The organism is Paracoccus cavernae (assembly GCF_042430175.1).
Taxonomy (GTDB): Bacteria; Pseudomonadota; Alphaproteobacteria; order Rhodobacterales; family Rhodobacteraceae; genus Paracoccus; species Paracoccus cavernae.
Genome location: NZ_JBHMDZ010000046.1, coordinates 56,385 through 111,709 on the forward strand (window position 1 = coordinate 56,385; position 55,325 = coordinate 111,709).

Annotated in this window: 58 protein-coding genes (2 of these 58 cut by a window edge); 26 read left to right on the top strand and 32 right to left on the bottom strand. The window is 63.9% G+C overall.

What is annotated here, in order from left to right; all coding sequences use genetic code 11:
• The 3 genes from ACFFUC_RS15520 to ubiE form a co-directional block, all read right to left on the bottom strand.
• A protein-coding gene (locus tag ACFFUC_RS15520; RefSeq protein WP_377687742.1) for a TIGR00282 family metallophosphoesterase crosses the window boundary here: on the bottom strand, positions 1-326 show its 5' portion. It extends 508 nt beyond the left edge of the window; 326 of the gene's 834 nt are visible here — the first part of the coding sequence; its start codon is at positions 324-326; its stop codon lies beyond the left edge, outside the window.
• 159 nt (positions 327-485) lie between these two features.
• Positions 486-2,027, bottom strand: coding sequence for a 2-polyprenylphenol 6-hydroxylase (ubiB, locus tag ACFFUC_RS15525; protein WP_377687743.1), 1,542 nt, complete (start codon positions 2,025-2,027; stop codon positions 486-488).
• A gap of 3 nt (positions 2,028-2,030) precedes the next feature.
• A complete protein-coding gene (ubiE, locus tag ACFFUC_RS15530; RefSeq protein ID WP_377687744.1) occupies positions 2,031-2,795 on the bottom strand; it encodes a bifunctional demethylmenaquinone methyltransferase/2-methoxy-6-polyprenyl-1,4-benzoquinol methylase UbiE in 765 nt (254 codons plus the stop codon).
• A gap of 76 nt (positions 2,796-2,871) precedes the next feature.
• On the opposite strand from ubiE, the gene mutM reads away from it, so the two are divergent.
• The 8 genes from mutM (at position 2,872) to recO (ending at position 10,497) form a co-directional block, all read left to right on the top strand.
• The gene (gene mutM, locus ACFFUC_RS15535; protein ID WP_377687745.1) at positions 2,872-3,717 is read left to right on the top strand and encodes a bifunctional DNA-formamidopyrimidine glycosylase/DNA-(apurinic or apyrimidinic site) lyase; all 846 of its coding nucleotides are present in this window, start codon (positions 2,872-2,874) and stop codon (positions 3,715-3,717) included.
• Positions 3,718-3,913: 196 nt separating this feature from the next.
• On the top strand, positions 3,914-4,690 hold the full coding sequence (locus ACFFUC_RS15540) for an enoyl-CoA hydratase (RefSeq protein ID WP_377687746.1): 777 nt from the start codon (positions 3,914-3,916) through the stop codon (positions 4,688-4,690).
• 131 nt (positions 4,691-4,821) lie between these two features.
• Positions 4,822-5,088 (top strand): 30S ribosomal protein S20, encoded by a 267-nt coding sequence (gene rpsT / locus ACFFUC_RS15545; protein ID WP_377687748.1) that lies wholly within the window; start codon positions 4,822-4,824, stop codon positions 5,086-5,088.
• A 527-nt stretch (positions 5,089-5,615) separates the two neighbouring features.
• Positions 5,616-6,974 carry a chromosomal replication initiator protein DnaA gene (gene dnaA, locus ACFFUC_RS15550; RefSeq protein ID WP_377687749.1) on the top strand — a complete coding sequence of 453 codons (1,359 nt, stop codon included), beginning with the start codon at positions 5,616-5,618 and terminating at the stop codon, positions 6,972-6,974.
• 126 nt (positions 6,975-7,100) lie between these two features.
• Complete coding sequence (gene dnaN, locus ACFFUC_RS15555; RefSeq protein ID WP_377687750.1) at positions 7,101-8,219, top strand: DNA polymerase III subunit beta; 1,119 nt, start codon at positions 7,101-7,103, stop codon at positions 8,217-8,219.
• Positions 8,216-9,295: a DNA replication/repair protein RecF gene (recF, locus tag ACFFUC_RS15560; RefSeq protein WP_377687751.1), complete on the top strand. Its 1,080-nt coding sequence runs from the start codon at positions 8,216-8,218 to the stop codon at positions 9,293-9,295. The genes dnaN and recF overlap by 4 nt, the downstream gene beginning before the upstream one ends.
• Positions 9,296-9,317: 22 nt before the next feature.
• Positions 9,318-9,743, top strand: coding sequence for a VOC family protein (locus tag ACFFUC_RS15565; protein ID WP_377687850.1), 426 nt, complete (start codon positions 9,318-9,320; stop codon positions 9,741-9,743).
• A 19-nt stretch (positions 9,744-9,762) separates the two neighbouring features.
• Positions 9,763-10,497, top strand: coding sequence for a DNA repair protein RecO (gene recO / locus ACFFUC_RS15570; protein ID WP_377687752.1), 735 nt, complete (start codon positions 9,763-9,765; stop codon positions 10,495-10,497).
• Positions 10,498-10,504: 7 nt separating this feature from the next.
• Here recO and ACFFUC_RS15575 read toward each other — a convergent pair whose 3' ends face one another.
• Together ACFFUC_RS15575 and ACFFUC_RS15580 are read right to left on the bottom strand one after the other, a co-directional pair.
• Positions 10,505-10,984 (bottom strand): META domain-containing protein, encoded by a 480-nt coding sequence (locus ACFFUC_RS15575; protein WP_377687753.1) that lies wholly within the window; start codon positions 10,982-10,984, stop codon positions 10,505-10,507.
• An 81-nt stretch (positions 10,985-11,065) separates the two neighbouring features.
• The gene (locus ACFFUC_RS15580) at positions 11,066-12,757 is read right to left on the bottom strand and encodes an acyl-CoA dehydrogenase family protein (protein ID WP_377687754.1); all 1,692 of its coding nucleotides are present in this window, start codon (positions 12,755-12,757) and stop codon (positions 11,066-11,068) included.
• A gap of 207 nt (positions 12,758-12,964) precedes the next feature.
• On the opposite strand from ACFFUC_RS15580, the gene dapE reads away from it, so the two are divergent.
• The 5 genes from dapE to ACFFUC_RS15605 are packed head-to-tail and all read left to right on the top strand — an operon-like array spanning position 12,965 to position 17,477.
• On the top strand, positions 12,965-14,107 hold the full coding sequence (dapE, locus tag ACFFUC_RS15585) for a succinyl-diaminopimelate desuccinylase (RefSeq protein WP_377687851.1): 1,143 nt from the start codon (positions 12,965-12,967) through the stop codon (positions 14,105-14,107).
• Positions 14,104-14,520: a GNAT family N-acetyltransferase gene (locus ACFFUC_RS15590; RefSeq protein ID WP_377687755.1), complete on the top strand. Its 417-nt coding sequence runs from the start codon at positions 14,104-14,106 to the stop codon at positions 14,518-14,520. Before dapE ends, ACFFUC_RS15590 begins: the two co-directional genes overlap by 4 nt.
• Positions 14,517-15,029: a hypothetical protein gene (locus tag ACFFUC_RS15595; RefSeq protein ID WP_377687756.1), complete on the top strand. Its 513-nt coding sequence runs from the start codon at positions 14,517-14,519 to the stop codon at positions 15,027-15,029. The genes ACFFUC_RS15590 and ACFFUC_RS15595 overlap by 4 nt, the downstream gene beginning before the upstream one ends.
• A 50-nt stretch (positions 15,030-15,079) precedes the next feature.
• Positions 15,080-16,450, top strand: coding sequence for a glutamate--cysteine ligase (locus ACFFUC_RS15600; protein ID WP_377687757.1), 1,371 nt, complete (start codon positions 15,080-15,082; stop codon positions 16,448-16,450).
• A 13-nt stretch (positions 16,451-16,463) separates the two neighbouring features.
• Positions 16,464-17,477 (top strand): hypothetical protein, encoded by a 1,014-nt coding sequence (locus tag ACFFUC_RS15605; RefSeq protein WP_377687758.1) that lies wholly within the window; start codon positions 16,464-16,466, stop codon positions 17,475-17,477.
• A gap of 54 nt (positions 17,478-17,531) precedes the next feature.
• On the opposite strand, the gene ACFFUC_RS15610 is transcribed toward ACFFUC_RS15605, so the two are convergent.
• The 6 genes from ACFFUC_RS15610 to ACFFUC_RS15635 form a co-directional block, all read right to left on the bottom strand.
• Positions 17,532-17,972 carry a DUF2852 domain-containing protein gene (locus ACFFUC_RS15610; RefSeq protein ID WP_377687759.1) on the bottom strand — a complete coding sequence of 147 codons (441 nt, stop codon included), beginning with the start codon at positions 17,970-17,972 and terminating at the stop codon, positions 17,532-17,534.
• 142 nt (positions 17,973-18,114) lie between these two features.
• A complete protein-coding gene (locus ACFFUC_RS15615) occupies positions 18,115-18,717 on the bottom strand; it encodes a TetR/AcrR family transcriptional regulator (protein WP_377687760.1) in 603 nt (200 codons plus the stop codon).
• Between the two features lie 7 nt (positions 18,718-18,724).
• Positions 18,725-19,003, bottom strand: a complete 279-nt coding sequence (locus ACFFUC_RS15620; RefSeq protein ID WP_377687761.1) for an HPr family phosphocarrier protein — start codon at positions 19,001-19,003, stop codon at positions 18,725-18,727.
• Positions 19,000-19,425, bottom strand: a complete 426-nt coding sequence (locus ACFFUC_RS15625; RefSeq protein WP_377687762.1) for a PTS sugar transporter subunit IIA — start codon at positions 19,423-19,425, stop codon at positions 19,000-19,002. The genes ACFFUC_RS15620 and ACFFUC_RS15625 overlap by 4 nt, the downstream gene beginning before the upstream one ends.
• Positions 19,426-19,453: 28 nt before the next feature.
• On the bottom strand, positions 19,454-20,473 hold the full coding sequence (gene rapZ / locus ACFFUC_RS15630) for an RNase adapter RapZ (protein ID WP_377687763.1): 1,020 nt from the start codon (positions 20,471-20,473) through the stop codon (positions 19,454-19,456).
• A gap of 3 nt (positions 20,474-20,476) precedes the next feature.
• Positions 20,477-20,887 (bottom strand): HPr kinase/phosphorylase, encoded by a 411-nt coding sequence (locus ACFFUC_RS15635; RefSeq protein WP_377687764.1) that lies wholly within the window; start codon positions 20,885-20,887, stop codon positions 20,477-20,479.
• 422 nt (positions 20,888-21,309) lie between these two features.
• Between ACFFUC_RS15635 and ACFFUC_RS15640 the strand changes: the two genes are divergently transcribed.
• Both ACFFUC_RS15640 and ACFFUC_RS15645 read left to right on the top strand, forming a co-directional pair.
• On the top strand, positions 21,310-22,908 hold the full coding sequence (locus ACFFUC_RS15640) for a phosphoenolpyruvate carboxykinase (RefSeq protein WP_377687766.1): 1,599 nt from the start codon (positions 21,310-21,312) through the stop codon (positions 22,906-22,908).
• Between the two features lie 123 nt (positions 22,909-23,031).
• Positions 23,032-24,342, top strand: a complete 1,311-nt coding sequence (locus ACFFUC_RS15645) for a short-chain fatty acid transporter (protein ID WP_377687767.1) — start codon at positions 23,032-23,034, stop codon at positions 24,340-24,342.
• 57 nt (positions 24,343-24,399) lie between these two features.
• Here the strand turns inward: ACFFUC_RS15645 and rnr are convergent, their stop codons facing one another.
• The 9 genes from rnr to purC all read right to left on the bottom strand — a co-directional run bounded on the left by rnr (position 24,400) and on the right by purC (position 34,822).
• Positions 24,400-26,649, bottom strand: a complete 2,250-nt coding sequence (gene rnr / locus ACFFUC_RS15650) for a ribonuclease R (protein WP_377687768.1) — start codon at positions 26,647-26,649, stop codon at positions 24,400-24,402.
• A gap of 76 nt (positions 26,650-26,725) precedes the next feature.
• The gene (locus ACFFUC_RS15655) at positions 26,726-26,953 is read right to left on the bottom strand and encodes a formate dehydrogenase subunit delta (RefSeq protein ID WP_377687769.1); all 228 of its coding nucleotides are present in this window, start codon (positions 26,951-26,953) and stop codon (positions 26,726-26,728) included.
• A 1-nt stretch (position 26,954) separates the two neighbouring features.
• Entirely contained in the window at positions 26,955-27,800 is an 846-nt protein-coding gene (fdhD, locus tag ACFFUC_RS15660) for a formate dehydrogenase accessory sulfurtransferase FdhD (protein ID WP_377687770.1), read from the bottom strand.
• Between the two features lie 35 nt (positions 27,801-27,835).
• Positions 27,836-30,715: a formate dehydrogenase subunit alpha gene (gene fdhF, locus ACFFUC_RS15665; protein ID WP_377687772.1), complete on the bottom strand. Its 2,880-nt coding sequence runs from the start codon at positions 30,713-30,715 to the stop codon at positions 27,836-27,838.
• On the bottom strand, positions 30,712-32,274 hold the full coding sequence (locus tag ACFFUC_RS15670) for a formate dehydrogenase beta subunit (protein ID WP_377687773.1): 1,563 nt from the start codon (positions 32,272-32,274) through the stop codon (positions 30,712-30,714). Before ACFFUC_RS15670 ends, fdhF begins: the two co-directional genes overlap by 4 nt.
• Positions 32,271-32,762 carry a formate dehydrogenase subunit gamma gene (locus tag ACFFUC_RS15675; protein ID WP_377687774.1) on the bottom strand — a complete coding sequence of 164 codons (492 nt, stop codon included), beginning with the start codon at positions 32,760-32,762 and terminating at the stop codon, positions 32,271-32,273. The genes ACFFUC_RS15670 and ACFFUC_RS15675 overlap by 4 nt, the downstream gene beginning before the upstream one ends.
• Before the next feature lie 78 nt (positions 32,763-32,840).
• Positions 32,841-33,713 carry a LysR family transcriptional regulator gene (locus ACFFUC_RS15680; RefSeq protein ID WP_377687775.1) on the bottom strand — a complete coding sequence of 291 codons (873 nt, stop codon included), beginning with the start codon at positions 33,711-33,713 and terminating at the stop codon, positions 32,841-32,843.
• A gap of 93 nt (positions 33,714-33,806) precedes the next feature.
• The gene (purS, locus tag ACFFUC_RS15685) at positions 33,807-34,046 is read right to left on the bottom strand and encodes a phosphoribosylformylglycinamidine synthase subunit PurS (protein ID WP_377687776.1); all 240 of its coding nucleotides are present in this window, start codon (positions 34,044-34,046) and stop codon (positions 33,807-33,809) included.
• Between the two features lie 11 nt (positions 34,047-34,057).
• Complete coding sequence (gene purC, locus ACFFUC_RS15690) at positions 34,058-34,822, bottom strand: phosphoribosylaminoimidazolesuccinocarboxamide synthase (protein ID WP_377687777.1); 765 nt, start codon at positions 34,820-34,822, stop codon at positions 34,058-34,060.
• Between the two features lie 169 nt (positions 34,823-34,991).
• Between purC and ACFFUC_RS15695 the strand changes: the two genes are divergently transcribed.
• Positions 34,992-35,306 (top strand): DUF1476 domain-containing protein, encoded by a 315-nt coding sequence (locus ACFFUC_RS15695; RefSeq protein WP_377687778.1) that lies wholly within the window; start codon positions 34,992-34,994, stop codon positions 35,304-35,306.
• Between the two features lie 152 nt (positions 35,307-35,458).
• On the opposite strand, the gene ACFFUC_RS15700 is transcribed toward ACFFUC_RS15695, so the two are convergent.
• From ACFFUC_RS15700 to ACFFUC_RS15710, 3 genes are read right to left on the bottom strand one after another with little or no spacing between them, the layout of a single operon-like run.
• The gene (locus tag ACFFUC_RS15700) at positions 35,459-36,784 is read right to left on the bottom strand and encodes an MATE family efflux transporter (protein WP_377687779.1); all 1,326 of its coding nucleotides are present in this window, start codon (positions 36,782-36,784) and stop codon (positions 35,459-35,461) included.
• Positions 36,785-36,822: 38 nt separating this feature from the next.
• Entirely contained in the window at positions 36,823-37,353 is a 531-nt protein-coding gene (locus tag ACFFUC_RS15705) for a PaaI family thioesterase (protein ID WP_377687780.1), read from the bottom strand.
• Between the two features lies 1 nt (position 37,354).
• On the bottom strand, positions 37,355-37,789 hold the full coding sequence (locus ACFFUC_RS15710) for a PaaI family thioesterase (protein WP_377687781.1): 435 nt from the start codon (positions 37,787-37,789) through the stop codon (positions 37,355-37,357).
• Between the two features lie 406 nt (positions 37,790-38,195).
• Between ACFFUC_RS15710 and ACFFUC_RS15715 the strand changes: the two genes are divergently transcribed.
• The 6 genes from ACFFUC_RS15715 (at position 38,196) to ACFFUC_RS15740 (ending at position 45,412) form a co-directional block, all read left to right on the top strand.
• Positions 38,196-38,597, top strand: a complete 402-nt coding sequence (locus ACFFUC_RS15715) for a MerR family transcriptional regulator (protein WP_377687782.1) — start codon at positions 38,196-38,198, stop codon at positions 38,595-38,597.
• A 218-nt stretch (positions 38,598-38,815) separates the two neighbouring features.
• Positions 38,816-39,268, top strand: a complete 453-nt coding sequence (locus ACFFUC_RS15720) for a MerR family transcriptional regulator (protein ID WP_377687783.1) — start codon at positions 38,816-38,818, stop codon at positions 39,266-39,268.
• A 26-nt stretch (positions 39,269-39,294) separates the two neighbouring features.
• Positions 39,295-41,073 carry an acyl-CoA dehydrogenase C-terminal domain-containing protein gene (locus ACFFUC_RS15725; RefSeq protein ID WP_377687784.1) on the top strand — a complete coding sequence of 593 codons (1,779 nt, stop codon included), beginning with the start codon at positions 39,295-39,297 and terminating at the stop codon, positions 41,071-41,073.
• A 291-nt stretch (positions 41,074-41,364) separates the two neighbouring features.
• Positions 41,365-42,006, top strand: coding sequence for a glutathione S-transferase family protein (locus tag ACFFUC_RS15730; RefSeq protein ID WP_377687785.1), 642 nt, complete (start codon positions 41,365-41,367; stop codon positions 42,004-42,006).
• The gene (locus ACFFUC_RS15735) at positions 42,003-43,214 is read left to right on the top strand and encodes an acetyl-CoA C-acetyltransferase (protein WP_377687786.1); all 1,212 of its coding nucleotides are present in this window, start codon (positions 42,003-42,005) and stop codon (positions 43,212-43,214) included. The genes ACFFUC_RS15730 and ACFFUC_RS15735 overlap by 4 nt, the downstream gene beginning before the upstream one ends.
• A gap of 11 nt (positions 43,215-43,225) precedes the next feature.
• Positions 43,226-45,412, top strand: coding sequence for a 3-hydroxyacyl-CoA dehydrogenase NAD-binding domain-containing protein (locus tag ACFFUC_RS15740; RefSeq protein ID WP_377687787.1), 2,187 nt, complete (start codon positions 43,226-43,228; stop codon positions 45,410-45,412).
• A 77-nt stretch (positions 45,413-45,489) separates the two neighbouring features.
• Here the strand turns inward: ACFFUC_RS15740 and ACFFUC_RS15745 are convergent, their stop codons facing one another.
• From ACFFUC_RS15745 to nth, 3 genes are all read right to left on the bottom strand, one after another.
• A complete protein-coding gene (locus ACFFUC_RS15745) occupies positions 45,490-45,930 on the bottom strand; it encodes a DUF3597 domain-containing protein (protein WP_377687788.1) in 441 nt (146 codons plus the stop codon).
• Positions 45,931-46,068: 138 nt separating this feature from the next.
• A complete protein-coding gene (locus ACFFUC_RS15750; RefSeq protein ID WP_377687789.1) occupies positions 46,069-47,073 on the bottom strand; it encodes an adenosine kinase in 1,005 nt (334 codons plus the stop codon).
• Positions 47,070-47,744 (bottom strand): endonuclease III, encoded by a 675-nt coding sequence (gene nth / locus ACFFUC_RS15755; protein WP_377687790.1) that lies wholly within the window; start codon positions 47,742-47,744, stop codon positions 47,070-47,072. The genes ACFFUC_RS15750 and nth overlap by 4 nt, the downstream gene beginning before the upstream one ends.
• A 116-nt stretch (positions 47,745-47,860) precedes the next feature.
• Between nth and ACFFUC_RS15760 the strand changes: the two genes are divergently transcribed.
• Both ACFFUC_RS15760 and ACFFUC_RS15765 read left to right on the top strand, forming a co-directional pair.
• Complete coding sequence (locus tag ACFFUC_RS15760) at positions 47,861-48,457, top strand: methylated-DNA--[protein]-cysteine S-methyltransferase (protein WP_377687791.1); 597 nt, start codon at positions 47,861-47,863, stop codon at positions 48,455-48,457.
• A gap of 150 nt (positions 48,458-48,607) precedes the next feature.
• Positions 48,608-49,249, top strand: a complete 642-nt coding sequence (locus ACFFUC_RS15765) for a YiaD family glycine zipper/OmpA-like lipoprotein (protein WP_377687792.1) — start codon at positions 48,608-48,610, stop codon at positions 49,247-49,249.
• A gap of 238 nt (positions 49,250-49,487) precedes the next feature.
• Here ACFFUC_RS15765 and ACFFUC_RS15770 read toward each other — a convergent pair whose 3' ends face one another.
• From ACFFUC_RS15770 to ACFFUC_RS15790, 5 genes are all read right to left on the bottom strand, one after another.
• Entirely contained in the window at positions 49,488-50,045 is a 558-nt protein-coding gene (locus ACFFUC_RS15770) for a F0F1 ATP synthase subunit B (protein WP_377687793.1), read from the bottom strand.
• The gene (locus ACFFUC_RS15775) at positions 50,042-50,674 is read right to left on the bottom strand and encodes a F0F1 ATP synthase subunit B' (protein ID WP_377687794.1); all 633 of its coding nucleotides are present in this window, start codon (positions 50,672-50,674) and stop codon (positions 50,042-50,044) included. The genes ACFFUC_RS15770 and ACFFUC_RS15775 overlap by 4 nt, the downstream gene beginning before the upstream one ends.
• 77 nt (positions 50,675-50,751) lie before the next feature.
• On the bottom strand, positions 50,752-50,988 hold the full coding sequence (locus tag ACFFUC_RS15780; protein ID WP_377687795.1) for a F0F1 ATP synthase subunit C: 237 nt from the start codon (positions 50,986-50,988) through the stop codon (positions 50,752-50,754).
• Positions 50,989-51,049: 61 nt separating this feature from the next.
• A complete protein-coding gene (locus ACFFUC_RS15785) occupies positions 51,050-51,799 on the bottom strand; it encodes a F0F1 ATP synthase subunit A (protein ID WP_377687796.1) in 750 nt (249 codons plus the stop codon).
• 2 nt (positions 51,800-51,801) lie between these two features.
• Positions 51,802-52,143, bottom strand: a complete 342-nt coding sequence (locus ACFFUC_RS15790; protein WP_377687797.1) for an AtpZ/AtpI family protein — start codon at positions 52,141-52,143, stop codon at positions 51,802-51,804.
• A gap of 188 nt (positions 52,144-52,331) precedes the next feature.
• Here ACFFUC_RS15790 and ACFFUC_RS15795 point away from each other — a divergent pair, with 188 nt between their 5' ends.
• On the top strand, positions 52,332-52,736 hold the full coding sequence (locus ACFFUC_RS15795; protein ID WP_377687798.1) for an ArsR/SmtB family transcription factor: 405 nt from the start codon (positions 52,332-52,334) through the stop codon (positions 52,734-52,736).
• A 127-nt stretch (positions 52,737-52,863) separates the two neighbouring features.
• The gene (locus tag ACFFUC_RS15800) at positions 52,864-54,027 is read left to right on the top strand and encodes a Hint domain-containing protein (protein WP_377687800.1); all 1,164 of its coding nucleotides are present in this window, start codon (positions 52,864-52,866) and stop codon (positions 54,025-54,027) included.
• A 37-nt stretch (positions 54,028-54,064) separates the two neighbouring features.
• Here the strand turns inward: ACFFUC_RS15800 and ACFFUC_RS15805 are convergent, their stop codons facing one another.
• A protein-coding gene (locus ACFFUC_RS15805; protein ID WP_377687801.1) for a bifunctional metallophosphatase/5'-nucleotidase crosses the window boundary here: on the bottom strand, positions 54,065-55,325 show its 3' portion. 410 nt of this gene lie beyond the right edge of the window; only the last 1,261 of its 1,671 coding nucleotides appear in the window; its start codon lies beyond the right edge, outside the window; it ends in the stop codon at positions 54,065-54,067.

A 55,325-nucleotide genomic window follows, 5' to 3' on the forward strand; every position in this document is an offset into this window, starting at 1 on the left:
CGGCCCTGCGTCGCCTCGAACACGCGCGCGCCCCGTCCCGGAGCCTCGCGCGCGAAGTTGAGCGGACGGATGACGCGCGGCTCGCTTTCGATGAAGGACAGCATGTCCTTTTGATCGAAAGCGTGATCGCCAAGCGTGATGCAATCGGCGCCGGCTTCCAGAATGACCTTGGCATGACCGCCGGTCAGCCCCATTCCGCCGCTGGCGTTCTCGCCGTTAACAATTGTGAAGTCGACCCGAAGCTCTTGCTTCAGGGCGGCCAGCCCTTCGGTAATGGCATGACGACCCGATCGCCCTACCACATCGCCTAAATAGAGAATTTTCATTCGCAAAGCGTTAAGGCAAAGCAGGAAACCGCTCAAGCCCCCGCAGACGCGGAACGTCTTTGCGTGACGCGATAAGCGCAGATCGCGGGCCGAAGCTGTGATGCAAAAAGGGCGCGGGCAAAAGCGCCGCGCCCTGTTCTTGCGGGGACGGGGATCGGCTCAGCTGCCGATCCAGACGCCGATCATACAGGCCGAGACCGCAACCACGGCCCCGGCAACAAAGGTCGCGGCCAAGGCGAAACGGTTGCTTTGCCCCGTCGGCGCGCTTTGGTCCTGACGCAGCAACTGGCCCAGCCGCGTCTCGACGGCTTCGGGGATCAGCGGGCCGTAACGGCCGAGCGCCTGCACCACGCGCAGACCGTCGCGCAGGAGCGCGCGCGGCCCGAGATTGTCCTTGATGTAGCTTTCGACCACCGGCCGCGCGACCTGCCAGATATTGATCTGCGGATCGAGCGAACGCGCCACGCCCTCGACCACGACCATCGTGCGCTGCAGCAAGATCAGCTCGGTGCGGGTCTGCATCCCGAAACGCTCGGTCACTTCAAAAAGATAGGCCAGAAGGTTCGCCATCGAGATCTGGCTCGCATCCGCGCCGAAGATCGGCTCGCCCACCGCCCGCAAGGCCCGCGCGAATTCCGCGCGGTCGCGGTCGGCGGGAACGTAGCCCGCCTCGAAATGGACGCGCGCGACCAGATCGTAATCGCGCTGGATGAAGCCCATCAGGATCTCGGCATAGATGCGGCGGGTATAGGCGTCGATCTCGCCCATGATGCCGAAATCATAGATGATGATCTCGCCATTCGCGCCGACCTTGAGGTTGCCCTGATGCATGTCGCCGTGGAAATAGCCGTCGCGGAGCGCATGGGTCAGGAACATCTGGAGCACGCGCTGGCCGATCCGCGCGGTATCATGCCCTGCAGCCTGAAGCGCGGGGACATCGCCCATCGGCAGGCCCTCGGCCCAGTCGCTGGTCAGAACGCGCCGCCCCGTCATGCCCCAGACCGGCATCGGAACGCTGACCCCGTCGTCGTCGCGGGTATGTTCGGCAAACTCCGAAGCCGAGGCCGCCTCGAGCCGCAAATCCAGCTCGCCATTCACGACCGATTCGAAATGCTGGACCACAACGCGCGGGCGCAGGCGGCGGCTGGAAGGGATCAGGAATTCCATCACCCCCGCCGCGAAATGGAAGGCGTCGATATCGCGGCGGAACGCGGCTTCGATCCCCGGACGCAGCACTTTGACCGCAACCTCGCGGCCGTTGTCGGCACGCCGCGCACGGTGGACCTGCGCGATCGAGGCGGCTGCGACCGGAGCCGAGAATTCCGAATAAAGCTCGGAAACCGGACGGCCGATCTCGGCCAGAATGGTCTGCTCGGCCTTGTCGATCCCGAAGGGCGGCAGGCTGTCTTGCAGCATGCGCAGCTGGTCCGCGAGCTCGATCCCCACCACATCGGGGCGCGTCGAGAGGATCTGGCCGAATTTGATATAGGCGGGCCCCAAAGCCGTGATCGCGCGCGTCAGCGGCGGCAGCGCCGGATCGCCCTTGTAGCCCAGCCAGGCAAAGGGCCACCCCAGAACACGCGCCGCCAGCCGCAGACCGGCCGGCGCATTCATCGCATCCAGCGCCACGCGCATCGCGCCGGTGCGCTCGAAAGTGGCGCCGGTGCGGATCAGGCGCCAGATATTATGGGGTCCGCGCATGGCTTACAGTTTCCAGCCGCTGTGAAGGGCTGCAATCCCCATCGAGAGGTTGCGCCACTGCACCCGACCGAAACCGGCCTCGCGGATCATGGTCGCAAAAGTCTCCTGATCGGGGAATTTGCGGATCGATTCGACAAGATATTGATAGCTGTCGCGGTCGCCGGTCACGAGGCGGCCCATCTCGGGGATCACGTTGAAGGAATAGCGGTCATAGGCCCATTGCAGCGCGGGCACGGGAATCTGGCTGAACTCCAGCACGACAATACGTCCGCCCGGACGCAGCACGCGATGCGCCTCGCGCAGGGCATCGGGAATGCGCGTCACGTTGCGGATGCCGAAGCTGATCGTGTAGCGGTCAAAGCTGTTGTCGGGAAAGGGCAGCGCCATCGCATCGCCCGTGACCCAGGACAGCCGGTCCGAGAATTTGCCGGCCTCGGCGCGCTTGCGGCCTTCGACCAGCATGCTCTCGGTCATGTCGCAGACGGTGACGCTCGCCCCCGAGGCGCGTTGCAGGAAGCGGAAGGCCACATCGCCGGTCCCGCCCGCGACATCGAGCAGCTTCTGACCGTCACGCGGCGCAAGCCAATCCATCAGCGCGGTTTTCCACAGACGGTGGACGCCAGCGCTCATCAAATCGTTCATGACATCATAGCGCGAGGCGACGCTGGAAAAGACGCTATGGACCAGTCCGGCCTTGTCGTCCTCGGCCACGGTTTTAAAGCCGAAATGGGTTTGCTTGCGGTCGCTATCGCGGTCTGTCTCGTTCATCTTGCTTGCCGTTCGCCTGTTTCGCGCCCAGTTAATGCAGAACTGCGCGGCGCACCATGCGATGAATGAGGAAGAAATGCCAGAACTGCCCGAGGTCGAAACCGTCCGCCGTGGGCTTTTGCCCCATCTCGAAGGCCGCCGCATCACCCGCGCCGAAGTCCGCCGCCCCGATCTGCGCGGTCCCCTGCCGCCCGATCTGGTGCAGGTCCTGACCGGCGCGCAGGTGGTGACGCTGCGCCGGCGCTCGAAATATCTGCTCGCCGACCTCGGCGATCGCGGCACGCTTTTGCTGCATCTGGGCATGTCGGGCCGCCTGCTGGTCGAGAACGCGGCTTTGGCGGAGTTCCACCGCGACCCGTCGGTCTATGTGCGCCATGACCATGTCGTTCTGGAAACCGATCTGGGCACGACGATCACCTATAACGACGCGCGCCGATTCGGCATGATCGACCTGATCCGCCCCGGCGCCGAAGAGGCGCTTTTCGCGAGCCTCGGCCCCGAGCCCCTGTCGGACGACTTCACCCCCGAGGTCTTTGCCCGCGTCGTCGCGGGACGTGCCACTCCGATCAAATCGGCCCTGCTCGACCAGAAGATCGTCGCGGGGCTGGGCAATATCTATGTCTCGGAATCGCTTTACCGCGCGGGCATCGATCCGCGCAGGCTGGCGGGGCAAATCACCCCGAAAGAGGCCGGGCTTTTGGTGGGCCATATCAAGGACGTTCTGACCGAGGCGATCGCCGCAGGAGGGTCGTCCCTGCGCGACCACCGGCAAGCGACCGGTGAGCTGGGCTATTTCCAGCACAGCTTCCGCGTCTACGACCGCGAAGGCGCGCCCTGCCCCACACCGGGCTGCAACGGCCATATCGAGCGGATCACCCAATCGGGCCGGTCCAGCTTTTTCTGCGCGACCTGCCAGCACTAGCCCCGCGCGTGCCGGCGCGACGGCTTTACCGTCTCGCCGGCCGCGATTCATGCGGGTTTTTGCCGCTTTCCTCTGGGTGCTAGCCATGCGCTCACGCGCCTGTTAGGACTCGCGCCAGACTTCGCGGCCCTGCCAGGCCGAAACTGCAAGGCCGGATTGTTCCGGCCGACACGTCACGTGGAAAGGCAATGTCCTGATGGCATACCAGACCCTTACCGTCGAAATCGACGATTACGTCGCTCTCGTGCGGCTCAACCGCCCCGATGCGCTCAACGCGCTCAATGCCGAGCTGCTGGCAGAATTGGGCACCGCTTTGGAAGAGGCGGACAAGAACGAGAAAGTACGCTGCATCGTCCTGACCGGCAGCGAAAAGGCTTTTGCCGCCGGTGCCGACATCAAGGAGATGTCGACCATGAGCTACGGCGATGTCTTCACCTCGAACCTTTTCGGGACCGAGATCGAAAAGATCCTGCGCACCCGCAAGCCGATCATCGCGGCGGTCTCGGGCTACGCCTTGGGCGGCGGCTGCGAACTCGCGATGGCCTGCGATTTCATCATCTGCGGCGACACCGCCAAATTCGGCCAGCCAGAGATCAATCTGGGGGTGATTCCCGGTATCGGCGGCTCGCAGCGCCTGACGCGCTTCATCGGAAAATCCAAGGCGATGGACATGATCCTGACCGGCCGCTTCATGGATGCCGCCGAGGCCGAACGCTCGGGCCTCGTGAGCCGCGTCGTACCTGCCGCCAAGCTGATCCCCGAAGCGATCGGTGCCGCCAAGAAGATCGCCGAGAAATCGACAATCTCGATCATGGTGGCCAAGGAATGCGTCGACCGCGCCTATGAAACCACCCTCTCCGAGGGGATTCTCTTCGAGCGCCGCTCCTTTGCGAGCCTCTTCGCAACCGAGGACCAGAAAGAGGGAATGGCGGCCTTCCTCGAGAAACGCCACCCCCAATTCCGCGACAAATAAGCGGGAAAATACGGGATTTGGCGCTGTTTCAGGCAGAAAGCCGACTCCCGGATGTTGACTTGCCGCCGAGCCGGGCGTAGTAGACCGGCCTCAGAGATATTCACCCGTACCGAAATCGGAACCGCACAGTTATGGCCAATACGCCCCAGTCCCAGAAGCGCGCACGCCAGATCGAGCGCCGCACCGCCGTCAACAAGGCCCGCGTCTCTCGCATCCGGACCTTCCTGCGCAAGGTTGAAGAAGCAATCACTTCGGGCAATGCCGAAGCTGCTCGTGAAGCCCTGCGTAACGCCCAGCCCGAGCTGATGCGTGGCGTCACCAAAGGCGTCGTTCACAAGAACACCGCCTCGCGCAAGATCTCGCGCCTCGCTTCGCGCGTCAAAGCACTGGCAGCCTAAGCAAGGCTGGCTCCGGTTCTGCCGGAGCCGAAACGCAAGACCGTTGGGTACGCTTGTAACGAGCGTGCCCTTTTTAATTTTACGTCGCGTCGGCTGACCAACTCACTGTTTTTAATGACAATTTGTGAGTGTCGGCAAAATGTCACGCTTCGGTCAGATTCGTTTGATGAAATGAAGTGTCAAGCATGAAGATCGGTTGCGACATGACGGGGCTTGTTGCTAGCTTCAGTCTTGCGATTCACATCGCGCCTGGGGGACATCGTCCTGATCACCGGTCTGCCGCCGGTCAAGGACAGGCCATAAGCCCGATGATAACGGGCTGGTCGCTAAACTTTTGACGCCGGCTGCCACCGGCTGAATTGTTTGCTGTCTGAACACATCTCCGGCCACAGGATGGCCATGCAGCGCGCTCTTGTCGGGGCGGGGCATGGGCTTTCTGTTCCGCGATGCCCCCTTGGCACGAGAGTTTCGCGTCCTGCCGGAAACGTCCGGCGGGGGGTTGGGCCAAGAGAATGGAATAGGGCGAGATGGACAGAATTTGGGGGCAGGCAAGTGCGGAACTCGAGCGGGTGGTTGGTACCGACAGCTATTCGACCTGGATTGCACCGCTCAAACTGACCCGCATCGAGGACGGGACCGCGCTGATCGCCAGCCCGACCCGCTTTCTGTCGGATTGGGTCGCGCGCCATTTCAGCTCGGACATCCTGAGCGTTTTGGAACGGGTGGGCAGCCCCGTGCAGCGTCTCGCCTTTGAAACCGTCGCCCAACAACAGGCCGAGCGTCCTGCGGCCCCCGCCGTCCAGCGCAGCGCCAATCCTTCGCGCGCAGCCATCCGCGGCGAGGACGAGCTGACCGCGCCGCTCGACAGCCGTTTCACCTTCGACAATTTCGTGGTCGGCAAGCCCAACGAGCTTGCCCATGCCGCAGCCCGCCGCGTCGCCGAAGGCGGTGCCGTGACCTTCAACCCGCTGTTTTTGTACGGCGGCGTCGGTCTGGGCAAAACCCACCTGATGCATGCGATCGCGCGCGACATCCAGATCCGCCAGCCCGAATCGCGCGTGCTCTACCTTTCGGCCGAGCAGTTCATGTACCGCTTCGTGCAGGCTTTGCGCGACCGTTCGATCATGGATTTCAAGGAAATGTTCCGCACCGTTTCCGTGCTGATGGTTGATGACGTCCAGTTCATCGCCGGCAAGGATTCGACGCAGGAAGAGTTCTTCCATACGTTCAACGCGCTGGTCGATCAGGGCAAGCAGATCGTCATTTCCGCCGACCGCGCGCCGGGCGAGATCAAGGACCTCGAAGAGCGCATCAAATCGCGCCTCTCCTGTGGCCTGATTGTCGACCTGCACCCGACCGATTACGAGCTGCGCCTGTCGATCCTGCAATCGAAGACGGAACAGTTCCGCGCCACCCAGCGCGATCTCGTGATGGCGCCGGGCGTGCTGGAATTCCTTGCGCACCGCATCACCTCGAACGTGCGCGTCCTTGAAGGGGCGCTCCAGCGTCTCTTCGCTTTCGCGAGCCTGATGGGCCGCGAGATCTCGCTCGACATGACGCAGGAATGTCTGACCGATATTCTGCGCTCCTCGGACCGCAAGGTTTCGATCGAGGAAATCCAGCGCAAGGTCGCCGAGCATTACAACATCCGCCTCTCGGATATGATCGGCCCCAAACGGGTGCGCACGGTCGCCCGCCCGCGCCAGATCGCGATGTATCTGTCCAAACAGATGACGTCGCGCTCGTTGCCCGAGATCGGGCGCCGCTTCGGCGGGCGCGATCACACCACGATCATGCACGGCGTCAAGAAGATCGAAGAGCTGCGCGGCACCGACCGCAGCATCGCCGAAGATCTCGACATGCTGCGCCGCCTGCTTGAAGCCTGATCGCGGCCTGATCCAAGAACCGGCGGCGGCGGGTCGGCCTGCCGCTTGACCGCAGGCCAATTTCCATTGAAATTGCCGCAACCAGTAACGAGCCGCATCACCGGCCTGCGGACAGGGAACTGACCAATGAAATTCTCGATCGAGCGTGCAATTCTCGTCAAAGCCGTTTCTCAGGCACAATCCGTCGTCGAGCGCCGCAACACGATCCCGATCCTTGCCAACGTGCTGATCGAAACCACCGACAGCGGCGTCAGCTTCCGCGCGACCGATCTCGATACCGAGGTCGTCGACCGCGCCCCCGCCCATGTCGAGCGCCCTGGCGCCACCACGGTTTCGGCCGGCATGCTCAACGACATCGCCCGCAAACTGCCCGACGGCGCGCTGGTCACGCTGACGCTGGAGCCCGAGACCGGCCGCCTGACCGTTCAGGCAGGACGCTCCAACTTCAGCCTCGCGACCCTGCCGCGCGAAGATTTTCCCGTAATGTCCAGCTCGGAATATAGCGCGAATTTCAAAGCGCCCGCGCCACTGCTGCGCCGCCTGTTCGACAAGTCGAAATTCGCGATCTCGAACGAGGAAACCCGCTATTACCTCAACGGCGTCTATATGCATGTGGCCCAGACCGACAACGGTCCGACGCTGCGCTGCGTTGCGACCGACGGCCACCGTCTGGCGCGTATCGATGCCCCCCTGCCCGAAGGTGCCGCGGGTTTGCCGGGCGTGATCGTGCCGCGCAAGACCGTCAACGAACTGCGCAAACTGCTGGATGACGACGAAACCGAGATCGCGGTTTCGGTCAGCGAAACCAAGGTGCGTTTCGCCACGCCGACGCTGACGCTGACCTCCAAGGTGATCGACGGGACCTTCCCCGACTACACCCGCGTCATCCCCTCGAACAATACCCGCAAGCTCGAGGTGGATGCCGGCGATTTCGCCAAAGCCGTCGACCGCGTCGCCACCGTCAGCAGCGAGCGCTCGCGCGCCGTCAAGCTGGCGCTGGACGAGGACCGGCTGATCCTTTCGGTCAATGCCCCCGATTCGGGTGCCGCCGATGACGAGCTGTCCGTAGCCTATGCCGACGAGCCGCTGGAGATCGGCTTCAACGCCAAATACCTCCACGAGATCGCCAGCCAGATCGAGCGCGAGAATGCCGTCTTCCTGTTCAACGGCTCGGGCGATGCCGCGCTGATCCGCGAAGGCGGAGACGAATCGGCAGTCTATGTCGTCATGCCGATGCGCGTGTGACGCTTCACAGCCTGTCGCTCGCCCAGTTTCGCAGCTGGGCCAAACTTGATCTGCATATCGACACGCGGCCCATGGCGTTTCATGGGCCGAATGGTGCCGGCAAGACCAATATCCTCGAAGCTATCTCCATGCTCTCGCCCGGTCGCGGCCTGCGTGGCGTGCAGCCTGCCGATCAGGCGCGCCAAGGCCCCGATGCAGGCTGGCGTATCCGCGCGCGCATCGACGAAAGCGATGTCGAGACCGGCGCGCGCCCCAATGCCTCGCGCGAGGTCTCGATCGACGGCAAGGCCGCGCCCCAGATCGCGCTCGGCCGCCTGATGCGGGTGATCTGGCTTACCCCGACCATGGACCGGCTCTGGTCGGACGCCCCCGAGGTCCGCCGCCGCTTTCTCGACCGCATCACGCTGAGCTTTCTGCCCGCCCATGCCGAGGAAACGCTGACCTACGACAAAGCCATGCGCGAAAGAAACCGCCTGCTGCGCGACCAGATTGCGGATGCGGGCTGGTATCGCGCGATAGAGGCGCAGATGGCCCAATCGGGAGCCGAGATCACGCGCAACCGTCAAGCGGCCATTGCCGCACTGATCACCGCGCAGGACGGCGCGGCAACCGCTTTTCCCGCAGCGACCCTGACGCTTCTGGCCGGTGAAGGCCATGCCGACGATGCCGATCCCGTCTCGATCGCCGAACGTCTCGCGGCGATGCGCGGGCGCGACATGGCGGCGGGGCGCAGCCTGTCGGGGCCCCATCGCGCCGATCTCGGCGCGCATTGGGGACCGCAGGACATGCCCGCCGCGCTCTCCTCGACCGGCGAGCAAAAGGCGCTACTGCTTTCCCTGATCCTCGCCAACGCCCGCGCGCTTCAGGACGAATCGCCCGTGCTATTGCTCGACGAGGTTGCGGCCCATCTGGACGCCGACCGCCGCGCGGCGCTTTATGACGAGATCACCGCTTTGCCCGCGCAAAGTTTCCTGACCGGCACCGGCGCCGAGCTTTTCACCGATTTCGGCCCGCGCGCCCGCCTGATCGAGATCACCCGCGACGGGCCCGGCTCCATTGCGACCGAAAGGGATTGAGATGACCGCCTCCGCTTTGCCGCTGCCACGCCAGCGCGTGACGCTGATCACGCTCGCAACCCGCGACATGACGCGCGCGCGCGCATTCTACGAGGCTTGGGGTTGGGAGATGCATCCCTCCTCGAATGATGCGGTGACCTTCTACCAGATGGATGGCGCGGCGCTCGGCCTCTTCGGCCATGACGATCTTGCCGCCGATCAGGGCCGCGCGGGTGCGAGCCTCGGCACGGGGGCGGTGACGCTGGCGCAGAACTGCCGCGATGATGGCGAAACCGATGCGGTTTTCGATGCCGCTCTGGCTGCGGGTGCCACGCTGCTCAAACGGCCCGAGAAGGTTTTCTGGGGCGGCTATTCGGGCTATTTCGCCGATCCCGACGGCCATGTCTGGGAAATCGCCACCAATCCGTTCTGGCCGCTCGACGACAAGGGCGGGCTGACGCTGGCATAAGGGGCGCGAGAGGTTTCGGGTGGAATGGTCGGGTGAAGCCAGTGTGATGCAGGCGCGCAGGCATGGCGAGAATGCCGTTATCCTGACGGCTTTCGCGCGCGACATCGGGCTGATTTCGGGGATCCTGCCGGGCGGAGCCAGCGCCAAGCGTGCCGCGATGATCCAGCGCGGCACGGTGGTGGCACTGCGCTGGCGCGCACGGATCGAGGGCCAGCTCGGAACCTTTTCCGCCGAACCCGCCCGCGCGCGGTCGGGCCTTCTGGCCGATGCCCTGGCGCTCGACGGGGTGAATGCGGTCACGGCGCTTGTCGTCTTCGCTTTGCCCGAACACGATCCCCATCCCCGCCTGCACGAGGCGACCGAACAGCTTCTCGATCTGATGGATCAGGGCGTTCCGGCGGGCGAAAGCGGCTGGAGCCACGCCTATCTGGCATGGGAGCTGCGCTTGCTCGACGAGTTGGGCTTCGGCCTTGACCTCACGGCCTGCGCCGTCACCGGCAGGCGCGATGGGCTGGCCTTCGTGAGCCCGCGCACCGGCCGCGCCGTCAGCCGCGAAGGGGCGGGCGAATGGGCCGACCGGCTCTTGCCCCTGCCCTCGCTTCTCGGCGGGACCGGCAATGGCGGGATGCGCGACGCCTTCACGCTGACCGGCCATTTCCTGCGCGCCCGCATGGCCGAGGAGCACGCAGGAAAAAGCCTGCCCCCCGCAAGGGACAGGCTGATTGCGCGGCTGTTGCAGCGCGAAAGCGATTAGCCGTCCCTTAGCGGGCGGCGTCGACCGCAGCGGCGGTGGTGTTGACCGCGCTGTTGCCTGCGGCGACCATGCTGGCCGGACGGCCGGGCTCGAAGGTCAGATAGGTCGGGCCGCTGATCTTGAGCACGCCGCCGTCATAGGTGATGCCGGTCGCGCCCTGCAGCGCCTGCAGGTAACGGCCCTCGAGACCCTTGTGCGCGGGGCAAGCCGCGCGCGACGAGACCATCGGGCCAAGCTGGAAGGCCGGCGGAACGGCGGTCTGGCTGGCGCTGTAGCTGTTGCACGGGCCCTGACCCGAGATCGAGCCGTCGGCCGCGATCGTCAGCAGCACGTCGCGCGTCGGGACCGCATCGGCGCCAATGCCCACCAGAACGAAATCGCCGGTCGGAACCGCACCCGGCGCGCCAGCCGTGGTGCCGGTCGGCTCACAAGCGGCAAGGCCAAGAACTGCAGCGGCGGCTGCGGAAAGGGCGAGAATGCGGTTCATTTATGACTCCGTTGCGTCCTGAATTTTTGGCCCAACCTTCGGGCGCTGCGCAAGTTCCCATGAAATCGAACGAAAATCCAGTTATCCCAGCAAACGCCGCGCAATGACTTGCGCCTGTATCTCCGCCGCACCCTCGAAGATGTTGAGGATCCGCGCATCGCAGAGCACGCGGCTGATCGCATATTCCAGCGCGAAACCGTTTCCTCCGTGGATTTGCAAGGCGTTATCGGCTGCCGACCATGCCACGCGCGCGCCCAGAAGCTTGGCCATGCCTGCCTCGAGATCGCAGCGGCGATCGTGGTCTTTCTGCCACGCCGAGTAATAGGTCAGCTGGCGCGCAATCATGATTTCGACTGCCATCAGCGCCAGTTTGTCGGCCACGCGCGGGAAGGCGACCAGCGCTTTGCCGAACTGTTTGCGGTCGAGCGCATAGCGCAGGCCCAACTCCAAAGCCGATTGCGCAACCCCGATCGCCCGCGCCGCCGTCTGGATGCGCGCCGATTCGAAGGTCTGCATCAGCTGTTTGAAGCCCTGCCCCTCGACGCCCCCCAGAAGGTTCTCGGCCTTGACCTTGAACCCGTCGAAGCCGAGTTCGTATTCCTTCATGCCGCGATAGCCCAGAACCTCGATCTCGCCGCCGGTCATGCCTGCGGTCGGGAAAGGCTCGGCCTCGGTGCCCGGCGTCTTTTCGGCCAGAAACATCGACAGGCCGCGGTAATCGCTGGTCTCGGGATCGGTGCGCGCGAGCAGCGTCATGACATGGGTGCGCGCGGCATGGGTGATCCAGGTCTTGTTGCCCGTCACGCTGTATTCGTCGCCTTCGCGCACCGCCCGCGTGCGCAGGCTGCCCAGATCGGAGCCGGTATTGGGTTCGGTAAAGACCGCTGTCGGAAGGATCTCGCCCGAGGCGAGCGCGGGCAGCCATTGCGCCTTTTGCGCCTCGGTGCCGCCGCCGATGATCAGCTCCGCCGCGATTTCCGAACGCGTCCCGAGCGAGCCCACGCCGATATAGCCGCGCGAGAGTTCTTCCGACACCACCACCATCGAGGCTTTGGAAAGCCCGAGCCCGCCGAATTCCTCGGGGATGGTCAGGCCGAAAACGCCCAACTCGGCCAGTTCGGTGATGATCTCCATCGGGATCAACTGGTCGTCGAGGTGCCATTGATGCGCATTGGGGACGACGCGGTCATCGGCATAGCGGCGGAACTGGTCGCGGATCATCTCGAGATCCTCGTCGAGGCCCGTCGCCCCGAAGGTCGCACGGCCGTGGTTCTCCTGCATGAGGGAGACCAGAGCCGCGCGGGCTTGCGGATTGTTGCCACGCATCAGCACCCGCGCATCATTCGAGGGCTGCCAATCGATCCCCAGATCCGAAAGCCGCGCGAATTCGGTCTGGCTCATCGGAATGCCGCCCGCGATCTGGGTCAGATATTCGCCGGTCCCGATCGCGAAAATCAGCCGCTCCATCGCAGCGAACTTGCCTTCGCCGTCCAGACGTTCGGCCCAGGCGACCATCTGGCGCAGCGATTCGACATAGGTCGCGAGCCAGGACAGGGCATGGGCGGCATGCTGGTGCTCTTCGATCAGCGCCGCCTCGGGCTTGCCCTTGGGGGCGACGACGGCGAGCAAGGCCTCGCGGCCGCGTGCCTGCAGCGCCTCGACTTCGGGGAGGATGCTCCGCGCCAGCGCCAGAGTTTCAAGATCCGGTGCAGCAGATGCGGCAGGATGGGCGGCAACATTGGTAGTGGCGGTCTGGGCAGCAGTCACGGTCATGGCAATCATCCCTTGCGGCGTTGCAGCAATTTCTAGCCCCTTCGCAACCGCAGCGCAACTATCATGCTAAAATTATATCAATGACGCACGAATATGACTTTCGCGCCACCGCGCCCGCGCGATCCGCCGCCACACTTGGAAGGACCGCCCTGCAGGTGTATCGCTATGACATCCTTGCCCAACCAGCGCGAAAGCCAGAGCCGCCCCATGCATATCGACGCCGCCGACCTTACCGCCCAACTGATCCGCTGCCCCTCGGTCACGCCCGAAGAAGGCGGCGCGCTCGTGCTGCTCGAAGAGCTGCTTTGCGAGGCGGGCTTTGTCACGCATCGGGTCGACCGCAACGGCACGCCGAATCTCTTTGCACGCAAGGGGCCCAAAGGCGCGCCGCGGACCTTCGGTTTCAACGGCCATACCGACGTCGTGCCGCCCGGAGACGCGGCAAGCTGGACCCATCCGCCCTTCTCGGGCGCGGAGATCGACGGGATGATCTGGGGGCGCGGCGCGACCGATATGAAATCGGGGGTCGCGGCCTTTACCGCCGCCGCGATCGATATGGCGGAGAGCCTGCCCGAAGACGGCGCGCTGATCCTGACCATCACCGGCGACGAGGAAGGCCCCAGCCGTGACGGCACCGTGGCGCTTCTGGACTGGATGCGCGCCGAGGGCGAGCGGATGTCGGTCTGCATCGTCGGCGAACCATCGAACCCCAATGTCATGGGCGAGATGATGAAGATCGGCCGGCGCGGCTCGATCAACTTCAAGATCTCGGTCAAGGGCGTGCAGGGCCATGCCGCCTATCCGCATCTGGTGAAGAACCCGCTTCATGCGCTGGTACGCTATCTGGGCGAGCTGACAGCCGAGCCGCTGGATCAGGGCACCGCGCATTTCGAGCCCTCGGGGCTGCAGGTGACTTCGATCGATTGCGGCAACAAGACGACGAATGTCGTGCCCGAACGCGCCACCGCGCTGCTCAACATCCGTTTCAACGATGCCCATAGCAGCGAAAGCCTTGTTGCGGATCTGACCGCCCGCGCCAAACGCATCGAGACCGAGACCGGCGTCGAATTCGCGCTGGAAAGCGATTGCTCCGGCGAAAGCTTCGTCACCGAGCCCGGTCCCTTCGTCGATCTGGTGCGCGCGGTGGTTTCCCGTGAAACCGGCGTGACGCCGGTGCTGTCGACCGGTGGCGGCACCTCGGATGCGCGCTTCGTGCAAAATCACTGTCCGGTCCTTGAATTCGGCCTCGTGGGTCGTTTCATGCATGAGGTCGACGAGCGTGTCCCTGCCGAGCAGGTGCGCCAGCTCGCGCGGATTTATCGCGCGGTTCTAGATGGGTATTTTGCATGATAGAGAAAACCACCGACCTCGAGACCTGCATGGCGATCCGGCTGAAGGTTTTCGTCGAAGAGCAGCATGTTCCGGTCGAAGAAGAGCGCGACGCCCATGACGAGACCGCCACCCATCTGCTGGCCGTGGTCGACGGGCAGGCTTTGGGCACGGCGCGGATCCTGCGCGACGGTACGACCGGAAAGATCGGGCGGGTGGCGGTTTTGCCACAGGCGCGCGGCACCGGACTTGGCGCGGCGCTGATCCGCGCGGCTCTGGTCGAGCTGCGGGCCACGCCCGGCGTGACGCGGGCCAAGCTGGGTGCCCAGACCCATGCCATCGGCTTTTACGAGAAGCTGGGCTTTGCGGCCTATGGTCCCGAATATCTGGACGCGGGCATTCCCCACCGCGACATGGCGCTGGATCTCGCATGATCCGCCCCGCCCTTGCCGAGCAGCTCCGGCCCTGGCGCGAGGTCATCTCGGCGCTTGTCTGTCTGGTTTTCGGGATCTGGGTTTTCGCCAAGGGCGGCTATGTTTTCTGGCCGCTCGGCGGGGCAATCATGGCGGTTTCCGCGATATGGGGGCTGAATGCGCGCCGCCAGATGCGCTTTCGTCGCACCATCGCCGCACCCGGTCTGGTCGAGGTCGACGAGGGCGCGGTGCGCTTTTTCGCGGCCCGTGCCCTGGGTGGCGAGATCGGTCTTCGCGATCTGGTCGAGGTCAGGCTTTTGGTCCTGTCGGGGCGCAGCCATTGGCGGCTGAAAAGCGCGGACGGGCAGGCCCTGCTCATCCCCGTCGATTCTGCCGGAGCCGAGCAATTGGCCAATGCTTTCGCCACGCTTCCGGGCGTCGATATGGGGCGATTTTCTGCCGCTTTGCAGTGGAATGGCCCTTCGGTGCAAACCGTTTGGACGAGGCCGGAGCGCGCCCGCTTGACTTGACCGTGCCGAGTTGCCACCTGTGGCCTTAGACGGCAATTGAAAGGCCACCGATGTCCATTCCTCAACAGGGCGGCGGCCCGATCGAACGACCCGAACAGCTTGCTGATTACATCGCCTCGGGCGAAAAGCCGCGCGAAGATTGGCGGATCGGAACCGAGCACGAGAAGTTCGGCTATACGACCGCGGATTACAAACCCCTTCCCTATGACGGCGATGCCTCGATCAAGGCGATGCTCGAAGGGCTCCAGCAGCGTTTCGGCTGGGAGCCGGTGCTTGAAGCCGGTCACATCATCGGGCTGACGCGCAACGGCGCCAATGTCAGCCTCGAGCCGGGTGGCCAGCTGGAGCTGTCGGGCGCCCCGCTCGAGACGATCCACCAGACCTGTGACGAGGTGAACCAGCATCTCGTCGAGGTTAAAGAGATCGCGGGCAAGATCGGCGCGGGCTTTATCGGCCTTGGTGCCGCGCCCGTCTGGTCGCTGAAGGAAATGCCGATGATGCCCAAGGGGCGTTACCGGCTGATGACCGATTACATGACCCGCGTCGGCACGATGGGTCAGGACATGATGTACCGGACCTGTACGGTTCAGGTGAACCTCGATTTCGGCTCGGAAGCCGATATGGTCCAGAAACTGCGCGTGGCGCTGGCGCTCCAGCCGGTCGCGACCGCGCTTTTCGCCAATTCGCCCTTCCTCGACAACAAGCCCAACGGCATGAAGAGCTGGCGCGCGAACATCTGGCAGCACCTTGACGACGCGCGCACCGGCATGCTGCCTTTCGCCTTTGAAGACGGCATGGGCTACGAGCGTTGGGTCGATTACGTTCTCGATGTGCCGATGTATTTCGTCTACCGCGACGGCAAATATATCAATGCCTTGGGCCAGAGCTTCCGCGATTTCCTCAAGGGGAAACTGCCGGCGCTTCCGGGCGAGATCCCGACGCTCTCGGACTGGGCCGACCATATGACGACGGTCTTCCCCGAGGCGCGCGTCAAGAAATTCATCGAGATGCGCGGTGCCGACGGCGGCCCGTGGCGCCGCCTGTGCGCGCTTCCCGCGCTCTGGGTCGGTCTTTTGTACGATCAGGGTGCGCTCGATGCGGCTTGGGATCTGGTCAAGGGCTGGGATAACGAAACCCGCGAGGAACTCCGTCGCGGCGCATCGCGCCTCGCCCTCGATGCCGAGGTCGGCGCGATCAAGATGCGCGATCTGGCGCGTCAGGTCCTCGACATCTCCGAGGCGGGTCTCAAGGCGCGCGCCAAGCCCGGCGCGGGCGGTTTGGTCCCCGATGAATCACATTTCCTTAATACCTTGCGGGAAAGCGTGGACACCGGCCGCATTCCAGCCGATGAACTGCTGGAAAAATACAATGGCGACTGGGCACGCGACCTGACCCGCATCTATGCGGAGTACAGCTACTAAGGGACTGACGATCATGCGACACTTCTTCATCACCAGTTTCGAACGTCTGATGAACGTGATGGTGGTGTTGACCGGTTTGGCCATTCTTGCTCTCGCGGGCAAGATGGCCATGGACGCCCAAGGGAATACCGAGCAGCTGCTTTACGCGGCGCTTGTCCTCTTGGGCGGCTTCGTCGTGCTGATCACCTTTGCCGGTAGCGCCTATCTGGCGATCGCCAACCACAAAACGCTGCGCCGCATGGCCACGCTGGTCGAAACCGGCGGCCGTGCGGCCAAGCCGCTGACCGCGACCCGCAGCCGCGAGCTGCCCGCACGCCGCGTCGCCCAATCCCAGCCCGCCCCCCTCCATGACGAGCCCTTCGAGGAAGACGAGGCCGCCGTTGCGCCGCCCGCGGCAGCCCCCGCCCCCGTTCGTCATGCGCCGGTGATGCGCGCGCCCGCCAAAGCCGCCGCATCTGCAACTGCGCAGCCTCCCGTCGCAAAAGCTGCAGCCAAGCCCGCCTTCAGCCGCCAGATGCCGGTGATGCGCGCCCAAACCGAAGCGCCGGTGCCCGATCAGCAAATGCCGGAGAGCAACGTCTGGCACGAACCGCAACCGCAACCTGTCGCCCCGAGCCAATCGCGCATGGCGGCCGAGATGCAGGCCTACGACGACAGCGTTCTCGCGGCGCCCCACGTCGCGGCACCGCAGCAGGCCCCGCTCCGCAGCGCCCATCAGCCTGTGCCCGTCTATGACGACGCCTCCCACGAGGCCCAGCCCGCAGCTGTCTTCAGCGGCCGCGCAATGCCCAAAGCGAGAGTGGCCGCCGAAGCACCGGCGCAGTCGCCCGTCTTCAGCCAACCGGCCCTTGGCGCGCATCCGCGTGCGGGCGGCTCGCCCCATGGCCAGCCCTCTGCAGCCGCGCCTGCCGTGCAGGCACCGCACCAGCCCGCAGCAGCCCAGCCGGTCGCGCAGCCGGCCCATCAGCCAGGCAGCACCGCGCAAAAAAGCGGGCGGCTGGTCGCCGACCGCCGCCCTGCCCGTTAGAATTGCCGCTGAGCGCGGGCCCCTGCAAGCGGGCCCGAGCTGTTCCACGTCCGATCAGCTGGCGCGGGGTGCTTCGATATCGCCGGAGGTTGCGGTCCCGCGCGCCTGATTGCCGCGCATGAACTCGTCGAACTCGGCCTTATCTTTCGCTTCGCGCAGCTTTTGCAGGAAGTCGACGAATTGGTGGTGCTCGTCCTCGAGCCGTTTCAGCGTCTCGTCGCGGTAGGCGTCAAAGGCCGAATTGCCGGTCGTTTGCGCGAAAAGATGGGACGATCCGCGCGCGGAATGGTTGCGTTTCGAACAGAACATGCGCTTGCTCCAGATCAGATAACCGAGAATGGCCAGACCCACCGGCCAGAACAGGATGAAGCCCAGCACCATCGTGGCCAGCCAGGCAAACTTGCCGCGCTCGTCAAGCCAGTCGCGGGCGCGGATAAAGGGCGTCGTCAGTCCGGGTCGCGCGTTACCGACCCAATCCGAGGCAGGGTAGTTCATCGTCAAACCTTCCTTCTTTGCGGGATCACTATGTTAATCACATTAACATAGATGGGAAGGATGCGGACGGGTTCAATAAGTCTGCGCGAAAAAATCGGAGAGAGGATGGAAAACAGCCGCCGGCGGGCGGGTAATGCGGCCGTTACGACGGAATGATGCCCAAACCGCGCAGATAGATCAGCACGCCGCTTTCAAGCATCTGCTCGGGGGGAATCGGGCTGTTCGCACCGGGTTTGCCGCGCGCGAACAGCTCGACCACACCATGGCTCATGGCCCAGATATGGCTGGCGACCATGGTGGCGGGCGGGCGCTCGGCAGCGGGAAAGGGCAGGAAAAGCGCGCGGGCGGCATCGACCAGCACGGCTTGGGCGCGATGGGCCGCCTGCCCCGTCGCGGAATCGCCGCCAAAAGCCATGCCCGATTCGAACATCGCCATATAGAGGCCCTTGCGCTCGCGGGCGAAGCGGAGATAGGCCGCGCCGATCCGCTCCATCGCGCTCAGCGCCGAGGGGCGTCCCTCGTCGAAAGCGGCGGTCAGGCGGGTGGCGAATTCATCGAAACCTTGACGCGCGACTTCGGCCAAAAGATCGTCGCGGCCCTCGAAATGGCGATAGACCGCCGCAGCGCTGACCCCGGCGAGACGCGCGGCCTCGGTCAGGGTGAAGGCCAGCGGGCCCTTGTCCTCGATGAGGGTGATCGTGGCATCGACAAGCGCCTGCCGGAGATTGCCGTGGTGATAGGCCAAGACCGGCCTACATGCCTTCGCCGAAGTAATCGCCGACCAGCGAGGCCAAAGCCTGCGAGAGCTCTCCGGCCTGTTCGCCCTGTGCGGTGACGCGGATCGTGCTGCCGCGCGGCGCGGCCAGCATCAGCAAGCCCATGATCGAATCGCCCGAGACTTCCATCCCGTCCTTTTCGACCGTCACGCGCGCATCGAAACGCTCGACCGTTTCCACGAATTTCGCAGAGGCCCGCGCATGCAGGCCTTTTTCGTTGATGATCTGGAGGTCTTGGGTAACGGCTTCGGTCATGAAACCGCCCGGCTTGCAATGGGGACAACCTCGGCAGGGTCCACATTGTAACTGTTGATATATTTGCGCCCCGCCTCTTTGGCGGCGGCAACGGCATCGCCGACCGACATTTGTCGCGACTTTGCCAGCTTCACCAGAAGGGGAAGGTTTGCCCCATACAGGATGGCGCGGTTCTTGGCCGTACAGGCCATCAGCGACAGGTTCGAGGGCGAGCCTCCGAACAGATCTGTCACGATAACGACACCGTCTCCGCTGTCTACTGAATCGGCAGCAGCGCAGATTTCGGCCTGTTTCAGGCCACGGTCGTGTTCTTCTTCAATGGTCACGGCACGGACGCCGTTTTGCGGCCCCACCACATGCTCCACGGCATGAAGATATTCGCGCGCAAGTCCACCATGACCTACGATGACGATTCCTATCAACTCGATCCACCACGTAGCGACAGCCGGATTACCATCTCGCCGATCCTTCGCGTGACGCATCGTCCGCAGGTGCCGGCGCCGGTTCACGGCGTTCAAGTTCCCTATGACGTTTAGACACCTGCCAGCCGGCTTCCGCAAGAGCAGCGGCCATCCCCTCAGCCAAAGTGACGGAACGGTGTTGCCCTCCGGTACATCCGAAACCGATGGCCAGATGGGTTTTGCCCTCTTGGAGATGGGCAGGCAGGGTAAAAAGGATCAGGTCGCGCACTTTCTCGAAGAATTCCGCGAATCGCGGATCGGTGGCGACGAAATCCTGCACTTCCGGATCGCGGCCATCTTTGGCGCGCAATTCGGGGATCCAATGCGGGTTGGCCAGAAAGCGGCAGTCGAACATGATGTCGACCCCGCGCGGCACACCGCGCTTGTACGAAAACGACTGGACCGAGACCGACAGCCGCTTTCCGGCCTCGGTTTCGAACCAATTGGCGAGCTCGGCCTTGAGATCATGGGGCGACAGCTCGGTCGTGTCCACGAGCACATCGGCGCGGCCCTTGATCGGGGCCAGAAGGTTGCGCTCGGCCATGATGCCGGCAAGCGGATCACCCTCGGCGGAGAGCGGATGGCGGCGGCGCGTCTCGCTGTAGCGGCGCAGCAGCGTCTCGGGTGCGGAATCGAGATAGAGCACCTCGAGCGTGTAATCGGGACGCCGCGTCAGCCGGTCGATCAGCTCGATAAGGTTGGCCGCCGAAAAGTCGCGGTTGCGCACATCCAGCCCCAAAGCCAGCGGCACGGGTCGCGCCGGCCCGTCGAGAAGGCGCGGGATCAGCGTCAGAGGCAGGTTGTCGATCGCCTCGTAACCCAGATCCTCGAGCACGTTGATCGCAGTCGAGCGCCCTGCCCCCGAAGGGCCGGTCACCAGAACGAGGCGCTGGCTGGCCTCGCCATGATCGCCGGGCTGCGACGCATCGACGCCTGCATGGTGGTTGCCACCATTCACCGGTCCGGCCGTCACGCCACGTTGCGCATTCTGTTCCATCTTGTCCGTCACGGCCTAGACGGCCCTTCCTTTAAGCAGAAACTGCACTATTACCGCATCAAAATGTGGTCTCATCGGTCCCTGCACAAGGGGCAGGCTTACCCCCAGCAAAGCCCGTTCGCGGCGCGGAGGCAACCGCTCCGGCTCGTCGGAGGAAAGATCGACGACAACTGTGACTTCCGAGCGACCCGCAGCATCCGCGGCAAGGATGCCGACGCCGCGCGCCTCGATCATGCCGCGCAGTGTTTCGGGCGCATCGGCGTATAGGTGGCCGTCTTCGGCATCAAGCAGCGTGCGGTCGTCGGCGACGAGAGAGCCGCCCCGCGCCATGAGCGCGAGCGCGAGCGTCGACTTGCCCGAACCCGAGGGGCCGAGAATCAAGACGGCGCGACCGCCGATCACCACGCATGAGCCGTGAACGATCATTTTATGCTCCCTGCCCGTGCGGCCCGAGATCCCGCGGGCCGCGCCATCGGACCCGCAAGCGCGGTTGCGCACCGTCGCGCGCTCCGCTGCCGCACGTCCTGCCGTCGCATGCTTTGCCGAGGCATGTCCTGCCGCCCGTCCATTTTCCCTCGACCTTGATGCGGAATGGTTCACCATCCTTCGAGGCCATAGAGGCCCCCTCCGGCGCGAATCGACCCTGCGGCCCTCGCGGAAAAGGCGATCAGCCACCCGCGCCGCATTGCGGAAATTCACGATCACTCTAACTTAAACTAAATGATTGCGCTAAACATCTGTGGTTGCGCTAACTGCCCGAACTGCGGCCTTCCTTCATGGAAATGCCATGTTATAGCACGGGCAAAGGATCGGCTTTAGCCGGTCTCCTTCATGCAGGAGCACATGATATGGCCACACCGCGCGTAAACCCGAACTGCCGTCTGGAAGACCAGGGAATCACGGGGCTGGGCAACGTCTATTACAACCTTCTCGAGCCTGCTTTGATCGACGCCGCCATCCAGCGCGGTGAAGGCAAGCTGGGCCTCGGCGGTGCTTTCCTCGTTTCGACCGGCGCCCATACCGGCCGTTCGCCCAAGGACAAATTCGTCGTCCGCACCCCCTCGGTCGAAGGATCGATCTGGTGGGAGAACAACAAGCCGATGTCGCCCGAACATTTCGACGTGCTCCACGCCGATATGCTCGAGCACATGAAGGGCCGCGACTATTATGTGCAGGACCTTTACGCCGGTGCCGACCCCGCGCTGCGCCTTGACGTGCGCGTGGTGAGCGAGCTGGCCTGGCACAACCTCTTCATCCGCCACCTGCTGCGCCGCCCCGAAGCGGCCGAGCTGGCAAGCTTCCTGCCGCAGTTCACCATCATCAACTGCCCGAGCTTCAAGGCCGATCCGGCCCGTCACGGCTCGCGCAGCGAAACCGTCATCGCGATCAACTTCGACAAAAAGATGATCCTGATCGGCAACACCCAGTATTCGGGCGAAAACAAGAAGGGCGTGTTCACCATCCTGAACTACCTTCTGCCGGAAAAAGGCGTGATGCCGATGCATTGCTCGGCCAACCACGCGCATGGCGACAAAGATGATGTCGCGATCTTCTTCGGTCTGTCGGGCACCGGCAAGACCACGCTTTCGGCCGATCCCTCGCGCACGCTGATCGGCGACGACGAGCACGGCTGGTCGGATAACGGCGTCTTCAACTTCGAAGGCGGCTGCTATGCGAAAACCATCAGCCTCTCGGCCGAACACGAGCCGGAAATCTATGCGACCACGCATAAATTCGGCACCGTAATCGAGAACATGGTCTACGATCAGGACACGCTTGAACTCGACTTCGAGGACAACTCGATCACCGACAACATGCGTTGCGCCTATCCGCTCGACTATATCTCGAACGCATCGGCCGACAGCCTTGGCGGCAAGCCCAAGAACGTGATCATGCTGACCTGCGACGCCTACGGCGTCCTGCCCCCGATCGCGCGTCTGACGCCGGCGCAGGCGATGTACCACTTCCTCTCGGGCTTCACCTCGAAGACCCCGGGCACCGAAGTCGGCATCGTCGAGCCGACCCCGACCTTCTCGACCTGCTTCGGCGCGCCCTTCATGCCGCGTCGCCCCGAGGAATACGGCAAGCTGCTGCAGAAACGCATCGCGGAAACCGGCGCGCATTGCTGGCTGGTGAACACCGGCTGGACCGGCGGCGCTTTCGGCACCGGCAAGCGCATGCCGATCAAGGCGACCCGCGCGCTTCTGGCGGCGGCGCTGGACGGCTCGCTCAACGGCGTCGAATTCCGCAAGGATCCGAACTTCGGCTTCGACGTTCCGGTCTCGGTTCCGGGCGTTGATGTGACGCTGCTCGACCCGCGCGCGACCTGGGCGGATGGTAATGCGTATGACGCGCAGGCCCGCAAACTGGTCGGCATGTTCAGCGACAACTTCGCGCAATATGTCGACAAGATCGACGAGGACGTCAAAGCGGCAGCCATCGGCTGATCCCGCCCGACAAATTCTGCAAAAGGGCGGCCAAAGGCCGCCCTTTTCACGTCGGGGTGATGGACAATCCCCGACCCTCTGGTCACCATCCCTTCAAAGAACCGACCAAAGGGAGAGTCCAACGTGTTGAGAATCCTGTCTCGGCCAGCCACCCGCCTCATGGAGCGCTGGCTGCCTGACGCCTTCATCTTCGTCCTCATTCTGACGATCATCGCGGTGCTTGCCGCCGTCCTCGTCGAGGGCAACACGCCCCTTGCCGTCATGCAGATGTGGGGCGAAGGCTTCTGGAAACTGCTCGAATTCTCGATGCAGATGCTTTTGGTGCTGGTCACCGGCTATATTCTCGCCAGCTCTCCGCCGGTCAAACGCCTGCTGCGCAAACTGGCCAGCGTCGCGACCTCGGCCGGTTCGGCAATCGTGCTGGTCACTGTGGTTTCGCTGGTCGCAAGCTGGCTGAACTGGGGCTTTGGTCTGGTCGTCGGCGCGATCTTCGCCAAGGAGCTCGCGCGCCAGATCAAGGTCGATTACCGCCTGCTGGTCGCCTCGGCCTATTCGGGTTTCGTGATCTGGCATGCGGGCCTTTCGGGCTCGATCCCGCTGACGATCACCACGCCGGGCCATTTCGCCGAGCCGCAGCTTGGCCTGATCCCGACCTCCGAGACGATCTTCGCGCCGTGGAACCTGATCATCGTCGCGGTGCTTTTCGTCGTCATCCCGCTGGCCAACCGCATGATGATGCCCCCCGAGCATGAGACCGTCCTCGTCTCGCCCGAGGCACTGGCCGAGAACGAGCCCGCGCCGATGCCGGCCAACCCCACCCCCGCCGAGCGGATGGAGAACAGCCGCCTGCTGATGTGGGTCGTGGGCATCCCCGCGCTGGCTTGGCTCGTCTATTACTTCGTGAACGGCGGCGGGTTGAACCTGAACGTCGTGAACTTCATGTTCCTGTTTCTCGGGATCGTGCTGCACGGCACCGCGCGCAGTTTCCTCGCGGCGCTGGATTCCGCGATCCGCGGCGGCGCGGGCATTGTCGTCCAGTTCCCCTTTTACGCGGGGATCATGGCGATCATGACCGGCTCGGGGCTGGGGACCAGCCTGTCCGAGTTCTTCGTCTCGATCTCGACGGCCACGACCCTGCCCTTCTGGACCTTCATCGCGGGCGGGATCATCAATATCTTCGTGCCCTCGGGTGGCGGACAATGGGCGGTGCAGGCCCCCGTCATGCTGCCGGCGGCGCAGGCGCTTGGCGCGGATATGCCGCGTGTCGCCATGGCGGTCGCCTGGGGTGATGCATGGACGAACATGCTCCAGCCCTTCTGGGCGCTGCCGATGCTGGGTATCGCGGGGCTGAAGGCGCGCGACATCATGGGCTATTGCGTCGTGGTGCTGCTGATTTCGGGCATCATCATCGGCGGCGGGCTTTTGGTCCTCTGACCTCGGCCCCTGCCCGACCACGCCAAAGTGAAAGGGCGGCCCTAGGGCCGCCCTTCGTCATTTCTGGATGCGGATGCGCTTGCGCTTCTTGGCGCGCTGCACCTCTTTGAGACGCGATTGCACCGACATCTTGCGCGGCCCGCCTTTGCGGCGACCGCGCGGACCGATGGCGAGGCTCTTGCCTTCCAGCTCGATCAGCTCGAGCATCAAGCCGCCCGTGACCGGAGCCGCCTCGCGCAGACGCACGGTGACTCGCTGGCCGACCGCGATTTCGAGGCCGGTTTCCGACCCCATCAGCGTCTGTTGATCAGCGTCGTAGATGAAATACTCGTTCCCGATCTCGCGGATCGGCAGCAGGCCGTCCGCGCCGGTCTCGTCCAGCTTCACGAAAGCGCCGAAACGCTGCACGCCGCTGATGCGGCCCGCGAAATCGGCCCCGACCCGATCCGAGAGATAGGCCGCGAGATAGCGGTCGGTGGTATCGCGCTCCGCCGCCATCGAGCGGCGCTCGGTCTCCGAGATATGCTGCGCGGTTTCCGACAGCGTCTCGACATCCTCGTGCGAAAGCCCGTCCTTGCCCCAGCCATGGGCCGAGATCAGCCCCCGATGCACGATCAGATCGGCATAGCGCCGGATCGGCGAGGTGAAATGCGCGTAATTCCTGAGCGCGAGGCCGAAATGGCCCAGCCCTTCGGGCGCATAATAGGCCTGCGTCATCGAGCGCAGGGTCGTGACGTTGATCAGCTCGTCGAAATCGGTGCCTTCGGCCTGCGACAGCAAGCGATTGAGCTGGCTGGTTTGCAGCACCTGCCCCTTGGGCAGAGTGAAACCCGAAGCCTGCGCCACCTCGCGCAAAGCGTCGATCTTGGCGAGCGAGGGTTCCTCGTGGACGCGGAACAAAAGCGGGCGGCGGCGCGCGATCAGCTCTTCGGCGGCGGCGACGTTGGCCAGCACCATCATCTCTTCGATCAGCTTGTGCGCGTCGTAACGCTCGCGGAAATTGACCGATTTGACGCGCCCGTCGGGCGTCAGCTCGATCCGGCGCTCGGGCAGATCGAGATCAAGCGGCTGGCGACGCTCCCGCGCGGCTTTGAGTAGCGCGTATGCATGCCACAGCGGCTTGATGACATAATCGAGATAGGACGCGGTCACCTCGTCGGGATTGCCGTCGGCCGCCGCCTGCGCCTGTTCATAAGACAGTGAGGCGAGCGAGCGCATCATGCCACGATGGAACGTATGCGAGAGCTTGTTGCCTTGCGCATCCAGATGCAGCCGCACCGCGATGACCGGACGGTCGACACCTTCATGCAGCGAGCACAGATCGCCCGACAGCACATCGGGCAGCATCGGCACGACGCGGTCGGGGAAGTAGCTGGAATTGCCGCGATGCCGCGCCTCGCGGTCGATGGGTGAGCCGGGCTGGACATAGGCCGCGACATCGGCAATCGCGACCCAGACGATGGCGCCGCCGTCTTCCTCGATCGTGGCTGCGACCGCATCATCGTGGTCGCGCGCATCGGCGGGGTCGATTGTGACCAGCGGCACATCGCGCAGATCCTCGCGGCCCTTCATACCGAGCGGGCGCGCCGCATCGGCGGCATGGATCACCGCATCGGGGAAATCATCGGGAATGCCGTGCTGGTGGATCGCGATCAGGCTGACCGAGCGCGGTGCCGAAGGATCGCCCAGACGCTCGACAATGCGCGCGATCGGCAGGCCCATGCGGCCTTTGGGGCCCGATTGCTCGGCCTCGACCAGCTCGCCGTCCTGCGCGCCGAACAGGCTGTTCGGGGGCACGCGCCATTCCTTGTCCGACCCTTTCTCGATCGGAAGAATGCGGCCGCCGTCACCGTCCTTGCGGAAAATGCCGACGATTTTATGGGGCGTATGGCCGATGCGGCGGATCAGCCGCGCCTCGTATTGATGATCCTCGCCCTGAACCTCGGCCAGTCGCGCAAGGATGCGCTCGCCGGGGGCGACAGCGGGATCGCCTTTGCGGGCGACGAAAAGGATGCGCGGCTGAAGGCCCTCGCCCTGCCATTCCATCGGCTTGGCGAACAGATCGCCCTGCGCATCGGGATGGAGGATCTGCACCACCGAGATCGGCGGCAGGCGGTCGGCGTCGTGATAATGGCGCTTGCGCCGCTCGAGCAGGCCTTCGGCCTCCAGCTCCTTGAGCAGGCGTTTCAGCTCGATCCGTTCGGCACCCTTGATGCCGAAGGCTTTCGCAATGTCACGTTTCGCGCTCGATTCCGGATGTTCTGCCACCCAGTCGAGAATCTGTTGTCGGGAAGGAATTTGAGCCATGGGCGAAAGTTACCACCGAAACCCGCCGGACGGCAGAGGCAAAACGCGGCTGCCCCCGAAGCGGGGGAAACCCGCCTCAGGCCTGCGGGGCCGCCTCGTCGGGAAGCTTGATGAAGGCGATGCTGTCGCGCACGATCGGATCGGCCTCGGCACCGGCCTTGATCTGTTCGATCAGCGAGCGGCGCATCGGATAGTTCCAATATTGGTTGATATGCTCGGCCACGGCTTTGGGCGCCGGCTCGGGCTGGCTGCGGAAGAAATCCGCCATCTGGGTTGCCATGCGGATCAGCTTGTCCGTTGCCATGTTACTGTCCTTGCTTTGCCGCAATGCGCTGCGGATGGGTATAAAGATCGAAATCCCGACCGCGCGCCCGCGCGATCAGCGTCATGCCGGCGGCCTCGGCCCAGGCCAGCGCCAATTCGGTCGGCGCCGAAGCCCCGATAATCACCCCCGCCCCGATCCGCGCCGCCTTCTGCACCAGATCGACCGAGAGCCGCGAGGACATGACGATCGCGCCCCTGCGCCCGTCGATCCCCTGCCGCGCCAAAGCGCCGGCAAGCTTGTCGAGCGCGTTGTGGCGGCCGACATCCTCGCGAACAACCATCGCCTGCCCGTCCCAAAAGCCCGCCGCATGGATCGCGGGGGTCCGGCGGCGCAGGATCTGGCCCTCGGAGAGAGCGGCCATGGCGCGCCCCACATCCTCGGGGGCAAGCACCATGCCTTCGCCGACCGCGATGATGTCGGGCAGAGCGGCATCGATGCTGTCGACGCCGCAGAGCCCGCAGCCCACCGGCCCGATCATCGAACGTTTGCGCTCGATCAGCCCGACCGAGAGGCCCGGCTTCAGCCAAAGCCGCGCCTCGATCCCGCCAAGGCCTTGGGCGCTGACCGCAACCGTCTCGAATCCCGTAATGTCCTCGGGCGCGGCGATCATGCCTTCGGTCAGGGCGAAGCCCGTCGCGAAATCCTGCAGGTCATGCGGCGAGGCCATCAAGACCGCCTGCGACATGCCGTCGATGACGATGGCCACGGGCACTTCCTCGGGGCTGGGAGGCAAAGCGGCGGCCCGACCGCGGGCATCGGGCGAACCGGCCTCGAGCCAGCCGCCGTCGCGCCACATCATCGGAGCCTGTGCCACCTTGTCCTTCATCCCCGCACGATCCCGAGCGAACCCCGAACCGGCGCTTATTCCGCCGCTGTCGGCAGAATCCGGCGCGCCAGATCGGAATGCGCCTGATATTCCTCCTGCCAGTCGCTCGGCCCGTTCGAGGGGCTGACCTGAACGGCCGTCACCTTGAACTCGGGGCAGTTCGTGGCCCAGTCGGAGTTGTCCGTCGTGACCACGTTAGCCTGCGTCGTCGGGTGGTGGAAGGTCGTATAGACCACACCCGGCGCCACCCGCTCGGTGATTTCGACACGCAAGGTCGTATCGCCCGAACGCGAGGCCACGCGCACCCAGTCGCCATTGCGCAAACCGCGGTTTTCCGCATCCGACGGATGGATCTCGAGGATATCCTCGGGGTGGAAGACCGTGTTCTCGGTCCGCCGCGTCTGTGCGCCGACGTTATACTGCGACAGGATGCGCCCCGTCGTCAGCAAGAGCGGGAAGCGCGCGCCGGTGCGCTCGTCGGTCGCGACATATTCGGTATGGATGAACTTGCCCTTGCCGCGCACGAAGCCGTCGACATGCATCAGCGGCGTGCCCAAAGGCGCCGCCTCGTTGCACGGCCATTGCACGGAGCCGACCTCGTCGAGCAGCGCATAGCTCACGCCCGCAAAGCTCGGCGTGGTCATGGCGATTTCGTCCATGATCGCTTCGGGATGCGGATAGCTCCAGTTGCCGCCCATGCGGTTGGCCAGAAGCTGGGTGATCTCCCAATCCTCGTAGCCGTTCTTGGGCGTCATGGTGCGGCGCACGCGGTTGATGCGGCGCTCGGCATTGGTGAAGGTGCCGTCCTTTTCGAGGAAGCTCGAACCGGGCAGCAGGACATGGGCGTAGTTGGCGGTCTCGTTAAGGAAGAGATCCTGAACGATGACGATATCCATCGCCGACAGCGCCGAGGTGACGTGCTTGGTGTCGGGATCGGACTGGACGATATCCTCGCCCTGACAATAGAGGCCCTTGAATTTGCCCTGAAGCGCGAAGTCGAACATGTTGGGGATGCGCAGGCCCGGCTCGTCGGACAAAGGCACGCCCCAGACGCGTTCGTAAAGCGCGCGGGTCGCCGGATCGCTGACATGGCGATAGCCGGGATATTCATGCGGGAACGAGCCCATATCGCACGAACCCTGCACGTTGTTCTGGCCGCGCAGCGGGTTCACGCCGGTGCCGTTCTTGCCGATATTGCCGGTCATCATCGCGAGGTTCGCGATCGCCATGACCGTGGTCGAGCCCTGCGAATGCTCGGTCACGCCCAGCCCGTAGAAGATCGAGGCGCGCGGCGCTTTGGCATAGGCGCGGGCGGCCTCGCGCACGAGATGCGCAGGAACCTTGCACAGGGCTTCGACCTCTTCGGGCGAATGTTTGGGCAGGGCCGCGAATTCCATGTATTCCTTGAATTCGTTCCAGTCGCAGCGCTCGCGGATGAATTCCTCGTCATAAAGCTTCTCGGTGACGATCACATGGGCCAAAGCGGTCACGACCGCGACGTTGGTGCCCGGACGCAGCGGCAGGTGCAGCCCCATGCCCATATGCGGCGTATCGAGAATGTCGGTGCGGCGCGGATCGACCACGATCAGCCCCGCGCCTTTGCGCAAGCGTGCCCGCATGCGCGAACCGACGACGGGGTGCCCGTCGGTCGGGTTCGCGCCGATGATCAGCATCAGATCGGTCTCTTCGATCGAGTCGAAATCATGCGTGCCGGCCGAGGTGCCGAAGGTCTTGCCCAGACCATAGCCGGTCGGCGAATGGCAGACGCGGGCGCAGGTATCGGTGTTGTTGTTGCCGAAAACCGCGCGAGCGAGCTTCTGGACGAGATAGGTTTCCTCGTTGGTGCAGCGCGAGGAGGTGATGACGCCGATCGAATCCTTGCCGAAATCGGCCTGGGTCTGGCGCAGGCGGGTCGCCGCGAAATCGAGTGCCTCGTCCCAGCTGACTTCCTGCCACGGATCGGTGATCTTCTCGCGGATCATCGGCTTGAGGATGCGGTCGCGGTGGGTGGCGTAGCCCCAGGCGAAACGACCTTTGACGCAGCTATGGCCGTGGTTGGCCTTGCCGTCCTTGGAGGGCACCATGCGCACGACCTGCTCGCCGCGCATATGCGCATCGAACGAGCAGCCGACGCCACAATAGGCGCAGGTCGTCTTCACGATGCGCTCGGGCGTGCCGATATCGAGGACGGTGTTCTCGATCAGGGTCGCGGTCGGGCAGGCCTGAACACAGGCGCCGCAGCTCACGCAATCCGAGGCGAGGAAGCTGTCCGAAGCCATGCCCGGCGAGACGCGGCTGTCGAAACCGCGACCCTCGATCGTCAGCGCGAAGGTCCCCTGCACTTCCTCGCAGGCGCGAACGCAGCGGTTGCAGACGATACATTTCGCCGGATCGAAAGTGAAATAGGGGTTCGACTGGTCCTTGGGCCGCCATTCGGGGTTCGGGCCTTCGGCCGTGCGTTTGGCGAAATGGTTCTTGCCCGGCTCGTAGCGGACCTCGCGCAGGCCGACCGCACCGGCCATATCCTGCAATTCGCAATCGCCGTTCGCACCACAAGTCAGACAGTCGAGCGGGTGGTCCGAGATATAAAGCTCCATCACGCCGCGACGGATCTGCGCGATCTCGTCGGTCTGGGTGTGAACGCTCATCCCTTCGCTGACCGGCGTGGTGCAGGAGGCAGGCGTGCCGCGCATCCCGTCGATCTGGACGACGCACAGACGGCACGACCCGAAAGAGGCGAGGTTGTCGGTCGCGCAAAGTTTGGGAACCGAAATCCCCGCCTCTGCCGCCGCACGCATGACCGAGGTTCCCGCCGGAACCGTCACAGCGATCCCGTCGATCTTCAGCGTGACTTTGACATCGGACTTGACCGCAGGCGTACCCATGTCGCGGTCGGGAATGATGAAGTCTTTCATTCTGCTGCCTCCCTGCGGGCAGTGCCCCGGTTGGTAAAATCATCGGGGAAATGCGTCAGCGCGGACATGACCGGGAAAGGCGCAAAGCCCCCGAGCGCACAAAGCGAGCCCCATTTCATCGTGTTGCACAGGTCTTTCAGGATCTCGATTCCGTCGAGATCACCCTCGGCGATGCGGTCGATCGTTTCGACACCGCGTGTCGAGCCGATGCGGCAGGGCGTGCATTTGCCGCAGCTTTCGACCGCGCAGAACTCCATCGCGAAACGCGAAAGTTTCAGCATATCGGCGGTATCGTCGAAAACGGTGATGCCGGCATGGCCCAGAAGGCCCTCTTTGGTGGCGAGCTCTTCATAGCCGAAGGGCACGTCGAAATTCGCGACCGGAATATAGGAGCCCAATGGCCCGCCGACCTGAACCGCCTTGACCGGACGGCCCGAAATCGTGCCGCCGCCGATGCCCATGACGATATCGCCCAGCTTCATGCCGAAAGCGGCCTCGTAAAGCCCGCCGAATTTGACATTGCCAGCGATCTGGATCGGAATCGTCCCCTTGGAGCGGCCAATCCCCAGCGCACCATAAGCCGCGCCGCCATGTTCCAAAATCCACGGCACCGCACCAAGCGAGAGCACGTTGTTCACGACCGTCGGACGGCCAAGAAAACCTTCAAGCGCGGGGATCGGCGGCTTGGCGCGAACCACGCCGCGCTTGCCTTCGAGGCTGTTGAGCAGGCTGGTTTCCTCGCCGCAGACATAGGCGCCCGCGCCAACGCGCACCTCCATGTCATAGGCGTAATCCGAGCCGAGCATCTTCGCGCCGAGCATTCCGTAGGCCCGCGCCGCCTTGATCGCATCGTTCATCGCGCGGATCGCATCGGGATATTCGCTGCGGATATAGACATAGCCCTGCGTTGCGCCGACCGCGATACCCGCAATCGCCATGCCTTCGATCAGGCAAAGCGGATCGCCCTCCATCAGCATCCGGTCGGCGAAGCTGCCCGAATCGCCCTCGTCGGCATTGCAGATGATGTATTTCTGCGGACCTGCGGCACCGGCCACGGTCTTCCACTTGATCGCGGTCGGAAAACCCGCGCCGCCACGGCCGCGCAGTCCCGAATCCATGACCTCGGCCACGATCTTTTCCGGCCCTGCCGCAATCGCCGCCTTGAGCCCGTTCAGCCCGCCATGCGCGATGAAATCATCCATCGAAACCGGATCGATCACGCCCACGCGGGCGAATGTCAGACGCTGCTGCCCCTTCATCCAGTCGAGTTCCTCGACCGGACCCAAGGCGCGCGGATGTTTGCGGCTGTCCGCCGTCAGACCGGCCACGATCTCGGCGACCAGATCCGCGACATCCTCAACCTCGAAAGGACCGAAGCCGACGCGGGTGCCGTCCAGATCAACCTCGACCAGCGGCTCGAGCCAGATCATCCCGCGCGAGCCGTTGCGCACGATCTGGGCCTCGACGCCCTGTTTCGCCAGCTCGGCAGCCATGGTTTTCGCGACATCATCCGCGCCAAGCGCACGGGCGGCCGCATCAATGGGAACATAGATCTTCATGCGCGCACCTCGGCAACCAGTCGCCCGATTTTGGCGGCATTCGCCCGTCCGATCAGCTTGCCGTCCAGCTCGGCCGAAGGCGCACAAGCGCACAGGCCCAGACAAAAGACCGGCTCGAGCGTCAGGCGGCCGTCGGGCGTGGTCTCGTGCCAGCCGATGCCCAAAGCCTTGCAGATCTGGTCGGCCAATTCGTCCGCACCCATCGACTGACAGGATTCCGCGCGGCACAAACGCAGCACATGCGGTGCGGTCGGGTGGTCGCGGAAATCGTGGTAAAAGCTGACGACGCCATACACTTCGGCCCGCGTGATCCCCAAAGCCTTGGCCAGAATCGGCTGCGCATCCTCTGGGATCATGCCCCAATCGGCCTGAATATCGTGCAAAATCGGCAGCAAAGGCCCTTCGCGATCGATATGGCGCGCGATGATGGTTTGCAGGTGGCTTTGCGCTTCGGCGTCAAAGGCCCGGTCGGGCGGCATTCGAGTCATGGCTGGATCATTCCGGGCTAGTCTATCTTCTTCAAAGATTAACGCCCGTCGATAGACAACTCAATTGCAATCTATCGTTTATTGATCGACTTTCCCTATCGAACGCGCCGCTTTCCACAGAGCTTCGACCAAAGGGGGATGCGGCTCGCGGGCGGCGGTGACGAGCCCGACCAGATGACCCTCGCCACGCAACGGCCGCGCGTGGACTCCATGGGGCAGCGGCAGCCCCTCGGCCAACCCCTGCGGCAGGATCGCCGCCCAATCTCCGCTCGCGACATGGGCAAGGATCGACAGCATCGAGGTCGATTCGACCCGCGGCTCGGCCTCGACGCCCGCCGCAAGCAGATGGCGCATGACAATGCGGCGGTTCTGCATATCGGGCGTGAGCAGACAAAGCGGACGCTGTGCCGCCTCGGACCATTCGGCGGCGCCCTCGGCCGCGCTGCGGTCGACCAGACAATAGGTCTCGCGGTAAAGCGGCATCGACTGGACGCGGCCCAAGGGCTCGCTGTCGAGATAGGTGATGCCCGCATCCAGCTCCAAAGCGTCGATCTGGTCGCGGATCTCGTCCGAGGACCGCGACAGGATGCTGACGGCGGCATTGGGATGGCGCTGCAGGAAAGGCGCGGTCAGCTCGGCAATGCGCGGCATGGCGGTCGGGATCACCCCGATGCGCAAACGACCCGAAACCCCCTCGCGCGAGGCTTTCATCTCGGCCTGCATGGCACGCGCATCGGCGACGATCCGGCGCGACCAGCCCAAGACCCGCTCTCCTTCGGGGGTCAGCCCCTGAAAGCGCGAGCCGCGCCGGACCAGCTGGACACCCAACTGGTCCTCAAGCGCGCGGATTGCAGAGGAAAGGGTGGGCTGGGTGATCCCCAAAGCCTCGGCTGCGCGCCCGAAATGCTCTTCGCGCGCCAGAACCATAAACATGTTGAGCCGGTCAATCATGGCCGCCTCCGGCAAATGGAAAGACAGGCCGCAGCCCATCTTTCATGCGCAAATATCCCGGGGTCCGGGGCAGAGCCCCGGTCCGGTTGCCGGTCAAAGGATCTCGACCGAATATTTCTCGATCACGGTATTGGCGAGCAGGCTTTCGCACATTTTCGCCACTTCCGTTTCGGCTGCAGCGCGATCGCTGCCTGCAAGATCAAGCTCGATGACCTTGCCCTGACGCACGCCCTCGACGCCGCCAAAGCCGAGCCCGCCCAAAGCGTGGCGGATCGCCTCGCCCTGCGGATCCAGAACGCCATCCTTGAGCATGATGGTGACACGAGCTTTCATCGGCGGGCCTTTCAGTTGATCAGCGTGGGCTTCGAGAGGGAGGTGGTATTGGCGGGCATCAGCCCCAGCCGGCGCGCCACCTCGGTATAGGCATCGGTCAACGAGCCCAGATCGCGGCGGAAGACGTCCTTGTCCAGCTTCTGGCCGGTTTTGACGTCCCACAGTCGGCAGCTGTCGGGGCTGATTTCGTCGGCGACGATCAGGCGCATGAAATCGCCGTCCCAGATCCGGCCGATCTCGATCTTGAAGTCGATCAGCTTGATGCCGACGCCGTAGAAGACGCCCGAGAGGAAATCGTTGACCCGCAAGGCAAGGCTGACGATATCGTCGAGATCCTGCTGCGCGGCCCAGCCGAAGGCGATGATGTACTCCTCGGAGACCATCGGATCGCCGAGCTCGTCGTTCTTGTAGGAATATTCGACGATCGGACGCGGCAGCGCCGTGCCTTCCTCGAGACCGAGGCGCTTCGACAGCGAGCCTGCCGCGAAATTGCGCACGATCACTTCCAGCGGAATGATCTCGACCTGACGGATCAATTGCTCGCGCATATTGATGCGGCGGATGAAGTGGTTCGGAACGCCGATATTGGTCAGGCCGTTCATGAAATACTCGGACAGGCGGTTGTTCAACACGCCTTTGCCGTCAATCGTGGCTTTCTTCTGGGCGTTGAAGGCGGTCGCATCATCCTTGAAGTATTGGATCAGCGTGCCCGGCTCGGTCCCTTCGTAAAGGATCTTTGCTTTGCCTTCGTAGATTTTCTTGCGCCGTGGTGCCATAATGCGCTTCTCCCGTCAGCAAGTATGTCGCTCTTCGCGCTATAGGCCAGAATGGGGGGAATGAGCAATACAGGGTTGATGCAGGAAGCCGCCTTGCGCATATCTGAATTGCAACCAATGATCACGCCAATGCTCGCTCTTGTCTCTCCCGATCCTCAAGGAGGCCCGAATGACGACTTTTGACGACCGCGAACGCGCCTATGAAGCAAAGTTCGCAAAGGATGCAGAGCTGACCTTCAAGGCCGAGGCCCGCCGCAACCGGCTTTTGGGCGAATGGGCCGCAGCGCTTTTGGGAAAAACCGGCGACGAGGCGCGCTCTTATGCGCTGACCGTCGTCACGTCGGATTTCAACGAGCCCGGCGACGGCGATGTTTTCCGCAAACTGGCCGACGATCTTGACGGTAAAGCCGACGAGGCCGGCATCCGTGCCAAAATGGCGGAATTGCGCGTCGAGGCACGCCGCCAGATCCTCGAAGACGAATAAGGAGCACGGCAACCGCCCCCTTTTCGGTCCGGCGAGGGCTCGGGGGGCGGGGCACCTTCTTCCGGCAGGAAAGTTCCGGGGGCGCTGCCCCCGACCCCGGGATATTTCGGCATGAAAGATGCGGGGCCCAAAGGTAGGGCCCTCGGGCCGGACTAGCCGATCGAGGCCTCGACGCGCGGATAGAGCTTTGCCATCGTCACGCCGCGCATCAGGTTGAGCCCCATCAGTGCCGCCCATAGCCCGTGATTGCCCAGCCAAAGCGGCAGGGTCAGGCAGAGCAGCGCGTAGAAAGCGACCGAGACCAGCATAGCATTGCGCATCTCGCGGGTTCGGGTCGCGCCGATGAAAATGCCGTCATACATCCAGCTCGCCACGCCGATCAGCGGGCCGATGGCGAGCCACGGCAGATAGCGCGCGGCCTCGGTGCGAACCTCGGGAGAGGTGGTCAAAAGCGCGATGATCGCGGGACCGAACAGCCAGAAGACCAGCGAGAGCAGCAGCGCGCCGCCGATCCCCCAGCGCATCGAGATCGCGACGGATTGCCGCAGACGGTCCTTGCGCCGCGCGCCCACCGCCTGCCCGACCAGCGTCTCCGCCGAAAAGGCAAAGCCGTCCAGCGCATAGGCGGTGATCTCGAGAAACTGCAGCAGCACCTGATTGGCCGCCAGCGTCACATCCCCCTGCCCCGCGCCGAGAAAGATGAAAGTCGTGAAGCTGCCCTGCAGCAGGACCGAGCGGATCAGGATGTCGCCGTTGAGCCGCACCAGCCGGTCGATCTGTTCGCGCGCAAAAAGCTGCGCGAACCCGCGCGCCTGCGTCCATGCTTTGACGATCGCGCCGCGCGCGAACCACAGGCCGGTGGCAAGCCCGGTCCACTCGGCAATCAGCGTCGCCACCGCAACGCCCGGCACCCCCCAGCCGAGCCCGAGGACGAACCACAAATCGAGCAGGATGTTGAGCCCGTTGAGCACCAACTGGATCACCAGCACATCGCGGGTGCGCTCCATCGCGATGAGCCAGCCGGTGATCGCATAAAGCGCGATGGTTGCGGGCGCGCCCCAGATGCGGATGCCGAGATAGGAGCGCGCGAGCGTTTCGACCTCTTGCGAGGCGGGAGCAAGGCGCAGGGCCAGCGACAAAAGCGGCCAGTGCAGAGCGACCAGCACCAGTCCCGCCACCACGCCGATCACCAGCGCGCGCAAAAGATGCGCGCCACCCTCGGTCTCGTTGCCCGCGCCGCGGGCTTGCGCGACCAGCCCCGATGTGCCCATGCGCAGAAAGCCGAAGATCCAGTAGATCGAGGCGAGAATGATCGCGCCCAGCCCGACCGCACCGATCGGTGCGGCCTCGCCCAACTGTCCCACCACGCCGGTATTGACCGCCCCCAGAAGCGGCACGGTTGCATTCGACAGAACGATCGGAAAGGCGATGGCGACAACGCGGCGGTTGTCGATCGCAAGATCGGTGCCGGCGCTCACGGCCGCACCGGCATCGGGTCATGCGGGATCATGGGGGCTCAGCCTTCCGAGGGCATCAGGAAATGGCCGGTCGCCTGTGCGAAAAGCCGCTCGCGGTTGTCCTGCCAGGCTTCGACCTGAACGCTGGCGTAACGCCGGCCCGAGCGCACGATCCGCGCCCGCGCATAGGCGTCGCGCGGCAGGCCCGAACGCAGATAATCCACGGTGAAATCGATGGTCTTGGGCAGGCGCAGGGCCTCGTCCCCGCCGCCGACCGGCATGGAGCTGGCCGGACGTGTGCCCTCGGACTGGCTGCGGCCGCCCTCGATATCGTCCCAGGAGCGCGCCCATGCAAGCTGCACCACCGCTGCCGTCTCGAGGAAGGCCGCGATCGCGCCGCCATGAAGGGCGGGCAGCAGGGGATTGCCGATATTGCGCTCGGCGTAGGCCATGACGGCGGTCAGCTCGTCGCCGCGCCGGTCGAAGCTGATCCCGAGCCAAGCGGCATAGGGAATGACCCCGACAATGGTTTGCAGCGCCATGTCGCGGCGCGATTTGATCTGGTGGAGCGGCTCGCTGCGGTCGATCATCTCAGCCTCCCATCGTGAAAGCGCCGGTCGCGGTGGCAACCGGATTGAGCGTATCGTCGTCGCTGGCCCAGGCCCGCACGAAAGCGACCGAGCGGGTGACGTGATAGCAGGTCGCGCGCGCCGTGATCTTCTGGCCCGGTTTGGCGGCGCGCATATAGTCGATGCGCAGATCGATGGTCGCGGTCGCGCCGAGCGCCTCTTCATGGCCCAGAACCGCCGCACCGCAGCAGGTATCCATCAGCGCCGAGACCACGCCGCCGTGGATCACCCCCGAGCGGCTGTCGCCGACGAAGCGCTCGTCCCAGGGCATCGAGATGACCGCACCCTCGGGGCCGACCTCTTCGAGGACCATGCCGAGCGCCTGCGCATGGGGGATCGCTTCGACGAATTGTCGGGCAATCCGTGCCTTATGGTCCTCGCCGCCTTGGTTATCCATGGTTCCGCCCTTGCTGTTGCGCCGCGCTGCTGTGGCATTAGGGTTAATCCGGCGCCGCATATCGGGCAAGAGCGGGCGCAGCGGTCCGGCCCGCGCAAAGACCCGCTACTGGCACAAGGGCCGCGCAAAGGTTGCGGCAGAAATCTTGCAAGCTGCGCGGCCGCCACACCGAAAACGGCAAAGAGAATCGCGGCGGCCCAAGTCGCCACACGGTCGGCCGGGGCGTTTCAACCTTGTGCGGACAGGCCTTGTGCCGACTGCATGCCGTTAGGGAAAGCAAAACTGCGGAAATGCCCGCCCGATCATGCATATTAACCTTGTATTCTCACCCATTCATGCCTGCATATGGTTGAGTTCGCCAAGAGCCTCGGCTAGCGTCATCATATTCCAAAGCAGAGACTGATTAATGGTTGAAGACGGTTATATCAGCTTCAAGGACATGTGTGCCCGTTTCGACGTGACCCCGAGAACGCTGCGCTATTACGAATATATCGAATTGCTGCATCCCAAAAAGGTCGGCCGCACCCGTTACTACGGGCCGCGCGAAGTTGCCCGGATGAAGCTGATTCTGCGCGGGCGGCGCTTTGGTTTCTCGCTCGAAGACATCCGCCAATGGCTGATGATCTACGGCCAGAAGGGCACGGTCGAACAATACCGCGTCTGGATCGAATTGGCCGACCGCCAATACGATCTGCTCGCCCAGCAACAGGCCGAGCTCGAGGCGACGATGCGCGAGCTGCACGATCTGCGCGACGGCACGCAAAAGCTGATCGACGAGATGACCGGCTCCGAAGCGCCCTCGACCTGAGGCTCCGGCTTGCCGCCCCGTGCTCCGGCAGGATGGCGGCCCTTCCTGCGCAGCGGGGCCGATGCGCCCCGCACACAAGCGATCATCTGCCCCGACGGCCGACACGACGGCCCGCGATTGCCGGCACAGAATTGGTGACGCAGCGTTTCCCCTTACGCGCACGTCAACCTAGGATAGTCTGATATCTCGACAGGGCGCAGTTGGGGGAATGTGCAGCAATGTCCGACAAATCGACCAGTTCCGATCCTGCCGCAACGATGCATGAATCGCTGCCCGATCAGATGACGATCCGCGAAATGAGCGAGGCATTCGGCGTCACCGCCCGCGCCTTGCGCTTTTACGAGGCGAGCGATCTGATTGCGCCCCTGCGCAAGGGTCAGGCGCGGCTTTACAGCCGCTCGGATCGCGCGAGGCTCAAGCTGATCCTGCGCGGCAAACGCTTCGGCTTTTCGCTCGTCCAGATCCGCGAGATCCTCGAGCTCTACAACCCCGCCGACAAGAACATGGCCCAGACCGAAGCCGCACTGGCCACCGCCCGCGACCGGCTTGGCGATATGGAGCTCCAGCTCAGCGAGCTCGGTCAGGCCATCACCGAATTGCGTCAACAGATCGCGGAGGGCGAGGCATCCCTGCGCCGTCTGCGCGCCACATCTTCCGCAGCCGGCAACTGACGCGGCAGCCCCATTCAGAGGATATCATGACCACATATCTCCCGCCCGTTGAGGATTTCCAGTTCATCCTGCACGACGTTCTGAAGCTGACGGAAAGCGGCCTGCCCGGCCATGACGAGCTCGATGCGGATTTCACCGCCGCCATTCTGGAGGCCGCAGGCAAAATCTCGGGCGAGATCCTCGCCCCCCTGAATGCGGTCGGCGACCGCGAGGGCTGCCACCTCGAAAACGGTCAGGTGCGCACCCCGAAAGGCTTCGACAAAGCCTTCGCGGCGATGAAGGAAGGCGGCTGGACCGCACTCGATTGCGCGCCGGAATATGGCGGTCAGGGCCTGCCCTATATCATGGGGCTTGCCGCGGGCGAGATGTTCGTGGCCAACAACATGGCCTTCAACATGTATCAGGGCCTGACCCACGGCGCCTATTCGGCCATCGCCGCCCATGGCACCGAGGATCAGAAAAACACCTATCTCGCCAAGCTCGCCAGCTGCGACTGGACCGGCACGATGAACCTCACCGAGGCCCATGCCGGCACCGATCTGGGCCTGCTGCGCACCAAGGCAGAGCCGCAGGACGACGGCAGCTATCTGATCACCGGACAGAAGATCTTCATCTCGGCCGGCGATCACGATCTGGCGGAAAACATCATCCACCTCGTCCTTGCCAAAGCTCCGGGCGGCGGCGAGGGCACCAGGGGCATCAGCCTCTTCATCGTGCCGAAGTTCCTCGTGAATGCCGATGGCTCGCTGGGAGAGCGCAACGCGGTTTCGGTCGGCAATATCGAAGAGAAGATGGGCATCCACGGCAATGCCACCTGCGTCATGAACTATGACGGGGCAAAAGGCTGGCTGCTGGGCGATCTCCACAAAGGCATGCGCGCCATGTTCACCATGATGAACGAGGCGCGGATGGGCGTGGGCCTTCAGGGTTATGCGCTTGCGGCGGGCGCCTATCAAAAGGGCCTCGCCTATGCCAAGGACCGCCTGCAGGGCCGCGCCGTCACCGGCACCGAGAACCCGAGCGGCCCCGCCGATCCGCTGATCGTCCATCCCGATATCCGCCGCAGCCTGATGGAGCAGAAAAGCTTCGTCGAAGGCGCCCGCGCACTGGCCGCATGGGGCGCGCATCTGATCGACCGCAGCCATCTGGCCGATGATCAGGATGCCGAGGGCATGATTTCGCTTCTGACTCCGGTCATCAAGGGCTTCCTGACCGACAAGGGGTTCGATGCGACGGTTCAGGCCCAACAGATCTTCGGCGGGCACGGCTATATCGAGGAAACCGGCATCTCGCAGTATGTCCGCGACGCCCGTATCGCAATGATCTACGAGGGCGCCAACGGTGTGCAGGCGCTGGATCTGGTCGGCCGCAAACTCGCCAGCGATGGCGGCAAACATGTCATGGCTTTCTTCGAGATGGTGAAGAGCTTCATCAAGGAGAACGAAGGCGACGCAACACTCAAGGCCGATTTCCTCGAGCCGTTGAAGGCCGCGTCAAAGGATCTGCAATCGGCAGCGATGTATTTCATGCAGACCGGCATGAAGGCCCCCAATGCCGCCCTCGCGGGTTCCTACGACTTCATGCATCTCTTCGGCCATGTCGCGCTTGGCTTGATGTGGAGCCGCATGGCTGCGACCGCCCAAGCCAAACTGGCGGCAGGCAGCGACAATCCGGCCTTCTACGAGACCAAGCTCGCCACCGGCCGGTTCTACATGCAGCGCCAGTTGCCTGTCACCGCGACCCATCTGGCGCGCATCATCACCGGCGAAACCAGCGTCATGGCGCTCGATGCCGACCGCTTCTGACGCGATCGGGCGCGGCCGTGCAAGCGGCCGCCCTTCCTCCGCCTCCGGCGGGGGTATTTCGGTGATGAAGAATGAACTGCTCCGGCCTGCGGCGCGGGATCTTGTCGGGTCGCGGGCCGGAGCTTTCTCCATCAGCGGTCATCGGCTCCCCAGCCTGTACCGCAAGACCGATCATCGCAGCGATGAATGAAGAAGAGGTTACGGTCTCGTTCTTCATCATGAAAATACCCATCTTGGTAAACGAAGCAGCCGCGCCTGCCCTGCCGCCCCGAACCAAACAGGAGATCCTTTGTGACAGCACAGCTTTTCTGCTTCGGCGAATCCGGTCATTCCTACAAGGCGGCGCTGACGCTCGAACTGTCGGGCTATGACTGGCAGCCGGTCTATGTCGATTTCTTCAACGGCGAGGTCCGCGCGAACGCCTATCGCGAGATGAACGAGATGGCCGAAGCGCCGGTCTTCCGCGAGGACGGGCTGACGCTGACGCAATCGGCGGTGATCCAGCTGCATGTTGCCGAGAAGACGGGAAAGTTTCTCGACGGCGACCGCAACGAGATTTTGCGCTGGCTGTTTTGGGACAACCACAAACTCTCGAGCGCGATCGGCTCGACCCGTTTCCTGATGAACTTCATTCCCGAAGGCAAACGCCCGCTCGAGGTGATCGCCTTCCAGCAGGCGCGTCTGAAATCGGCCTACAAGCTTCTGGACGGCCATCTTTCGGGGCGCGACTGGATTGCCGGTGACGCTGCGACCATCGCCGACTTCACCTGCTGCGGCTATCTTTACTATCCTGAACCATTCGGCTTCGATCGTGCCGAATGGCCTCATATCTCGGCATGGCTCGAGCGGATCGCCTCGCTGCCCGGCTGGAAGCACCCCTATGATCTGATGCCCGGCAATCCCTCCGACCGGGCGCCGAAGGAGGACAAATGACCGAAGCCTATATCTATGACGCGGCCCGCACGCCGCGCGGCAAAGGGCGCCCCGACGGCAGCCTGCATGAAGTGACCTCGGTCGCCCTTTCGGCGCGGCTTCTCGATGCCGTCAAGGAACGCAACGGCCTCGAAGGCCATGCCGTCGAGGATGTGATCTGGGGCAATGCGACCCAGGTGATGGAACAGGGCGGCTGTCTGGCGCGCTCGGCCGTTCTGGCCTCGCAGCTCGACGAATCGATCCCCGGCCTCTCGATCAACCGCTTCTGCGCCAGCGGCATGGAGGCGATGAACCTTGCCGCCAACCAGATCCGCGGCGGATCGGGCGAGGCCTATATCGCGGGCGGCGTCGAGATGATGAGCCGCGTCGCCATGGGCAGCGACGGTGCCGCGATCGCGGTCGATCCGGCGCTGACCTTCAAGACCTATTTCGTGCCGCAAGGCATCTCGGCGGACATCATCGCGACCCAATACGGTTTCTCGCGCGAGGATGCCGATGCGCTAGCCGTCGAAAGCCAGCGCCGCGCCGCCATCGCGATCAGCGAGGGGCGTTTTGCGAAATCGATCGTTCCGGTCCGCGACCAGAACGGCTTGATCATCCTTGATCACGACGAATTCCCGCGCCCCAATACCACGATGGAATCGCTTGGCGCGCTCAAGCCCAGCTTCAAGGATATGGGCGAGATGATGCCCGGATTCGACAAGGTGGCGATGCTGAAATATCCGCATCTGAGCGCCATCAACCACATCCACCACGCCGGCAACTCGTCGGGGATCGTCGACGGTGCGGCGGCTGTTCTGATCGGCAACCGCGAGTTCGGCGAGAAGCACGGCCTCAAGCCGCGCGCCCGCATCCGCGACACCGCGAAGATCGGCACCGATCCGACCATCATGCTGACCGGCCCCGTCCCCGTGACCGAGAAAATCCTGTGCGAAAGCGGCCTTTCGATCGGCGACATCGACCTTTTCGAGGTCAACGAGGCTTTCGCTTCGGTTGTCCTACGCTTCATGCAGGCCTTCGAGGTCGATCCCTCGCTCGTCAACGTCAACGGCGGCGCGATGGCGCTAGGCCATCCGCTCGGCGCGACCGGCGCCATGATCATCGGCACTTTGCTTGACGAGCTGGAACGGCAGGACAAGCAGATCGGCCTTGCCACATTGTGCGTCGCCTCCGGCATGGGTGCCGCGACGATCATCGAGCGCGTCTGAGGGGAAGCGACATGACCGATTTCACCATGAAGAAAGACGCCGACGGCGTTGCAGTCATCACCTGGGACGTGCCGGGCAAATCCATGAACGTGCTGTCGCTGACCGGCGCGGCCGAGCTGGAGGCGCTGATCGACGACGCGCTGGCCGATCCCGCCGTGAAGGGCATCGTCCTGACCTCGGGCAAGAAAGACTTTGCAGGCGGGATGGACCTCAATGTCATCGCGGGGCTCAAGGACCAGAACGGCGCGCAGGGCGTCTTCGACGGCGTGATGACGCTGCACCATGCGCTGCGCAAGATCGAGCTGGCCGGCATGGATCCCAAGACCAAGAAGGGCGGCAAGCCGATCGCCACGGCCATTCCGGGCACCGCCTTGGGCATCGGGGTCGAGCTGCCGCTTGCAACCCACCGCATCTTTGCCGCCGACAATCCCAAAGCCAAGATCGGCCTGCCCGAGATCATGGTCGGGATCTTCCCCGGAGGCGGAGGCACGACGCGCCTCGTGCGCAAACTGGGCGCAATGGCGGCGGCTCCGCTGCTGCTGGAAGGCAAGCTTTCCGACCCCAAGGGCGCGAAAGCCAACGGCATCGTCGACGAGGTCGTGGCCGATCCGGTTCAGGCCGCGCGCGAGTGGGTGCTGTCGGCGACCGAAGCCGATCTGGTCAAGCCGTGGGACGCCAAAGGCTACAAGATGCCCGGCGGCGCACCCTATAACCCGGCCGGTTTCATGACCTATGTCGGGGCGTCGGCCATGGTCCACGGCAAGACGCTTGGGGTTTATCCCGCGGCCAAGGCCCTGCTCTCGGCCGTCTACGAAGGCGCGCTCGTGCCCTTCGAAACCGCCCTCAAGATCGAGGCGCGCTGGTTCACCAATGTGCTGATGAACCCCTCCTCGACCGCGATGATCCGATCGCTTTTCATCAACAAGGAAGCGTTGGAGAAAGGCGCGAACCGTCCGGCGGAACCCGATCAAAGCGTCAAGAAGGTCGGCATCCTTGGTGCGGGCATGATGGGCGCGGGCATTTCCTATGTCGCTGCCATGGCGGGGATCGAGGTCGTGCTGATCGACGCCAAACAGGAGGCCGCAGACCGCGGCAAATCCCATTCCGCGGATCTTCTGGACAAGGCGATCTCGCGCCGCAAATCCACCGAGGACAAGAAGGCCGAAGTCCTCGGCCGCATTACCGCCACCACCGATTACGACGCACTCAAAGGCTGCGACCTGATCGTCGAGGCGGTGTTCGAGGATCCCGCGATCAAGGCCGAAGTCACCAAACGCGCCGAGGCCGTCATCCCTGCGGATGCGATTTTCGCGACCAATACCTCGACCCTGCCGATCACCAGCCTGTCGCAAGCCAGCGCCCGCCCAGAGCAGTTCATCGGCATCCATTTCTTCTCGCCGGTCGACAAGATGATGCTGGTCGAGATCATCAAGGGCAAAAGCTCCGGCCCGCGCGCGGTGGCAAAGGCGCTCGACTTCGTGCGCCAGATCCGCAAAACCCCGATCGTGGTCAATGATGCGCGCTTCTTCTACGCCAACCGCTGCATCATTCCCTATATCAACGAAGGCATCCGCATGCTCGCCGAAGGAGTCGAACCGACCCTGATCGAGAATGCCGCCAAGTTGATGGGGATGCCGCTCGGACCTCTGCAGCTGGTCGATGAAACCTCGATCGATCTCGGCGTGAAAATCGCCAAGGCAACGCGGGCGGCGATGGGCGATGCCTATCCCGACGGCGCGGTCGACGAGGTGATCTTCCGCATGGCTGATCAGGGCCGGCTCGGCCGCAAGGCCAATGCGGGCTTTTACGACTATGACGACAAGGGCAAGCGCGGCGATTTCTGGGAGGGGCTCGCGACCGAATGGCCGGTCTCGAACGAACAGCCCGCCTTCACCGATCTCCAGAACCGCCTGATGTTCATCCAGTCGCTCGAAGCGGTGCGCGCTCTGGAAGAGGGCGTTCTCGAGGACATCCGCGAAGGCGATGTCGGGGCGATCCTCGGCTGGGGCTTTGCGCCGTGGTCGGGCGGCCCGTTCAGCTGGCTCGACATGCTGGGAAGCGCGCGCGCCACGGCAATGGCCGACGATCTCGCGCAGAAATACGGCGAGCGTTTCAAAGCGCCCGCCCTGCTCCGCGACATGGCCGCCAAAGGCGAAAGCTTCTACGGAAGGTTCGGCGCGGCGCAAAAAGCGGCCTGATCTTCGCTTTGACCCAAATACCTTAGGGGGGTGCGGGGGGCGTAAAACCCCCCGTTCCATTTCACGTGAATCGCGGCTTACAGATCGGCCGGAACCTTGCCGCCGCTGTCTTTGAGCTTCTGGATCACCTGTTTGTGCAGCCAGATGTTCATCGCGGCGGAATCCTCGGCATCACCGCTATAGCCCAGCTCTTTCGCCAGTTCCTTGCGATGGCCGAGGCTGCTGTCGAGGCCGAGCGCCTTCATCAGATCGACAATCGACTTGCGCCAGTCCAGCGTCTGGCCGCTGGCCTTGACTGCCGCGTCCAGAACCGCCGCGACATCAACCGCCGCAGCAGCGCTTGCAGCCGGTGCGGTAGCAGGGGCCGCGCTGGCGGCAGGCGTTGCAGCAGGTGCTGCCGGTGCGGCGCTCGCGGCAGGGGCTGCTGCAGCCGGCGCTTGCGGCGCGGGGGCCGCTTCGGGTTCAGCAGCCTCGGCCGTGCCCCAGATTGCACCTTTGATCTTGTCGAAAATTCCCATTCCGCTCTCCTTCCAGATGTTCGGGCCATTACCGCCCGCGCCAAAGAAGGACGGGCAGCCAACACAACCACAAGGCCCTGTTGCACCGCCCGCGTCAACGCCCCACCGCATGCCGATAAGGCTGCGGCAGGGTTTCGCTCAGATCAGCCCTTCGGCGCGGAAATCGGCCAGAAGGTCGCGTTCGGGGCGCGGCCCGACATGGGCGATGACCTCGGCGGCGGCGATGCAGCCCATCCGGCCGGCGACCGCGAGCGGCGCACCTGTCGCGAGGCCGTAGATCAGCCCCGCCGCAAACTGGTCGCCCGCGCCCGTCGCATCGACCGGCACGATCTTGTGGACCGGCGCGAAAACACGGTCCTCGCCGCGACGGATCAGGATCGCATCCTCGCCCGAGCGGGTGCAGACGATCATGCCGCAATCGGCCGAAGCCTGCAGCAGGGCCGCCTCGAGATCCTCGGTCTGGTAGAGCGAGGTCCATTCATGGGCATTGCCGATGACGTAATCCATCGGCCCCGCCACCAATTTGCGGAAATCGTCGCGGTGACGGTCGACGCAGAACGGGTCCGAGAGCGCGATCCCCGCCTGACCGCCGGCATCGTGACAGGCTTTGGCGGCCTTCATGAATGCGGCCTTGCCCTTGTCCTTGTCGAAAAGATAACCCTCGAGAAACAGCCAGCCCGCACCCTCGAAAACCGCCGGATCGACATCGCCCTCGTCGAGCTCGGCCGAAATTCCGAGATAGGTGTTCATCGAGCGCTCACCATCGGGCGTCACGAAGATGATCGAGCGCGAGGTCGGATCGCCCGCGCCCGCGACAGGCGCATTGACAAAGGCCGTTCCTGCGGCTTCGGTCTGGGCGGCGTAGGACTGCCCGATCTCGTCGGCGGCGACGCGGCCGATGAAGGCGGTCTTGAGCCCCAGCATCCCGATTCCCGCCAGCGTATTCGCGACCGATCCGCCCGGCACCAGCCGCGAGGCCGTCGCGCCCGAGGCCTGCGCCGCGGTCAGGACTTCGGCGCGATCACGGTCGATCAGCTGCATGATCCCCTTCTCGATCCCGAGCTGGGCGAGGCGCGCGTCCTCGGTCGGTGCGATCACATCCATGATCGCATTGCCGATCCCGATCACATAGGGGGTGGTCATAGGGTCTTCTCCTCGTAGGGGCAGAGGTCAGAGACGACGCAAACCGCGCAACGCGGGCGGCGGGCCTGACAAATGTAGCGGCCGTGCAGGATCAGCCAGTGATGGGCGTCCTGCTGGAATTCGGCGGGGATATTGTCCTCGATGGCGCGTTCGACATCATCGACGTCGCGCCCCGGCGCGATGCGGGTGCGGTTGCCCACACGGAAAATATGGGTATCGACGGCCTGCGCCGGCATGCGGAACGCGGTGTTGAGCACCACATTCGCGGTCTTGCGCCCGACGCCCGGCAAGGTCATCAGCGCCGCGCGCGAGCTGGGCACCTCGCCGCCGTAATCCTCGACGAGGATCTTCGACATGGCGATGACATTCTTGGCCTTCTGGCGAAAGAGCCCGATCGTCTTGATATGTTCGGTCAGCCCCTCGAGACCGAGGTCCAGCATCGCCTGCGGAGTCCGGACCACCTCGAACAGGGCCTTGGTCGCCTTGTTCACGCCGACATCGGTCGCCTGCGCGGAAAGCGCGACGGCGACGACCAACGTATAGGGATTGACGTAGTTCAGCTCTGTCACCGGCGCGGGATTGCTGTCGCGCAGCCGCGAAAAGAATGCGACCTGCGTGCCGAAGGGCAGCGCGGGCGGTATTCTGGAGGAAACGGACGGGGATTTGCTCATGATGATCTGATGCCCTGCCTCGCGCTTCTGTGCAAGACCGGCGCAACGGGCGGGCTTGACGCAGAGGCGGAACCAGCCAAGTTTTCCTATGATTGGTTAAGTGAAAGCGAGGCGCCATGACCCGAACCCTGTTTTCGAGATCGCTGCCCCACTCCGGCCTGTCGGTCTCTGCCGTCGCGAGCCCCTCTGATGATCGCGGAGCGGTTCTATGCATCGGGCGGTTCGACACCCCCCTCGGCCTCGTGATCGCCATCGGTGCCGAAGGCGTGCTCTGGGCGCTGGGATTCGCGGGCGAGACCCCCGAGGACGATGTCCGCCGCGACCTGCAATCGCGCTGGCCCCGCGCCCGCTATGTCGAAGCCCCCGAGGCGCTCGCCCCCGCGATCACCGCCCTGAGCAATGACGAGGGCGACATCCGCGTGCGTCTGGTCGGCACGCCCTTCCAGATGAAAGTCTGGCACGCCCTGCTCGACATCCCCTTCGGCGAGGTCGCGAGCTATGCGGAGCTCGCCGCCCGTGTCGGCCAGGCGGGAGCCGTGCGCGCCGTGGGAACCGCCGTCGGGCAAAATCCGGTTTCCTGGGCCGTGCCCTGCCACCGCGTCACGCGAACCGGCGGCGCGATCGGCGGCTATCATTGGGGCGAGGCCGCCAAACGCATCCTTCTGACCCGCGAAGGCGCGGTGCTCGCGCCGCGCGCCATCGCGAAATCATGAAGCGCAATCAACCGCTCACGCCGCCAAGCGCACTGGAAATCGGTGGGAACCTGTGAGAGGCTTGGGCAGTTTGAACATCATCCGCCCGGATGTGATCGGGTGGCTGGTATAATATGGGGCCAGTGGCGCCTCGAAAGAAAGGTTAACCCGATGAAGACCCGCATCTCGCTGCTTCTTGCTACGGCAGGCGTATTCGCACTTGGTGCTTGTGCCGACCCGAACGCACCGACCGGCCAAATGAGCCGGACCCAGCAGGGTGCGCTTGCTGGTGCGGTTGTCGGTGGCCTGATCGGCGCCGGCGAAAGCAAGCAGAACGCCGTCAAAGGCGCGATCCTTGGTGCAGGCGTCGGCGCTATCGGCGGCTCGATCCTCGACCAGCAGGAGCGCGCGCTCAAGCAGCAAATCACCAACCCGAACATCCAGATCGTCAACCGCGGCGACCACCTCGCGGTGCTGATGCCGGAATCGGCGCTGTTCGCGACGGATTCGGCTGCGGTTTCGGCTGCCGGCCAGAACGACCTTTACGGCATCGGCCGCAACCTGAACCAGTATCCCAACAGCACGATCCAGGTCATCGGCCACACCGACTCGACCGGCTCGCAGGCCTATAACCAGGATCTGTCGCAGCGCCGTGCACGCTCGGTTGCCGGCATCCTGACCGCTTCGGGCGTGGCGCAGAACCGCATCGCGACCGTGGGCCGCGGCTCGTCGCAGCCGATCGCCTCGAACGACACCGCTCAGGGCCGCGCACAGAACCGTCGCGTCGAAATCCTGATCTACGCGAACCGCTAAGATCCAACCGCCGGCTTTCGGCGGCACGAATATGAAAGGCCGGGATGCAGCGCGCATCCCGGCCTTTTTTCTTTGGCGCATCGTTAACAAGGCAAAAGCCCCGTCCGAAAACCCGAGCCTCCGAAATGCGAAAAGCCCCCGCCGCGAGGCGAGGGCTTTGATCACTGTCCAAAGTGAAGATGGATCGACCTGCCGCCCGTTCGGGCTTGTGCCGGTCACCCGCCCGGGTCGGGCGGGCTTAGTTCAGGCGGCGGCTCACATCATCGATGGCTTTGTCGATACCGGCGCTGCGGTCGGCTGCCGAACCCTGCTTTTTCAGGATTTCGCCGGCAGCGGCGACAGCAACCTGAATGGCACGGTCGCGAACGGCGCGAACGGCTTCGGTCTCGGCGCTCGAAATCTGCTCTTCGGCTGCTTTCAGGCGGCGGGCGATCGAGACCTTGAGGTCTTCCTTCGCCTTGTCGGCCTGTGCAGTCGCGGCACGGCGGGCATTGGCGACGATCTCGTCGGCCTGACCGCTGACTTCGCGCTGGCGACGCTCGTAGGAGGCATAGATCTCCTGAGCTTCTTCGCGAAGACGACGGGCCTCGGCCAGATCGTCACGGATGCCTTCCGCACGTTTGTCGAGCAGCTTGCCGACAATCGAGGGAACCTTGAAGTAGAGCAGGATCCCCACGAAGACCAGGAAACCGATCGTCACGATGAAATCGGTATTGGCCAGCGAGAAGAACGGCACGTCGCCAGCGGCAAACGCCGGGCTGGCAGCCAGAGCCGGAAGAATGCTCAGACGTTTCATTGCACGCCCCCCTTCAGACGCTGGTCGATGGCTTCGTTGATCAGGCCCTGATCGGCCGAACCACCAAAAACGCGCACCAGCTCTTCGGTGACATCGCGGGCAACGACACGCGCGTCATCCAGAGCCGAAGCCCGGATCTCGGCGATGCGCTTTTCGGATTCCGAAGTGCGGGCCGCAATTTCGGTATCTGCCTGTGCGATCGCTGCATCCAGCTCTTTCTGGATTTCGGCCTTGTTGGTCGCAACGATTTTCGCAGCTTCCGACCGTGCATCCGCAAGCGCCTTGTCATAGGCGGCTTCCGCGCTTTTGGCCTTCTGCTTGAATTCCTCGGCCGACATCAGATCGCCCGTAATGGCCGATTGACGATCCGCCAGAACGCCGCCGATGCGCGGGAGCGCAATGCGCGACAGCGCCCAGTAAATGATAACCAGCGCGATCAGCAGCCAGAAAATCATGTTGCCATAGGTGGCAACGTCGAGTTGTGGCATCCCGGGGGCCGAAGCGCTATGTGCCGCAGCGGCATCAACAGCCGAGGTCGCGTGATGCGCCACGTCTGCAGATTCGGTGATGACCACCGTTTCAGTTTCTTCGACCACGACAGGCGCGGTCTGTTGTAACAGGCTGAACATATCCTACCCCATGCCGGTCGTTTCACAATCGGGTGGGCGCTAAACGCCCCCACCCAACCGCAAGGATGGCAAAAGGATCAGACTGCGAACAGCAGCAGCAGAGCGACGAGGAACGAGAAGATCCCCAGAGCTTCTGCGAAGGCCATGCCGATGAACAGCGTCGCGGTTTGCGAAGCAGCTGCCGACGGGTTGCGCAGTGCGCCTGCCAGGTAGTTACCTGCAACGTTGCCCACGGCCATTGCAGCGCCGGCCATACCGAAGCAAGCGATGCCCGCGCCGAGGTACTGACCGAGTTGAGCGAGTTGGCTTTCCATGTTCGTGCTCCTTGAGGCTTGGAAAGATTGAAACTTGTGTCTGACTGATACTGCGCGGCGCTTAGTGCGACGGGTGCAGCGCGTCCTTGAGGTAGACGCAGGTCAGGATGGTAAAGACATAGGCCTGCACAACAGCCACCAGCACTTCGAGTGCATAGACCGAGACAACAGCCAGAACCGACAGCGGCATGATCATTGCGACCGCACCGAAGGTTGCGAAAACTTTGAGAACCGCGTGGCCAGCCATGATGTTGCCGGCAAGACGGATGGAGTGGCTCACGGGGCGCACGAAATACGAGAAGAGTTCGATGATCGCCAGAACCGGACGCAGGGCCATCGGAGCCGAGCTGACCCAGAACAGGCCGAGGAAATGCGCGCCGTTCTTGACGAAGCCCAGAACCGTGACGCCGACAAACACCAGCACGGCGAGAACCGCGGTCACGGCGATATGAGAGGTCGACGAGAAGGATTTCGGCAGCAGTGCCAGAGCGTTTGCAAAGAGGATGAAGCAGAACAGCGTCATGACATAGGGGAAGTAACGGACCCCGTCCTTGCCGCTGACGTCTTCAACCATCTTGTGGACCATGCCGTACATCAGTTCGGCGATCGACTGGACGCGGCTCGGAACAACGGCGCGGCCGCGGGTGCCGAAAACCAGAAGCGCGATGATCGCCAGAACGGTCAGACCCAGCCAGAGGGTCGCGTTCGTCGGCGTATACCAATGGACTGCACCGTCACCAAAAAGCGGCTTGACGATAAACTGGTCCATCGGGTGGAAGTTCAAACCACCGCTTTCTGCTTCTGTCGCCATCGTCATTCACCCTCGTGGTCGCCGGACTGCCCCGGCTTCTTTCCAATTTCCGCAGCGGTCCGCATCATCACCTTCACACCGGCCACCAGGCCGAGAAGAACGCAAGTGACCAACATGACCGGCATCGTGCCGAGCACATAGTCGAGACCGTATCCTACTCCGAAACCAAGGACCAAACCGGCCACCAGCTCCGTCACCATGCGCCAGGCCATATTGGCTTGGCTGAAGTGATCTTCCGTACGGGAGGACGACGTGCCGCCTCTCCCCTTCAGTCGGGCTTCCAGCTCTTTCAAACGGGCCGCATCACGAGCCCGTTCGGTCTCGGTGTCGGGTCCATTGTTCAAAGCCGTTGCTCCCTGACTCGATTGCGGCGTTGATAGGTGTCGTAGCCCCCTGAGTCAAGCACAGGGGGAAATATTATAACACATTGATTTTCAATAACCTTGCCAAGCCAGCACCTACGACAAAAGGCGTGATTGCGGTGGTCATGGCCCCCCTTCCATATTCAACCCGAAAGTTGAACAATGGTGATATGGCCGCGCAGACGCTTTCTCTGGACACGATTTTCGCCGCACTCGCCGATCCGACGCGGCGGGCGATCCTTGGCATGCTGCTCGAAGACGACATGTCCGTCACCGATGTCGCGACCCCGTTCGAAGTCAGCCTCGCCGCGATTTCCAAACATCTGAGCGTACTGGCCGCCGCCGGCCTGATCCGGCAGGAACGGCGCGGGCGCATCATCTGGTGCATGCTTGAGCCGGACGGGATGCGCGAGGCCTCGGTCTGGATGCAGGGGTTCGGCCAGTTCGATCCGGTCGACCTCGACGCATTCGAGCGCTTCCTCAGCCTCGAGCTCGGCTCGGGCGACATGGCCGAAGGGAGCGCCGACGCAAACACCCCCTTGACGACCCTGCCTGCCGATGCCGGCGAAAGCTGACAGGTTGCCGCCAATAACAACGGAAATTCCGTGAATTTGCGCTGCATACCCCGGCGCTGGCGGGCTCGGTTAACCATTTATAAAGGTTAACCGCGAAAAGGTGATGTCTGAACAAAGACATCAACCAATGATGGCACTTCCGCCCATGGCCCATGAAATCCTGATTGCAACTTTCCCGACGACAGTGCCGACCGTCGGCACAACCGGCATCGATGCCCGTCGGCCCTACTTCAATATGAAGAACGTCCAGCTCGACAATCCGTCTTTGTCCTACATCTCGATCGAGGATGACGAGGAGCGCTACGACTACCTCAGCGCCGCCTCGGGCAACAGGATCGAGACGATGCAGAATCCGACCGTCCCCCTCGATTTCGGCGGGGCCAACGGCACGGTCGCCGTAACCGAGAGCATGTCGGCCACGAGCGGTTCGATCGTCGTGGACTCTGCCGGAAACAGGTTCGTGATGATGTGGCCCGCAAAGTACAATCTCGAAACCGCGCTCACCCAAGAGATCGGCAACCGGATGGTGCTCCTGATCTTTCCGGTCGGAGTCGCGCAAAGCGACGGCACGACCTTTTGGCCGACCTTCGATCCGACGCGGACAATCAGCTATTCCAGCAGCTATGGTGCCTCGATCTCGAACCCGGTCCTCTATGGCCCCCAACGCGCGCCCTGCTTCACGCCGGGGACATTGATCGAGACCGAGCACGGGATGCGGAAGGTCGAGGATCTGGCCGTGGGCGACCGCATCCTGACACGCGACGACGGGTTCCAGCCCCTGCGCTGGATCGGCTCGAAGCATCTCACGCCGCACCGGCTCGACCTGCAGCCGAACCTGCGCCCGATCCGTATTGCCGCGGGCGCGTTGGGGCGGGGCTGTCCCGCCGCCGACCTCGTGGTTTCCCCCCAACATCGCGTCCTCGTGCGCTCGGACATCGCCAAAAGGATGTTCGGCACCGAGGAGGTGCTTGTCGCCGCAAAGCATCTGCTCGATCTCGAAGGGGTTGCTTTGGCGGATGCTGCGGGTGAAGGCGTGACCTATCTCCACCTGCTTTTCGACGACCACCAGATCCTGCGCTCGAACGGCGCCTGGACGGAATCGCTGTTTGTCGGGCCGGAGACGCTGAATGCGCTGCCACCTGCGGCGCGTCGCGAGATCGCCGCGCTTTTTCCCGAGCTGGTCACGAGTATTCTCCCTACTCCGTCGCGCAAGCTCCTGTCGGGAAAAGAGGGGCGCCAACTGACTTTTCGTCACACCAAAAACCGTCGGGCCATGGCTCCGGAGCGTTAAGCCGCCGGAACCATGGCCCGATGAACGGATTTTGCGATCAGTTTGCGGTCGTTTCGCCCTCGGCCGGTGCGCCCTCCGCGGGTGCGTCCTCTGCCGGTGCGGCTACCGCTTTGACCGTGATGCGTCCGTCGAGCACGGGCTTGAAACCCGAACCTTTGTTGATGAGATATTCGGCCAGAACATCGGCGAGATCGGGGCCGAAGTCATAGGCATTGAGCGCCGCCGTCTCGAAGATCGCATAGCCGTCGCCACCCGTGCGCAGATAGTTGTTCGAGACCACGCCATAGGTGTGATTGCGGTCGATCGGCTGCCAGTCTCCATGCACCTCGACCAGCACATCGCTGATCCGCGCGCCCGCGGCGGCGGCCGGATCGACGGTATACTTCAGACCGGCAACCTGCGCGAAACGCCCCGCGCCTTCCTCGTATTGGCTCGCCCCGTTTTCAAGCGCCGTGACGATATCACCGCCCTTCAACTCGAACGTGGACAAGGTGTTCTGGAATGGCAGAACGCTGAGGACCTCGCCCATCGTGACCACGCCCTCGTCGATCGAGGCCCGCAGCCCGCCGCCATTCTCGATCGCGATGCTGATGCCCTGATCGCGCACGCGGTCAAGCATGGCATCGGCGACAGTATTGCCCATCTCGCATTCACGCTGGCGGCAGGTTTCACGGTCCCCCGCAATCGGAGCGGCGATCTGCGCCACGACCTTCTGCTTCAGCGCTTCGATCGGCGCGCCCATTTCCGCGACACGGGCCGCAATTGCCGGATCCGGCGTGACCGACGCATCCAGCAGAACCGGCGCGCCCTCGGCTTTGACCAGCTTGCCGCCATCATCCCAGGTCAGGGTCAGATGGCCAAGATATTTGCCGTAGGCATAAGCGGTAGCGACCGGAACCTCGACACCCGCCGCATCGGTCACCATGGTCGGATAGGGGCCGAGCGCGCCCTCCATTTCGCCCAAAAGCGTATGGCTGTGCCCGCCGATCACCGCAGCGATGCCCGGAACATCCCGCGCGATTTCCAGATCGCGCTTGTAGCCGACATGGGTCAGCGCGATGACCTTGTCGACGCCTGCCTCGTGCAAGGCCTGCGCATCGGCGGTCAGGCTGGCGATATCATCATTGAAAACGACGTCCTCCCCCGGCGAGGCGGTCTCGGGCGTATCGGTCGCCAGTGCCGAGACGATGCCGATCTTCTGTCCGCCGACCTCGAGGGTAACCGTGTCGTCGATCTTGCCGCTCAGCAGCGTCGAGCGCGACAGGTCGAGATTGCCCGAAGCCACCGGAAAGTCGACG

Coding starts and splice junctions, on each gene's coding strand:
- ACFFUC_RS15775 (WP_377687794.1), bottom strand. CDS start 50,674: ATGTTCAGCCTGTTACAACAGACCGCGCCTGTCGTGGTCGAAGAAACT.
- ubiB (WP_377687743.1), bottom strand. CDS start 2,027: ATGCGCGGACCCCATAATATCTGGCGCCTGATCCGCACCGGCGCCACT.
- ACFFUC_RS15655 (WP_377687769.1), bottom strand. CDS start 26,953: ATGGCAACGGACAAGCTGATCCGCATGGCAACCCAGATGGCGGATTTC.
- ACFFUC_RS15575 (WP_377687753.1), bottom strand. CDS start 10,984: ATGAACCGCATTCTCGCCCTTTCCGCAGCCGCCGCTGCAGTTCTTGGC.
- ACFFUC_RS15600 (WP_377687757.1), top strand. CDS start 15,080: ATGTCCATTCCTCAACAGGGCGGCGGCCCGATCGAACGACCCGAACAG.
- ACFFUC_RS15745 (WP_377687788.1), bottom strand. CDS start 45,930: ATGGGAATTTTCGACAAGATCAAAGGTGCAATCTGGGGCACGGCCGAG.
- ACFFUC_RS15710 (WP_377687781.1), bottom strand. CDS start 37,789: ATGGATAACCAAGGCGGCGAGGACCATAAGGCACGGATTGCCCGACAA.
- ACFFUC_RS15605 (WP_377687758.1), top strand. CDS start 16,464: ATGCGACACTTCTTCATCACCAGTTTCGAACGTCTGATGAACGTGATG.
- rpsT (WP_377687748.1), top strand. CDS start 4,822: ATGGCCAATACGCCCCAGTCCCAGAAGCGCGCACGCCAGATCGAGCGC.
- purS (WP_377687776.1), bottom strand. CDS start 34,046: ATGAAAGCTCGTGTCACCATCATGCTCAAGGATGGCGTTCTGGATCCG.
- ACFFUC_RS15540 (WP_377687746.1), top strand. CDS start 3,914: ATGGCATACCAGACCCTTACCGTCGAAATCGACGATTACGTCGCTCTC.
- ACFFUC_RS15695 (WP_377687778.1), top strand. CDS start 34,992: ATGACGACTTTTGACGACCGCGAACGCGCCTATGAAGCAAAGTTCGCA.
- ACFFUC_RS15800 (WP_377687800.1), top strand. CDS start 52,864: ATGATGGCACTTCCGCCCATGGCCCATGAAATCCTGATTGCAACTTTC.
- fdhD (WP_377687770.1), bottom strand. CDS start 27,800: ATGAAGGACAAGGTGGCACAGGCTCCGATGATGTGGCGCGACGGCGGC.
- ACFFUC_RS15795 (WP_377687798.1), top strand. CDS start 52,332: ATGGCCGCGCAGACGCTTTCTCTGGACACGATTTTCGCCGCACTCGCC.
- ACFFUC_RS15740 (WP_377687787.1), top strand. CDS start 43,226: ATGACCGATTTCACCATGAAGAAAGACGCCGACGGCGTTGCAGTCATC.
- ACFFUC_RS15765 (WP_377687792.1), top strand. CDS start 48,608: ATGAAGACCCGCATCTCGCTGCTTCTTGCTACGGCAGGCGTATTCGCA.
- ACFFUC_RS15735 (WP_377687786.1), top strand. CDS start 42,003: ATGACCGAAGCCTATATCTATGACGCGGCCCGCACGCCGCGCGGCAAA.
- ACFFUC_RS15620 (WP_377687761.1), bottom strand. CDS start 19,003: ATGACCGAAGCCGTTACCCAAGACCTCCAGATCATCAACGAAAAAGGC.
- ACFFUC_RS15640 (WP_377687766.1), top strand. CDS start 21,310: ATGGCCACACCGCGCGTAAACCCGAACTGCCGTCTGGAAGACCAGGGA.
- ACFFUC_RS15590 (WP_377687755.1), top strand. CDS start 14,104: ATGATAGAGAAAACCACCGACCTCGAGACCTGCATGGCGATCCGGCTG.
- nth (WP_377687790.1), bottom strand. CDS start 47,744: ATGAGCAAATCCCCGTCCGTTTCCTCCAGAATACCGCCCGCGCTGCCC.
- ACFFUC_RS15715 (WP_377687782.1), top strand. CDS start 38,196: ATGGTTGAAGACGGTTATATCAGCTTCAAGGACATGTGTGCCCGTTTC.
- ACFFUC_RS15780 (WP_377687795.1), bottom strand. CDS start 50,988: ATGGAAAGCCAACTCGCTCAACTCGGTCAGTACCTCGGCGCGGGCATC.
- ACFFUC_RS15760 (WP_377687791.1), top strand. CDS start 47,861: ATGACCCGAACCCTGTTTTCGAGATCGCTGCCCCACTCCGGCCTGTCG.
- rnr (WP_377687768.1), bottom strand. CDS start 26,649: ATGGCTCAAATTCCTTCCCGACAACAGATTCTCGACTGGGTGGCAGAA.
- dapE (WP_377687851.1), top strand. CDS start 12,965: ATGCATATCGACGCCGCCGACCTTACCGCCCAACTGATCCGCTGCCCC.
- ACFFUC_RS15705 (WP_377687780.1), bottom strand. CDS start 37,353: ATGATCGACCGCAGCGAGCCGCTCCACCAGATCAAATCGCGCCGCGAC.
- ACFFUC_RS15770 (WP_377687793.1), bottom strand. CDS start 50,045: ATGAAACGTCTGAGCATTCTTCCGGCTCTGGCTGCCAGCCCGGCGTTT.
- dnaN (WP_377687750.1), top strand. CDS start 7,101: ATGAAATTCTCGATCGAGCGTGCAATTCTCGTCAAAGCCGTTTCTCAG.
- ACFFUC_RS15610 (WP_377687759.1), bottom strand. CDS start 17,972: ATGAACTACCCTGCCTCGGATTGGGTCGGTAACGCGCGACCCGGACTG.
- ACFFUC_RS15725 (WP_377687784.1), top strand. CDS start 39,295: ATGACCACATATCTCCCGCCCGTTGAGGATTTCCAGTTCATCCTGCAC.
- ACFFUC_RS15750 (WP_377687789.1), bottom strand. CDS start 47,073: ATGACCACCCCCTATGTGATCGGGATCGGCAATGCGATCATGGATGTG.
- ACFFUC_RS15595 (WP_377687756.1), top strand. CDS start 14,517: ATGATCCGCCCCGCCCTTGCCGAGCAGCTCCGGCCCTGGCGCGAGGTC.
- fdhF (WP_377687772.1), bottom strand. CDS start 30,715: ATGAAAGACTTCATCATTCCCGACCGCGACATGGGTACGCCTGCGGTC.
- ACFFUC_RS15635 (WP_377687764.1), bottom strand. CDS start 20,887: ATGATCGTTCACGGCTCATGCGTGGTGATCGGCGGTCGCGCCGTCTTG.
- ACFFUC_RS15785 (WP_377687796.1), bottom strand. CDS start 51,799: ATGGCGACAGAAGCAGAAAGCGGTGGTTTGAACTTCCACCCGATGGAC.
- dnaA (WP_377687749.1), top strand. CDS start 5,616: ATGGACAGAATTTGGGGGCAGGCAAGTGCGGAACTCGAGCGGGTGGTT.
- ACFFUC_RS15680 (WP_377687775.1), bottom strand. CDS start 33,713: ATGATTGACCGGCTCAACATGTTTATGGTTCTGGCGCGCGAAGAGCAT.
- ubiE (WP_377687744.1), bottom strand. CDS start 2,795: ATGAACGAGACAGACCGCGATAGCGACCGCAAGCAAACCCATTTCGGC.
- ACFFUC_RS15670 (WP_377687773.1), bottom strand. CDS start 32,274: ATGAAGATCTATGTTCCCATTGATGCGGCCGCCCGTGCGCTTGGCGCG.
- purC (WP_377687777.1), bottom strand. CDS start 34,822: ATGGCACCACGGCGCAAGAAAATCTACGAAGGCAAAGCAAAGATCCTT.
- ACFFUC_RS15675 (WP_377687774.1), bottom strand. CDS start 32,762: ATGACTCGAATGCCGCCCGACCGGGCCTTTGACGCCGAAGCGCAAAGC.
- mutM (WP_377687745.1), top strand. CDS start 2,872: ATGCCAGAACTGCCCGAGGTCGAAACCGTCCGCCGTGGGCTTTTGCCC.
- ACFFUC_RS15580 (WP_377687754.1), bottom strand. CDS start 12,757: ATGACCGTGACTGCTGCCCAGACCGCCACTACCAATGTTGCCGCCCAT.
- ACFFUC_RS15720 (WP_377687783.1), top strand. CDS start 38,816: ATGTCCGACAAATCGACCAGTTCCGATCCTGCCGCAACGATGCATGAA.